Origin of the sequence: Vibrio sp. 10N.222.52.C3 (assembly GCF_041474195.1) — a bacterium.
Classification (GTDB): Bacteria; Pseudomonadota; Gammaproteobacteria; order Enterobacterales; family Vibrionaceae; genus Vibrio; species Vibrio crassostreae_C.
Window position 1 is genome coordinate 63,725 of record NZ_JBFRTQ010000027.1, and the last position, 57,671, is coordinate 121,395.

Sequence of the window (57,671 nt, forward strand, 5' to 3'; positions counted from 1 at the left end):
GAGATGCGAGATGCGAGATTGTGTAGTAAAAAGCTCAGGCAATAAAAAACGGAGCCTTAAGCTCCGCTTCTTATTGTATTCGCTAATTAAAAATTAACGAGCACGGAAGACGATGCGGCCTTTAGAAAGGTCGTATGGAGTCATCTCAACAGTTACTTTATCACCAGTAAGAATACGGATGTAGTTCTTACGCATTTTACCAGAGATGTGTGCTGTCACTACGTGACCGTTTTCAAGCTCAACACGGAACATTGTGTTTGGTAGAGTATCAAGGACAGTGCCTTGCATCTCGATTACGTCTTCTTTAGCCATCTAATCCTCTTTCGAAATTTGGCGGTTTTCAACGGCTTGATTGTGCCGTTAAAATCAAAATATGTAAAGTTGTCGCGTATTCTACCCTTGCCACCGCTGATTTACTAGCCTTTGATGACGTTGAAATCGTACTTTATAGTTCATCGCAGGGCATTCATCGATTTGATAACCCAAATATAACCATTGTTTTTGTTCTTTCTGGGCATGTTGGATCTGAAATAGAACGCCAAGTGTTCCCATCGAAATGTCTATATCAGGATCGAAGAAGGTATAAAACGCGCTCGTACAGTGAGCCATGATATCGGTTACGGCGATACCAACCAACTTGTTCTCATCATAGATGTGCATGAACTTTGTAGTAAGCCACTCATTTTTAGAGAATTGTAGAAACTCTTCTTTCTTGGGTGGGTACATGGTTCCCGAACGGTGACGAGCGGTGATATAGCGACTGTATAAGTCAAACCAGTTGTCATCCATCTCATCTTTCAGTTCCCAACGTAGTGATTTTCCTTTGTTAAGGATCCGTCGTTGGCTTTTGGAAAGCTTAACCTCAGGAATTGAAAGCCGAATCGCTTGGCATGCTGAGCAATTATCGCAATGTGGCTTATAAATGGTTGAACCACTGCGGCGAAATCCATTCGCAAGCAGAACTTCATAGTTATCTGAGGTGTGCATGTGTTCGTCAAGCGTGACCGCCACTCTCTCTTCGAAGTGAGGTAAGTAGCTGCAAGCGTGATTGTCTGTTAATCCAATTCTGATTTGTTGTAAATCTGGATTCATTAAGGCATTTCCTTTAGCCATTGGGTTTTAAAGCATGCATCGTCAACGGAGAACTCTTTGAGTAATTGCAGAGAGCCTAGGAATTCATCCCTATCAACCTCGATAGCGCCCAAGGATTCCAAGTGAGGGTTCATGACTTGGCAATCAATCAGTTGTCCGCCGAATCGGGTAAAGTGTTTACAAAAGTACCACAGCGCAATTTTAGAGGCATTGGTCTTTAGGCTGAACATCGATTCACCGCAAAAGACTTGGCCTCTTTGTAAGCCGTAAAGTCCACCGATCAGTTCATCATCTTGCCAAACCTCAACCGAGTGGCAGAAACCTAATGAAGCGAGTTTGCGGTAGGCTGACTGCATGTCGCTGTTTAGCCAGGTTTCTTCTTCGGGTCTTAGTGAAGAGCAATAACCAATTACTCTGTCCGTCGCTTGGTTGATGCTGACTCGGTAATTGTGCTTTCTTTGAAACTTTTTAAGACTTTTTGACGGTTCGAATGTCTTAGGATTAAATACCGCTCGCGGTGCAGGGCTCCACCAAAGTATAGGCTCACCTGGGCCATACCATGGAAATATACCTTGGCTATAAGCGTTTAAAATTCGCATTGGTGATAAATCACCACCGAAGGCGAGCAGACCGTTGGGGTCATCAAGCGCGTCGAAAGGCGAAGGAAACTCTATACTAGTAGTATCAAGTTCGGTTAGGTATATAGTCATAAGTACCGCATTACAGATTAATCACTGACCAAGAGGTCTTTAGGAGTTTTACCATGAAGAAGTTGCTTTGGATTTTACTTGTTTTGCCCATGTTGGCAAATGCAGCTTACAACAGAAACCAAGCTCGACCAGTAAACGAGGTGGTTTATGGTGAGATTGATACGGTCAGATACATCACTCAGCAAGAGATCGTTGAGTCGAAAGCGAATGGTTGGGAAACCTTGTTAGGTGCGGCGATTGGTGGCTTGATTGGTAACCAGTTTGGCGGCGGCACTGGTAAAGAAGTGGCGACAGCTGTAGGTGCAGTAGCAGGTGCGGGTATTGCTCGTAACCGAGGTAACACACAATATAAAGTAGAGTACAAACTGGTCGAGTTATTGGTCAAAATCAAAGACGACAAGTTGGTCAACATTATCCAAGATGTCGATAACTCGATGCTGTTCAACCGAGGCGATGATGTACGAATTCTCTATTTTTCAGATGGTGTTCGAGTTGATCTCGTGTACTAGTATATAAATACGATTGATTGGCTAATTAATCACCGGTTTGGGCTGGATTAGCTCTGGAGTTCGTTGGAAAAGTTCGTTAGTCTGCAAGTACGAAGAATTATTCATCACCCGAAAATAAATACGCGCCAGTGACTTCGGGTGGTACAAGGACTATAAGATTTAATGGAAAGCCTTACGTTACAACCAATTCAAAAAGTGAACGGGGAAGTTAACCTACCTGGTTCAAAAAGCGTTTCCAACCGTGCACTTCTTTTGGCTGCACTTTCTACGGGAACCACTCGCCTAACAAACTTGCTAGACAGTGATGATATTCGTCATATGTTGAATGCATTAACTCAGTTAGGTGTTGATTATCAGTTGTCTGCAGACAAAACCGTTTGTGAAGTGACAGGTGTTGGTGGTGCATTTTCAAGTGACAAAGCCCTAGAGCTTTTCTTAGGTAATGCGGGTACGGCGATGCGTCCGTTGGCGGCTGCACTATGTTTAGGTCGCGGTGAATACGTTCTTACTGGTGAGCCTCGTATGAAAGAGCGCCCAATTGGCCACTTAGTAACAGCACTGCGAGAAGCCGGTGCCGACGTTGAATACTTAGAAAATGAAAACTACCCGCCATTGAAGATCACAGGTACTGGTCTGAAGAGCGGTACAGTTTCTATCGACGGTTCTATCTCTAGTCAATTCTTGACGGCATTTTTGATGGCTGCGCCCTTAGCTGAAGGTGAAGTGACCATTAAAATTGACGGTGAATTGGTTTCTAAACCTTACATCGATATTACGCTGCACATCATGAAGCAATTTGGTGTGGACGTGATCAATAATGATTACCAAGAGTTTGTGATTCCTACCGGGCAATCTTACTCGGCACCGGGTGATTTCTTGGTTGAAGGTGATGCATCATCTGCGTCATATTTCCTTGCAGCCGCTGCTATCAAAGGTGGTGAGATTAAGGTCACTGGTATTGGTAAAAACAGTATCCAAGGTGATATCCAATTCGCTGATGCGCTTGAGAAAATGGGTGCGGAAATCGAATGGGGTGACGACTACGTTATTTCTCGTTGTGGCGAGCTGAAAGGCATTGATATGGACTATAACCATATCCCAGATGCTGCGATGACTATCGCGACAACCGCATTGTTTGCGAAAGGCACAACGGCAATCCGTAATGTCTACAACTGGCGTGTGAAAGAGACAGATCGCTTGGCTGCAATGGCAACAGAGCTACGCAAAGTCGGCGCTGAAGTGGAAGAGGGTGAAGATTACATTATTGTTAACCCTGTGGCTGAACTGACTCATGCGGCGATTGATACTTACGATGATCACCGTATGGCGATGTGTTTCTCGCTGGTTGCCTTGAGCGATACGCCTGTGACGATTAATGATCCAGGTTGTACGTCAAAGACATTCCCTGATTACTTCGACAAGCTGAAAATGCTAAGTCTATAAAAATGCTTAGTATGTAAAGGTTTAGGAACAAAAAAGCTTGCCTAAGTGGCAAGCTTTTTAATTATTGCTGAATTGTAAATTCTTTCGAAAGGTGGTGCGCTAAGTATTTAAACATGTTAAATACCGCGGTTGTATTCTCGGTCGGCATTCCATTGCTGTCTAAGAAGTATTCACCTTTGAAGACGAGTACATCGTCTTTTTCTACTACGCTGTTTGCGCGCATGCCTTCAATGTAGTCATCATGTGATTGGATAATTTGGTTTGCGATAAGCAGTAAATCAAATTCTGCTATTACTTTCTTTGTCATGAGTTTATCTCTGATAACTGAATATAACGTTGAGTTTATGGTGTCGAACTAGAAATTCAATGATTTCACAACCGATTAAGAGAGTCTTTTCAAACATCCACAATTTATTTTGTGATTTACGGCAAAAATAATTGAATGGGGCTCGCGTTAGATTCGCGGACAAGCTTAGTATGAGCCCGTTTAGACGTAATGCCTGATGAATAGGCTCTTGCAAGTATTCTTAGTGAGTACTTTATAGCTTCTTTATATTGTGACCCTTTTATCTATGAGTCGTCGAATTGTCGAGCGATCAGATCCAATTTTGAAAAAAGCGGTTGATCTTCTAGTAATCTCGCACAATAGTAAAAAAAGAAGCAATGAATTTAGAATATCATGCGTAAAAGCCCACAAGCTAAATTGTTGGTGCTGAAGCATCGTGATTAAGGACGTTAGAGTCAATATGGGTAAATCGCTCGTTATAGTGGAGTCGCCAGCCAAGGCTAAAACTATCAATAAATATCTTGGCAAAGACTTTGTCGTTAAGTCGAGTGTAGGTCACGTACGTGATTTACCAACGGCAGGTCAAAGTACTGGTCAAAAGGCTGCTGCAGTTTCAACCAAGGGTATGAGCCCAGAAGACAAAGCTCGTATCAAAAAAGAAAAAGATCGCAAAGCTCTTATCAAAAAGATGGGTATCAACCCATATAAAGAGTGGGAAGCGAATTATCAAATTCTACCGGGTAAAGAAAAAGTTGTTGCTGAATTGCAAAAACTGGCTGAAAACGCAGACCATGTTTATCTCGCAACCGATTTGGACCGCGAAGGAGAAGCTATCGCATGGCACCTTCGTGAGATCATCGGCGGCGATGAAACGCGATACAAGCGAGTGGTTTTTAACGAAATCACTAAGAATGCTATTCAACAAGCCTTCGAAACTCCGGGTGAGCTAAACATTGACGGCGTAAACGCACAACAAGCACGACGTTTTATGGACCGTGTTGTTGGCTTTATGGTGTCACCTCTGCTTTGGAAAAAAGTAGCACGAGGCCTATCCGCTGGCCGTGTTCAATCAGTCGCTGTAAAACTACTGGTTGAGCGCGAGCGCGAGATCAACGCTTTTATCCCTGAACAGTTTTGGGATGTGCATGCTGATACCAAAACAGCAGAGAAAACAGATTTCAGACTGCAAGTCGCTCAGAAAGACGGCGTTGCGTTTAAACCTGATAATGAAGCGCAAACACAAGCTGCAGTTAGCGTTTTAGAAAAAGCGCAATACGAAGTCTGTAAACGTGAAGACCGCCCAACTAAGAGTAAGCCGTCTGCACCTTACATCACGTCGACACTGCAACAAGCGGCGAGTACCCGTCTTGGTTATGGCGTAAAGAAAACCATGATGCTGGCTCAACGCCTGTATGAAGCGGGTTACATCACTTATATGCGTACTGACTCAACCAACTTGAGTTCAGAAGCTGTAGAAGCCGCTCGTGAATACATTGGTTCTGAGTACGGCGCGCAATACCTTCCACCTAAAGCACTTGTATACGGCAGCAAAGAGGGCGCTCAAGAGGCCCACGAAGCGATTCGTCCTTCAAGTGTAGATGTTAAGTCGGAAGATCTAAACGGCGTAGACGCAGACGCACACAAGCTTTACTCGCTAATTTGGAATCAATTCGTTGCGTGTCAAATGACACCAGCTCAATACGATTCAACGACAGTAAGCGTTAAAGCAGATGAGTACACGTTGAAAGCGAAAGGTCGTATCCTTAAATTTGATGGTTGGACTCGTGTTCAGCGTCCAATGGGCAAGAACGAAGATACGATCCTTCCAGCAGTACAGATCGGCGATAAGCTTGATCTGATTGCGCTAGACCCTAAACAGCACTTCACTAAGCCACCGGCTCGTTTCACTGAAGCGGCGCTAGTTAAAGAGCTTGAGAAGCGTGGTATTGGTCGTCCTTCAACATACGCATCAATCATCTCAACGATTCAAGATCGCGGTTATGTAAAAGTTGAACAGCGTCGTTTCTATGCTGAGAAGATGGGTGAAATTGTTACTGACCGTCTAGATGGCAGCTTCAATGACCTAATGAACTACGACTTCACTGCTCGTATGGAGCAGAAGTTGGACCAAATCGCAGAAGGCGAAGCAAGCTGGAAAGGCGTGCTAGATAACTTCTTCGAAGACTTTACTGGCGATTTGGAAAAAGCAGACTTAGACGAAGACGCTGGTGGCATGAAGCCAAATCATATCGTGGAAACCGATATTGAGTGTCCGACTTGTAGCCGTAAAATGGGTATTCGTACTGCTTCGACAGGCGTATTCCTTGGTTGTTCTGGCTATGCACTTCCACCAAAAGAGCGTTGTAAGACAACAATCAACCTTGGTGATGAAGAAGGCATTATCAACGTGCTTGAAGAAGACGTTGAAACAGCAGCACTTCGAGCTAAAAAGCGTTGTCCTATTTGTGAAACGGCAATGGATGCTTATCTAATCGATGATAAGCGTAAGATGCACGTATGTGGTAATAACCCGAACTGTGAAGGTTATGTGGTTGAGCACGGCGAATTTAAAGTGAAAGGCTACGATGGTCCACTTGTTGAGTGTGACAAGTGTGGTTCTGACATGGTTCTGAAGAACGGTCGTTTTGGTAAATACATGGACTGTACGAGTGAAGATTGTAAGAACACTCGTAAGATTCTGAAAAATGGCGAAGTTGCGCCACCAAAAGAAGACCCGGTGCATTTCCCTGAACTTCCGTGTGAAAATTCAGACGCGTACTTTGTTCTTCGTGATGGTGCTTCTGGTCTATTTATGGCTGCGAGCAACTTCCCTAAATCACGTGAAACACGTGCACCATTAGTGGAAGAGCTGGTTCGTTTTAAAGACCGTATCTCACCTAAGTTCCAATACCTAGCATCAGCGCCAGTTGCTGACCCTGATGGTAAGCCGACAGTGGTTCGTTTTAGTCGTAAGACCAAAGAAAACTACGTGCGTACTGAAGTAGATGGAAAACCGTCCGGTTGGACTGCGTTGTACATCGACGGTAAGTGGGAAGTTACGGATAAGCGTAAAAAGCCTAAAGAGAAATAACTGAACGTTATTGATGAAAAAGCAGCCTAATGGCTGCTTTTTTTGATCTCAATATGACTAAATATGCAACTTGTTGACCTGGTGTTTCGTCTGCGAGAATTTATTAAATTCACATCGCAAAATAAATAATGCCAATTAATCAGATTTTCTTATGCAACTTTAACGAGAATGTAACTTAATTAAAATATTGTAACTCACAGATCAGCGTTTAGTTGTATACCTGATGTGTGTCGGGTGTTAATGTAATGTTTCGTCTGGACGGTGTAATGTGAGCTGCTTTAAGTCTTGGGAAAGCAATCAGCTTACGTACCACAGAATGGCGTATTAAAAATTGAATTCGGCCGAAAAGTCGATAACGTATATAAAACCAAGTGCAAAGAATAGTGCACACATAACAACGTTTGGCTTAGTATATTGTCACTGTATGTGAATGGATATTCGCTAAATACCGAAATAAGTGTTGGTGCTCATCCCCCAGAGGAAGATACCTCTACGAGTACTAACATCGACAAGCTATAGATATATGGAGAATAAAATGGCTGGTGTATTGGGAATGATTCTTGCTGGTGGTGAAGGCTCTCGCTTAAGACCTTTAACTGAATCTCGCAGCAAACCCTCGGTTCCTTTCGGTGGTAGTTACCGCTTAATTGATTTCGCTTTGAACAACTTCGTTAATGCTGATCTAATGAAGATCTACGTATTAACACAATTTAAGTCACAGTCACTGTTCCACCATATGAAAAAAGGCTGGAATATCAGTGGCATAACAGACCGTTTTATCGACCCAATTCCTGCGCAAATGCGTAAAGGAAAGCGTTGGTATGAAGGCACAGCAGATGCTATCTACCAAAACATGGGCTTTATGGAGTTGGAAGAACCTGATCAAGTATGTATTTTTGGTTCAGACCATATCTATAAGATGGACATCAAACAGATGCTTGATTTCCATAAAGAGAAGAAAGCGGCTCTAACAGTATCAGCTTTGCGCATGCCGCTTGCTGAAGCATCAGAATTCGGTGTTATTGAGGTTGATGCTGACGGCCGTATGATTGGCTTTGAAGAGAAACCTGCAAATCCGAAGTCGATCCCGGGCGATCCAGAATCAGCGCTCGTTTCAATGGGCAACTACGTGTTCGAAGCGAAAGAGCTTTTTGCCGAACTAACGGAAGATGCTGATAGAGAAGGTTCGACACACGATTTCGGCAAAGACATTATTCCAAACATGTTCCCACGTGGTGATGTGTTTGTTTATGATTTCAGCACCAACCGTATTACTGGTGAGAAAGAAGAAGTTTACTGGCGCGATGTAGGTACGATTGACGCGTACTGGCAAGCGCACATGGACCTTCTTAAGAAAGATGCGCCATTCTCGCTATACAACCGTAAATGGCCTCTACACACTTATTACCCGCCACTACCACCAGCTACGTTTACTGATTCGGCAAATGGTCGAATTCAGATCATTGATAGCCTTGTGTGTAGCGGTAGTTATGTACGTGGTTCGCGTATTGAAAAGAGTGTACTGGGCTTCCGCAGCAATATCGCATCAGCGTGTGATATTAGCGAAAGCATCTTACTCGGTGATGTAAAAGTGGGTGAGGGTTGTATCTTGCGCCGCGTTATCATTGATAAAGACGCAGATATCGCACCGGGTACACAGATTGGTGTAAATCTGACAGAAGACAAAAAGCATTACCACGTATCTGACGATGGTGTCGTAGTGATTTCTAAAGGAGCACGAGTTGGTTACTAAGACTCTCTCGGTACTTTTTGTAGCGTCTGAAGTTGAAGGCTTGATTAAAAGTGGTGGCTTGGCTGATGTAGCCAAGGCACTGCCGAAAGCGTTGCAAACACTCGAACAGGACGTTCGAGTGACTATCCCCGCATATAGAAACATTCCAAACATTGATTCAGCAGAAGTTATTTTATCGACTGAACTCGATCATTGGCCTCATACGGCTTATCAAGTTAAAAAACTGAGCGTAGAAGGCGTTCCAGTTTTTGGTATTGAATGTGCCAAGTATTTCGACCGCCCGGAAATGTACGCAGAAAACAATCAAGCTTATGCTGATAACGGAGAGCGCTTCTCGTTCTTTAGTGCAGCCTGTCTTGATATGCTTCCTAAGCTTGGTTTCCAACCGGATATCATTCATGCAAATGACTGGCATACTGGTTTCGTTCCTTTCTTGCTTAAATCGCGTTATCAACAACACGATTTCTTTGAAAATACGCGCAGTGTTATTTCGATTCACAATGCGGTTTTCAAAGGTGTGTTCGCCTACGATGAACTTCAATTCCTGCCAGAGATGCACAGTTACCATGCGCCTGAAGCTTCAGTGAGTGACACTCATGTCACTATGCTAAGAGCTGGAGTGATGTGTGCGGATAAAGTGAACGCAGTAAGTCCTACCTATGCAGAAGAGTTGAAAACGGAATTAGGTAGCCACGGTATGGCTGCAGAATTCCAACACAGATCTGCTGATCTGTTCGGCATTTTGAATGGGTGTGATTATGGGGCTTGGAATCCGGAAACTGATGCTTTCCTTCCTCGTAAATACAAAGCGACCAAGCACAGCATGGCTCGCGGAAAATCAGCTTGTAAGCAAAAACTGCAACAAGATGTAGGTTTACCCGTTGCCGATTGCGCGGTTTATGGCATGGTTTGTCGCTTGACGAATCAAAAAGGTGTTCATTACTTACTGCCTATCATCGAACAGTTTTTGAAAAATGATCTTCAGATCGTGATTGTCGGTACTGGCGATCCGGTTTTGGCGAGTCAATTGAAAGAGCTATCAGCGCTTCACTCAGATAAGTTCTCGTTCGTAGAAGCGTACAATAATGAACTTGCGCACTTGGTTGAAGCAGGCTCTGATTTCTTCTTGATGCCTTCGGAATTTGAACCGTGTGGCTTAAACCAAATCTACAGCATGGCTTACGGTACTTTGCCGATTGTTCGTTCTGTGGGAGGTTTAAAAGACAGCGTGAATGATTACGATGAAGATCCTGAAGTCGCGACTGGGTTTGCTTTTGAAGAGCCAACACCGCAGGCGTTATTGGCTGTGTTACATCGTTCATTACTGCTTTATGCACAAAACCCATCTGAAATTAAGCGTGCTCAGCTTTATGCGATGCAGCAAGATTTTAGTTGGGAAGATGCGGCTAAAGAATACCTAGCTATGTATCATTCAGCATTTTAACTTGTTGACTTAGCTTTAAAATTAGCGGGCGGGCAACAACAGCTCGTAATAAATGAAGGCGCTCTAATTGTTGAGTGCCTTTTTGTTTCCTGGTCAGAGCACATCACGTTTACGAAGACAAAGCTTGCAAACTCATTTTTGTCAGGTAGAAAAGGTGAGGTAGGTATTCACATGACTAATGATAGGTTTAACACTATTATCACTTAAAGTTCTTAATAGCGTGGTATCCTTAGTCATCGCCTCGTGATGAGGCATAGCTCCATTCCAATAATTAAAGCGATAGGTATGTCTGAGAGTTTACTATTTCATAAAACATTTACTCACCCTACGAGCGATGAGTGGGTTGTATTTGTGCATGGCGCAGGAGGCAGTTCCTCCATCTGGTTCAAGCAGATCAAAGCGTATAAACAGCATTTCAACTTACTTCTCATTGATCTGAGAGGGCACGGTAAATCAGACAATATACTTAAAGGGCTGATTTCGAATCGTTATACGTTCAAATCGGTGACGCTTGATATTCTTAAAGTGTTAGACCATCTTAAGATCCGTTCTGCACATTTCGTTGGCATGTCTTTGGGCACGATTATTGTGCGTAACGTTGCCGAACTGGCGGCTGGCCGTGTACGTTCAATGGTACTGGGTGGCGCTGTCACCAAGCTAAACACTCGCTCTCAAGTGTTAATCAAGTTGGGTAACCTCAGCAAGCACATCATTCCTTACATGTGGTTATACAGCCTTTTTGCTTATGTTGTGATGCCACAAAAAAGCCAAAAAGAGTCTCGTCACCTTTTTATCCGCGAAGCCAAAAAACTGTGCCAGAAAGAATTTAAACGCTGGTTTATCTTAACGGCTGATGTAAACCCCTTGATGAAATATTTTAAAGATAGAGAGCTACCAATACCGACTCTTTATTTGATGGGTGAGCGTGACTACATGTTTATTAAGCCTGTAAAAGAAATGGTTGCAGCGCATGAATCGAGTGAGCTAGTAGAAATCCCGAATTGTGGACACGTGTGTAACGTGGAAAACCCTGAAGAGTTTAATCAGCGTTCGATTGCGTTTATTCAAAAACAAATTAAGTGATTTTCTAGGCGTGAAATCAAACATGATGAGTTAATCGAATTGAAATAAAAACGGGAAGCTAACTTTAGCTTCCCGTTTTTAATTGGAGGAGGTATCTGACCGAATCGTTCTATCAGGCCACTGAAACCCTGCTATTCAGGTGAGGCAGCACCGCACTGCCAGCAAGAGCCGAATTGCGCTTCGTTGACTTCATGACACTCACCACAACGCCACTCTTCATAGATGATCGAATCTTGCTGCTTTTGGTAGTCATTGACGAGCATGCGAGCTTTACTGGCCAATTCTGGCTCATATAACCATACGTAAGGGTCAGTTTCTTCAGTGAATGGGATTTCCCCCTTTAATCCGAACAACCCCTCGCCACGGACTTCACAGGCAATATTCTCGCTTTCTAACAACCCACAGATGATATGAGCTTCTGTCGGATTCGATGCACTGAAGATTTTCATTGAAATAGAACCTTATTCGGCTATCTGTGTTGTTTAGATATTATAAACTATTCTGCTATATACATTATTCAGCTACGGGTGCTGAGCGAAACTTACCCATCAACCATTTAGCCACTATTGGGAATATCCCCAATAATGCAAATGACAATAGTACTGAAGGGGAGACGATGCCCGAAAGTGAATCAATTTCTGCGAGCTGAGTACCAGCATTCAAGAAAACCGCCGTCCCCGGTAACATCCCGATTTGACTCGTAATGTAGTAACGACTCACTGACATCGGTGTTAGACCCATCAATAGGTTGATAAGGAAAAATGGGAATACAGGAATCAGACGCAGAGAAAACAGGTAAAATGCGCCGTCTTTTTCAACCCCCTTGTTAATCGTCGCCAATTTGTCACCAAACTTGGTTTGAATCCAGTCACGCAACAGGTAACGGCTACTTAAGAAAGCTAAGGTCGCACCGATCGCACTTGCGAAAGATACCAGTAGCAAGCTGTTCCAGAAGCCAAATAGCGCGGCCCCTAATAAGGTTACAACAGCGGCACCAGGAATGGAGAAAGCCGTAATCATGACATACGCGACAAAATAGATAGCGGCAGCCGCAATAAAGTTGCTGTCAATGTAGTCATTTAACACAGCTTGTTGGGCCTTAGCATTTTCAAGCGTTAAGTACTGGCCGAAATTGATGCCTAACAAGACGATGGTTACGACCAACACAATACCCAATATCATTTTCTTACTCATTGATACTTCCTCTAAATTTTCAATGCATACCGATAGTATAGATAGACAGGCAAAGCATAGATTAACTTTCACCAGTTAATAAAAAACTATTTGTTCTAGACGATGGATCGGGGGCAAAAAGCTAGCCTAATTGCTTAGTCTTATGTTAGCGACAAGTATTGGCGGAATAGAGGTGGAAAAAGATTCGTTGATTAGAAGGTTGTGACTCTCTGCTAGGGACTTGTTTTGTATGCATTATTTTATTAGCGATAATTTGTACCACGTAAAAAGTAACAAAAATTTGAAAGAGTTTTGGTCTTGGCTCGTTCTATATACGTAACAATCGTGGCATGAAGATTGTTTTAGATAATTATTCAGGCAGACAACTAAGGAGCTAGCTATGAAATTATTATCAATGATTACGGTTATTGCTACAACGGGCCTATTCTCTTTCCAAGCCATGGGATCGGGCGTCTATCACCGTGCGGCTGTTGAGTCTAAAGTATTTAAAGGCGATGTAGTGGCGAGCCAATCACAGGCTTACGAATCTGGAAAAAAAATCTGGATGGATATAAACAGTAAGCGCTCATATGAATTGAGCAAAATCTTACCGCAAGCCTCTGAAAAAGTAGATGTACGCTCGTTTGAAATCAAAAACGGTACCATCAAAGTAAAAGAAATAATGGATTCCTCTGGAGAAATTAACTTCATTCCGATGGTTAAAGTGGATTACAAATACTATTACCGTCCATCTTTTTGAACTCAGTGGTTCAGCTATACATAAGACTAGTTTTGTCGACATAAAAAAAGCCGCAGTAAATGCGGCTTAGTTATGTATATAGATTGCACTGACAATGTTAATTGACGCGATTGATAAGCTCTTCGCGACGTTGCTGCGGTATAACAGACCAATGTGTACCATTGATCGCGCCTTCTAGCGCCCAAAGTAGTTCAATACTGACGGAAGACGCATGCGATTCTTTGATGGCGTTAAATGCGTTTACAGAGCCAGATTCATATAAACGTTCGACAGAATCGATCCCTGCCTTTTTCAACATACGCTCGGTAGCGAGTCGAAGATTAGGCAGATCTTTGAGTCGGGTCGGCTTAGCAGAAGACTGCTCAGCTTTTTCTTCTTTAGCAAAACCCAGAGACGTCGTTGCAAGCTGCAAGATTTTCTCTTGGTCTTGCCAGAGGCCTTCAGGTAAAGCGAAATATTTAGTAACGACAGGGAAACCACGTTTTTTGTAGACGTACGGTTGAAACCCTTGTTGTTCGAACTGTTTCGTTGTGCATTTGTCTGCTCGTATGTGCAGCTGGTCATTTACAACCAGAGCAAACATAGTGTCATCAGCAAAAAGACCGAAGCCACCAAACATCGAGCGTGATTTTATTTTTCCTAGGGATTCAAATAATTTCATTGAATCCTTTAGTATCGGTTTATCCATGTTATTTATCTCGGTGTATTTGAACTACGCCACCAAATAAGCAGGTCCGAGAGATTAGCAAAATGTTGCAATTAAATTGTCAATAAGCCGTAAATTACTAAATTATTAGTAGTTACTGCATTTTGCCATCGGTAACCCCGCTACCATACCAACGAGTGGTTTAGGCCGGAAGCTTTGCGTCTCACTCTTTCAAGTGATTTGCCCTGTGCGTGACTGATTGAATAGAATAAAGTTTTTGTTGAATGAGGCTCACACTTGTTATTTCAAAATGTGATATTGCTTCAATTAATGATCTTTCTGTTGTGCATATAGGTTCATTATAGCTGTTGATAAAAAAAGCGCACCTAAAGGTGCGCTTGATGAAATTAAACTCGAATTATCAATTAATTTAACGTCTTAACTGTACTTCGTTCAACAATTTCAGGGTGCATTTCGAAGACGCGTTTTTCGTGGTCTTTGTCTTTGATGCGCTCCAATAGAATTTCGAATGCATTCTTACCAACACGACGTTTTGGTTGGTGAACTGTCGTTAACGGCGGAGAGAAGTATTCAGCGAGTTCGATGTTGTCGTAACCGATCACTGAGATATCTTCAGGAATGCGGATGCCTTTTTCTTGCAGTCGGCTCATTAAGCCGAGTGCCATTGTGTCGTTAAAGCAGAATACCGCCGTTGGACGATCTTCCATCTCAACGATTTGTTCTGCAGCAAGAACAGCCGTATCACACTCGAAGTTGCCTTCGATGATCATATTGTCATCGGCAGAAATTTTAGCTTCGTTAAGTGCGCGCTTGTAACCGGCAATACGTTCAACACATGCTGCTTTGTCTAAGTGGCCACTTAAACATGCAATCTTACAGTGACCGCGTTCAATAAGGTATTTGGTCGCTAGGTAGCCACCTTCTTCAGAGTTATCGATGATCTTATCAGCTTGAGAACTCTCTGGGCCCCAGTCCATAATAACTTTAGGGATGTCAGCGTGACGGTCTAACATCTCTCTTAGTTCTTCAGTTAGGTCAGAACACATAACTAAGATGCCATCTACACGTTTCTCTGCAAGCATTCGAATGTAGTCACGTTGCTTCTCATAGATACCGCCCGTATTACACAGGATCAAAGTGTAACCTTGACGGTAGCAGTAGCTCTCAACACCATCGATAACTTCAGAGAAGAATAGATTAGTTGATTGAGTCACTAGCATGCCGATGGTGCGTGTTGTATTACACTTCAAGCTACGAGCAACAGCACTTGGTGCATAGTTCAGTTCATCTACGGCTTTGTTTACTTTTTCTTGCGTTGCTTCTGCAACAAAGCGAGTTTTATTGATTACGTGAGAAACGGTTGTTGTTGATACGCCGGCTAAGCGAGCGACATCTTTTATAGTGGCCATGGTTTTATCCTATTAGAAGCTACTTTCCCAAAGTACGGAATAAAGTAGCCGTTAAGCTACCTAACTAAGAGCTTAAATTTGTAGGGCTCTTTGGGTACTAAAAGTGCTAAAAAACAAAAAACCGCTATTGAGCGGCTTGTCTTAACACCGAAATGCTCAAAACTATAATAAGCATAGCATTTCGTGAATGTTTCATATTTTATCGTTTGCGGTCACAATTTTAGACTGACTAGAAATTACTCGCAATAAAATTCACCCGGAAATCCGGGTGAATTGTCACATTCTTCTGAATTTATTTAACGAGTCATCCAATAAGCTTATTCACCAGCGAGGTATTGGGTGTCCAATTTGCAGAATGCAAGTAGCAGAGATGATACACTAGCGTAGAAACCGAATTCGTCAACGTCATGACATTTAACGTTGAACTTTGGTACCCAAGTAAGAAGTTGTTGCTCGATAAATTGCTGTTGAACAATGAACGATTTTTCTAGCTCTTCTTCAAGTTCCGTTTCATTAGAACGGATGATCAAGTTGCCAAGGAAGTCGAGTTCGATAGCGATGTGGTCAGCTGGTTCTTTTAGGTCTTGGTTCACCACTAAGTTGTGCTTAGCCATGATCTCTTCCATATCTTTTGCTGGCTTATCATTCAAAAGGCCAGTCTCACCGATATACATAGAAGCGTAAGGAAGTGCGCCATGCTTATCTGTTTTTAAGAATAAGTCACAGAAGTCAGCAGACAATTCTAGTTGAGCATCTTCACGCGTTTGTAGGCGGTTTAGCGCATCCACTAGGCTATCGATCGCTGGCTTTAGTGTTTCATTTTCGCCTAAACCAGTTAGGAAAGAACGAATTTCAACAGAGTGGTAGTGATCGAGTTCTTCTTGAGTGAGCTCTTTGGCAAATAAGCTTGATAGCCACCAGTATATTTCTGCTCTTTGCTCGTTGAACGCTTTCGTATCTTTCATTTGTTAGATCCTGACTTAGTCTTGTGATGTTGCTTATATGCATCTTGAAGTCACTTGGGCATAAGCACACCAAGGCTGAATAACAAGGTTATTTGCGAAACGCAAAGTTACTCGTTAGTAGTAATGCCTATATTGAATTGCGATGGACGATAAATAGCAAGGTTTAAGATTGTCTTGTATCAAAAAAAATCCATGTTTCTGGCTTTTATCTTCTGTACCACTAGAATTGTTACTAGTTATGAATAGAATAGTCACTGAAACTATTAAATAAGAAAAGTGGTGTAGATGAGCTATCACGTATTAGTCGTAGAAGATGATGTGGTAACCCGCAGTAAACTGGTTGGATACTTCCAGAACGAGGGTTACACAGTGAGCGAAGCAGAAAGCGGCGCTCAAATGAGAAACGTGTTAGAAGAAAACAACGTTGACCTCATTATGCTGGACATCAACTTACCAGGCGAAGATGGATTGATGCTAACTCGCGAATTACGCAGTCAATCAGACATTGGAATTATTTTAGTTACTGGACGCACGGATAGCATCGACAAGATCGTAGGCCTTGAAATGGGCGCTGACGATTACGTTACTAAACCCTTCGAACTTCGCGAGTTATTAGTTCGAGTTAAAAACCTACTTTGGCGTATTTCTGCTGCTCGTAAAACAGCAGCGGGCGCAGTCGAAGAAATATCAGATGAGTCTGTGGTTCGTTTTGGTGAGTGGACATTTGATATCCCTCGTCGTGCGTTAAGCAAAAACGGCGAACCGGTGAAATTGACCAAAGCAGAATACGAACTGCTAGTGGCATTGTCTTCTTACCCTAACCAAGTATTAAGCCGCGAACGTATTTTGAATATGATTAGCCACCGAGTGGACGCGCCTAATGACCGTACTATCGACGTATTGATTCGTCGTATGCGTGCAAAAATGGAGTTTGATCCTAAGAACCCACAAATTTTTGTGACGGTTCACGGTGAAGGTTACATGTTCGCTGGTGATTGATTTCCTTCGGAAGTGATTAATCAACAACGACATTTAAACGTAAAAAGCCGAGACACCATTGATGTCTCGGCTTTTTTATTGCTTAGCTTTCATTGTTAACGAACAGAGAACCTAAAAATACTTGCCGACTCAGTCTGCTCAGTATGAGTTTAAAGATTCAATTGGCTTACTGAGGCTGAGCCGCAGAAACTTCACCGTCATCTTCAACTAAGCTGGAAGCTTCTGGAATCACCGGCTCTTCAACAATGTCATTGCTTGTATCAAGCCAATCACGTAAATCTTGCCAAACTAATCCCATGGTTTCGTGCCAGTAACGCTCAGTCTGCTCAAGGTAGAGAGCTTTTGGCATGTACTTATTCCAAGGCTCAACAACGCCTTCTTGTGCAAGGTAGTTGGTTGGTGCAGGCAGTGGTTTCATACCAGCTGCATGGAATTCATTGAGTGCACGAGTCATATGGCTCGCTGAAGTCACCAGAACCATTTTTTTATTCTTAACGAACGCAGCGGCTTGGCGAGCTTCTTCCCAGGTGTCTTTTGCGGTTTCAAGCAGAATGATGTCGGGCTTTGCTACGCCAAGTGCTAATGCAACTTTAGCCATCATTCTTGCGTTACTGACTTCAGTGCCTGCGCCATAGCCAGACAAAATGAGTTTTGCACCAGGGTAAAGGCGTAGAATACGAATCCCTTCACTTAAACGCATCAGGCCGGTGCGGCTAAGTTCTGATGTCGGTGGAATTTGGTCGTCTACGACGTGACCACTTCCGAGAACCATTACGTAATCGACGGTTTCATCGACAGGTAAAAAAGCGGTGTGTTGCCTTTCCATTGGCATTAAAAGTTGACTAGAAACTGGTTGGAAAGCGATTAGGAAAATACCACATAGGGCTGAAAGGGTGATTAAGCAACCCGTCTTCCTTTTGGTAGTAAACATCACTAGGGCTAAACCCAGAAAAGCGAGAATTAACATTGCTGGCAGTGGCATCAATAGCGAAGACACTACTTTTTTCAGCTCAAACATATCCGAATAGTCCGAAAAAACATCACTTAGTAGTAAAAAGAGACATCGCCTCTTTATTCCTGAAATTCCTGTGACAGAATAGCAGGCACGATAGGACATAATAACTCAAGTAGCCGTGACTGAAGACCGTAATTTCGACGATATTGCCCACAAATTTGCAAAAAATATTTACGGCTCTGACAAAGGAGAGATCCGTCAGATCATCGTATGGGAAGATTTAGAACAAGCTTTGAGCAAGTTTGAGCAATCAGCTTCTCCGCTGCATGTGCTTGATGCTGGAGGCGGCCTTGCACAGATGTCGCAAAAAATTGCGTCGCTTGGGCATAACGTTTCTCTGTGTGATCTCTCTTCTGAAATGCTGAAGCTCGCAGAAGAAAGTATCAGCGAAGCGGGTTTGCTAGAGCAATATCGATTTATTCATTCACCAGTACAAAAAGTCGCAGAACATCTAGATGAGAAAGTCGATTTTGTGATGTTTCATGCCGTAATGGAATGGTTAGCCGATCCTAAAGAGGCGCTTGATTTATTGCTTGAACAAGTTAAACCGGGTGGCGTTGCCTCGATAATGTTTTACAACCACCACGGATTAGTCCTGAAAAATGTGATTTGTGGCAACATTCCTCATGTATTGAATGGGATGCCACATCGAAAACGGTTTAAGCTGCAACCACAAAAAGGCTTGAAGCCGGAAGAGGTTTATCAATGGATAGAAGACGCTGGTCTAGAAATCTGTGGTAAATCAGGCATTCGCTCTTTCAGTGACTACATAGGTAATATGGAGTACATGGGCGATTACCAATTTGAAGATGTATTGGAACTGGAAAAACAGCTATGTCGCCAAGAGCCATATCTGTCACTAGGCCGTTATATTCACGTTTGGGCTCAAAAACCTGCGCAATAACAGCGGTGAATGTGGTAAAAGAAGCCACAACATGCGCTATGCAATCGTAAGAAGCCCGCGTCATAAAGAAATAGGCGTCATATCTAATACATTCGATATGACGAAGAACAGTAACAGGAACCACAATGAGTGAAATGACTCAAACTGCCGAAGAGCAGCCAATTGATGAGTTGGTGGGCTGGGTCAAGCAGCATGATTTTTCATTAAACTTGCCACCAGAGCGCTTAGCATTTTTGATTGCTATCGCAGTACTAAGCAATGAAAGGTTCGATGAAGAGTTGGGCGAGGGTGAACTGCACGATGCATTTACCATCGTCACTCGACTGTTTGAAGATACTGGCGAAGCGTCCGCGTTTCGTGCCAACAATGCCATCAACGAGTTAGTTAAACAGAAGTTGATTAGCCGCTTTACCAGCGAAATCACCGATGGTGCGAGTATTTATCGCTTATCACCATTGGCGATTGGTATTTCAGATTATTACTTACGCCACCGTCAGTTCTCTAAGTTAAAACTGTCTATCCAGCTTTCTATGGTTGCGGACGAGATGGCAAAAGCCATTGAAGCAGCACAAAAAGGCGGAACTCCAGGACATTGGAGAAAGAATGTTTACGGCGTGCTCAAGTATTCTGTTGGTGAAATTTTCGATCAGATTGATCTTAACCAACGTGTTATGGATGAGCAGCAGCAAACCGTTAAACAGCAAATTGCCGACCTTTTAAACAAGGATTGGCGAGAGGCGATTAACAACTGTGAAACCTTGCTTTCAGAAACCTCGTCCACACTAAAAGAATTGCAAGACACCTTGCAAGCGGCGGGGGATGAACTGCAAACACAGATCCTCGATATTCAAGAAATTGTTTACGGTGACGATGAACTCGAGTTCGTTGGCGAAACCCTGTTCGGCTTGCAGATGAAGCTAGACCGAATCACCAGTTGGGGCCAACAAGCCATCGATTTATGGATCGGCTACGACCGCCATGTTCACAAGTTCATCCGTACCGCGATTGATATGGATAAAAACCGCGCCTTTAGCCAGCGCTTGCGTCAGTCAGTCACTGACTACTTTGATGCGCCTTGGTTATTGACCTACGCCGATGCTGAGAAGCTGACGGATCTTCGTGATGAAGCGCTCGTGCTTCGTGATGACGAAGTGATGGGACAAGCACCAATCGACGTAGAGTACGAAGAATTTGAGCAAGTAAATGACCTGCTTTCAGATCGAATTGCAGAGATGTTAAAAGCTCACAAACAGCAAGGCGCGCCAATTGATCTTGGCCTTGTGTTACGCGATTACCTCGCTGCACACCCTCGCACACACCATTTTGATTTAGCCAGAATTGTTGTCGACCAAGCCGTGCGCTTAGGTTACTCAGAGTCTGACTATCAGGCTATTCAGCCAGATTGGCAGGCAATTAACGATTTCGGTGCAAAGGTACAAGCAAATGTCATTAACAAGTACTGATGATTACATGCCAGAGAAACTGGTAAAAGCGATAGCGAACCCACTGTTCCCTGCGCTAGATAGCATGCTGCGTTCAGGTAAGCATGTTTCAACAGAAGACCTAGATAACCACGCGTTGCTGTCTGATTTTGAAGTTGAGCTTCAGCATTTCTATCAACGCTACAATACGGAACTGGTAAAAGCGCCGGAAGGTTTCTATTACCTGCGTCCGCGTTCTACGTCTCTGATTGGTCGTAGTGTGTTGTCTGAGCTCGACATGTTGGTTGGCAAGGTGTTGTGTTTCTTATACCTAAGCCCAGAACGTCTGGCTCATGAAGGTATCTTCACCAATCAAGAACTGTTTGATGAATTGATGTCGTTAGCGGATGAGAAAAAACTCATGAAGCTAGCAACCAACCGTGCATCTGGTTCTGACTTAGATAAAGAAAAGCTCTTCGAAAAAGTTCGTACTTCTCTGCGTCGTTTACGCCGTATCGGCATGCTGATTGCGATTGGTGAAACGGGCAAGTTCCGTATCAGCGAAGCGGTATTCCGCTTTGGCGCTGACGTTCGTGTTGGTGACGATATGAAAGAAGCGCAATTACGTCTTATCCGTGATGGTGAAGCTGTGGTGCATACCCAAGAGCCTAACCAAGGTAGCTTGTTGAATGAAGAACAAGCGGAAGCTGTATCAGAAGTAGTTGCAGACGTAAACGAAAACGGTCAACAAGACATTTTTAACGATCAAGCTGACTTTGACCTTGAGTCAAACGATGGCGAACAAACAAAAGTAGAAGGTGAAGCATGATTGAAAGAGGTAAGTATCAATCATTAACCATGGTCAACTGGAACGGCTTCTTTGCGCGTACTTTTGATATTGATGGATTGGTTACAACGCTTTCTGGCGGTAACGGTGCGGGTAAGTCGACCACAATGGCGGCATTCATCACAGCACTGATCCCTGACCAAAGCCTTCTGCATTTCCGTAACACAACGGAAGCGGGTAGCTCGCAGTCATCTCGTGATAAAGGCCTTTACGGTAAGCTTCAGCCAGGCGCATGTTATGCCGCGCTAGATGTTGTGAACTCTCGTAATCAACGTCTATTGTTTGCAGTAAAACTGCAGCAAGTTGCGGGTCGTGATAAGAAAGTCGACATCAAACCGTTCGTAATCCAAGGCCTTCCAAGCCATGTAAAACCAACGGATGTGTTGATTCAGAACGTTTCAGACAGCCATGCTCGCGTGTGTCAGTTAAACGACGTAAAAGCGGCGGTTGCACAATACGAAGGCGCGCACTTTAAAGCGTTTTCTTCGATTGTTGATTACCACTCACAGATGTTTGAATACGGTGTAGTACCGAAGAAATTGCGTAACAGCAGCGACCGTTCTAAGTTCTACCGCTTAATTGAAGCATCACTTTACGGTGGTATTTCTAGTGCGATTACGCGTTCTCTGCGTGATTACCTTCTACCGCAAAATGGTGGCGTGAAGAAAGCATTCCAAGACATGGAATCAGCACTACGCGAAAACCGCATGACGCTAGAAGCGATCAAAACGACTCAGTCGGATCGTGACTTGTTCAAGCACTTGATCACTGAATCTACGAACTACGTGGCAGCAGATTACATGCGCCATGCCAACGATCGTCGCAACAAGCTTGATCAAACTATGAAGTTCCGTGGTGAACTGTTTGGTTCTCGCGAAACCTTGCTTGATCAAAACAACTTGTTGAACCGCGTTCAAGAAGAGCTTGAGCTGTTGGTCGATCAAGAATCGGCACTAGAGCAAGATTATCAAGCGGCTTCGGATCATCTTCAATTGGTTCAAACTGCACTTCGTCAGCAAGAGAAAATTGCTCGCTACAGTGAAGATCTAGAAGAGCTTAATGAGCGTCTAGAAGAACAGATGATGGTAGTTGAAGAAGCTCAAGAGCGAGTGCTTCTTGCTGAAGAGCAGGCAACCATTACTGAAGAAGAAGTGGATAGCCTGAAAACTCAGCTTGCTGACTACCAACAAGCGTTGGATGTTCAGCAGACTCGTGCGCTTCAATACCAGCAAGCGGTTCAAGCCTTAGAGAAAACTAAGCAGTTACTTGGTGATGAGTCTATTACTGCAGAAAGCGCATTAACTCTGGTTTCTGAGCTAAAAGCACAAGAAGAATCAAGCACTCAAACGTTACTGTCGACTAAGCATAAACTAGACATGTCTTCTGCTGCGTCTGCGCAGTTCGACAAAGCGCTCGCTCTTGTTAAAAGCATCGTTGGTGACGTTGAGCGTAAAGAAGCGTCTAACAGTGCTAAGCAAGCGTTAGAAAAAGGCCGTAACGCAAAACACGTTGTTGAAAACGAACAACAGTGGCGTGCTCAGCACCGCGACATGGCTCGTGATGTGGCGCAGCAGCGTCAAGCAAAAGAGCTTGCGACTGAATACCAAAAGCAACACAACATCTCACTAACTGACGAAGCGGTTTTCGATGAAGAACGTGAACGCCATACAATGCAGATCGAGTCTCTTGAGTACGCTCAAGAAGAGCTGCGTGAAGCGAAGAGTGAGCAACGTCGTGTGCAACAAAACCACGACCAAGAGATTCAAAAACTTGAATCTATTGCTCCAGCGTGGATCACGGCGAACGACGCACTTGAAGCCCTAAGAGATCAAACAGAAACTGAGCTAGAAGATAGCCAAGCAGTAATGACTCAAATGCAGCAAGTGCTTGAAGACGAAAAATCTCAAGCGGTAGCGAAAGATCAATTAGCGACTCGTCGTGCGCAGCTTGAGCAAGAGATTGAACGCTTAGCTTCTCCGGGTGGTTCTAACGATCCTCGTTTGAAAGGTTTAGCGGATACGCTTGGTGGCGTTCTGCTTTCTGAAATATATGACGACATTACCATTGGTGATGCACCGTATTTCAGTGCGATGTACGGCCCGGCTCGTCATGCGATTGTGGTCTCTGATCTTGATGGTATTAAAGAGAAGCTGGTGGATCTTGATGATTGTCCAGATGACCTTTACATCCTTGAAGGCGATGTTGATGCGTTTGATGACAGTTCGTTCAATGCTGATGAGTTAGAGGGCGCGGTGTGTGTTCAGCTGAACGATCGCCAAATGCGTTACTCTCGTTTCCCTGAGATCCCATTGTTTGGCCGTGCGGCTCGTGAACAACGATTAGAGAAATTGCGTGAAGAGCGTGATGTTGTTGTGGAAAACCACGCGAAAGCGGCGTTTGATGCACAAAAGCTGAATCGCCTATACCAAGCTTTCAATAGCTTTGTTGCTAAGCACCTACACGTTGCGTTTAACGCTGACCCTGAACAGGCACTAGTGTCTATTCGTGACAAGCGTAACCAGATTGTACGTTCTTTGGCTGAATTAAATTCTAAAGAGCAACAACAACGTAGTCAGCTACAACAGAGTAAACAAGCGTTGGGTGCGCTAGACAAATTAGCACCAATGGTTCGTATTTTAGAAGACGAAACATTGGCTGAACGCCTCGCTGAATTAGAAGCGCAACTAGAGCGCTTGAGCGAAGCTAAGTCGTACTTGAACAACCATGGCAAAGCACTTGCTTCGTTAGAGCAGATTGTTTCTGGACTAGACGCAGATCCTGAACAGTTCGAGACACTAGAAGCACAATACCAACAAGCTGACCAAGCTCTACAAAGCCTGAAAGGTAAAGTGTTTGCTCTGTCTGACTTGATTGAACGTCGTCACTACTTTGCCTATGCGGATTCTGTTGATCTTCTAAACAAGAGCAGCGAACTGAGCGAGCAATTGAAAGCGAAGTTGGTGCAAGCAGAACAAGCAAGAACCAAAGGCCGTGATGGCTTGAAGCAAGCTCGTGAACAGATGAATCAGTACAACCAAGTATTGGCAGCACTGAAGAGCTCACATCAAGCGAAACAAGAAACGGTTCAAGAGTTCAAGCAAGAGCTACAAGAGTTTGGTGTCAATGCTGATGAAGGCGCTGAAGAACGTGCTGTACGTCGTCGTGACGAACTGCATGAGCGTTTGCATACTTCACGTGGTCGTAAGAGCGAATACGAGCGTACCATTACATCAACTGAACTTGAGATGAAAGCCTTGGCTAAGCGTCTTAAGAAAGTTCAGAAAGAGTACACAGAGCTTCGTACCTTCGTTGTTGCAGCGAAAGCGGGTTGGTGTTCAGTACTTCGTTTAGCGCGTGAGAATGATGTTGAACGTCGTCTGCATAAACGTGAACTGGCTTATCTAACGGCGGGCGAGCTTCGCTCCATGTCGGATAAATCACTGGGTGCGCTACGTCTGGCGGTAGCCGACAACGACGACCTGCGTGATTCGCTGCGTTTATCTGAAGACAACGCGCATCCAGAGCGTAAAGTTCTGTTCTACATTGCTGTTTACCAACACCTTCGTGAGCGTATTCGCCAAGACATCATTCACACGGATGATCCGGTTGAAGCAATCGAAGAGATGGAAGTTGAGCTAGCTCGACTAACAGAAGAATTGACGCAGCGTGAAAATCGCCTGGCAATCAGCTCTGAGTCAGTAGCAAGCATCATCAAGAAAACGATTCAGCGCGAGCAGAACCGTATTCGAATGCTGAACCAAGGTTTGTCTAACATTTACTTTGGTCAGGTTAAAGGTGTACGTCTGAACGTTAAGATCCGTGAAAGCCACGAGATCTTGCTATCAGGGCTAGCGACTCAACAAGAGCAACACAAAGACTTGTTTGAATCAACGCGCTTTACCTTTTCAGAAGCGATGGCGAAGTTGTTCCAACGAGTAAACCCGCATATCGATATGGGTCAACGTTCTCCGCAAGTTCTGGGTGAAGAGCTACTTGATTACCGTAACTACCTAGAGCTAAGTGTTGAAGTTAACCGTGGTTCAGACGGTTGGTTACAAGCGGAATCGGGTGCATTGTCTACGGGTGAGGCGATCGGTACGGGTCAGTCAATCCTATTGATGGTTATTCAGAGCTGGGAAGAGGAATCTCGTCGACTTCGCAGTAAAGACATCGTTCCATGTCGTTTGTTGTTCCTTGATGAAGCAGCACGTCTGGATTCTAAGTCAATATCTACGCTGTTTGAACTGTGTGACCGCTTAGGTATGCAGCTTCTGATCGCTGCGCCAGAGAACATTAGCCCAGAGAAAGGTACGACTTACAAACTGGTTCGTAAGGTCTTCAAAGACCACGAACATGTACACGTTGTTGGCCTACGTGGTTTTGCTCAAAACAAACCAGCATCTGCGGTGCAAGAGCTTATCGAAGAAACTGAGCAATAACTTTGATAGCCGAATTATAATCTTGATAGCCGAGCAATAACCTTGATAGCGCAGCTATAAGCTCGAAAGCGACTCAATGATATTTGTACAAAGCCCCTAATCAATAGGGGTTTTTTTGTATCTTGAATCTAATTTCCTCAACTGAACTCCTCTCGCCTAATTCTTTTATCGATACTGATAAGACCACTCATACCTTGTGGTTATTATCAATGGAACTTGTTTGAGGTCACACGCACAAAACCACAAATAATGTATGGTAATGACATAGATTTAATAATATTAATAATATTGTATTACTTAAATTTTAATTATTGATAACTCGCGTGTGCGAAAGGTAAAGGTAGGACATAGGTATGATTCAAATCGTGATTGATGGGAAATATCGAATCGTCGAGCAAGGACAAACCGTTCTTGAAGCGGCAAAAACATGTGGTTTGGAAATCCCATCTTTATGTGGTTTGAACAAAACAGCGGATAAAGTGCCGTGTGATTTGTGTGTCGTTGAAGTTGATGGCGTTGGTGTTACTCGCTCTTGTGAGCTTGAAGTGTCTAATGGGTTGAATATTACCACTCAGTCAAAACAGTTAACGAATCATCGACAAGAAGCGTTGAATCGCATTATGACCGATCACTACGCTGACTGTGAGGCGCCATGCCAAACAGCCTGTCCTGCTGGGGTCGACATCCAATCTTACCTGCACCATATTGCTCAAAATGATCACATCAAAGCGATTGAAGTGATCAAAAAGACATTACCAATGCCGCTTTCAATTGGTCGTGTGTGTCCTGCTTTCTGTGAAACCGAATGTCGTCGTAACTTGGTTGATGAATCCATTGCGATTCGCCAACTCAAACGACACGCTGCCGATGCGGATCTAGCGGCTCAAGAGAGCTACATGCCAGCGAAGAAACCAAATAAAGGCAAGAGCATTGCTATTGTTGGTAGTGGCCCCGGTGGGCTTACGGCGGGTTATTACCTATCTAACGAAGGCTATGAAGTCAGTGTCTATGAGTCGATGCCCAAAGCGGGTGGTTGGCTGCGTTACGGTATCCCTGAATATCGCTTACCTAAGTCGATTCTAGATAAAGAAATCGAGTTGATGTGTCGCAACGGAATGGTGGTTGAGTGCGGTAAAAAACTCGGTGTTGATTTTACACTGTCTGATTTAAGTAACGATTTTGATGCGGTTTGTTTAGCCGTTGGTGCATCACAAGCGGTTGAAATGAATTACCCGGGTAGTGAACTCGGCGGTTGTTATTTGGGTGTCGATTATCTGAAAGATTACGTGACCGATCAGCAGTATGTCACAGGTAAAAAGGTTGCCGTGATCGGTGGCGGTAATACAGCGATTGACTGCGCTCGAACAGCGGTGCGTGATGGCGCGGATACTACGCTGATTTATCGTCGTACTCGAGATGAGATGCCTGCAGAAGATTACGAAATCGAAGAAGCTGAGCATGAAGGTGTGAAGTTCCATTTCTTAACCAACCCGGCAGCAAACATAGCCGATGAAAATGGTCATGTATCAGAAATACGATTAGAGCGTATGGCTTTGGGTCCGGCTGATGCTTCAGGTCGTCGCAGCCCTAAACCAACGGGCGAGTTCTTTGTTGAAGCGTTTGATACGGTTATTGCTGCCGTGTCACAAAAGCCTGATCTGAGTTTTATGGACAATGAAGCAATTGATATTCCTCTTACTCGTTGGAATACCGCAGATGCTGATCCACAAACCATGCATACCGGAACCGGAAATATTTTCAGTATTGGTGATTTCCGACGCGGCCCTGCAACTGCAGTCGAAGCGGTTGGGGATGGGCGTATTGCTGCACAAGCGATCGATCGCTTCTTCCATGGTGATATGGAAAATATTCCGGCTAAACCGTTTAACTCAAGAAAGCACAAACAGCTCAAAGCGGTGGATCCTGAGCAATACAAATCTATACAACGCATGGCGCGCAAGATCATGCCTGAGCTAACGCCCGAACAGCGTGAACAAAGCTTCGATGAAGTAGAAACAGGGTTTGATAATGCCGATGCAATCGCTGAAGCTGCAAGATGTTTAGAGTGTGGCTGCCAAGCTAATACAGATTGCGACCTACGAGACTACTCGACTGAATACAAAGCAACGCAAACGCATCCAGAGTACAAAATCGATGTGGCTTCGAATGAGAGTTGGCAGGCGATTCGTGCTGAAGAAGCGAAGGTCGGGTTAACAAGACAAAAATTTTCGGTCGATGACAGTTCTGAGTTCATTATCTTTGACGCCAACCGCTGTATCAGTTGTGGCCAGTGTATCCAAGCCTGTCGCGAACAGAATGTTCATGGCGTTCTAAGCTTCATGAACCAATCCGATGGCAAGCCTGCTTCGAGGCCTGAATGTCGTCCTAACTTTGGGGCAGACAAGACCGTAATGGGTGACTCAAACTGTGTTCAATGTGGCTCGTGTATTCAGGTGTGTCCAACCGGTGCAATGGTGGATGCTCGCGACAGAAAGCAGGGAGACACAGGCGTACTCAAGAAAGTCGATACCATCTGCACCTATTGCGGTGTCGGCTGCAAGCTAACCATGCATATAGATGAGCAGAAAAACAAAATCCGCTATATCGAAGGCGGAGACTCTCCGGTTAATGAAGGCATGTTGTGTGTTAAGGGACGATTTGGCTTCGATTTTGTGGGCAGCGATGCGCGTTTAACCACACCATTAATTCGTAAAGATGGCTGGTTGCAACCTGCAAGTTGGGATGAGGCAGTTAAGCTTATTGCCGAGAAGTTTACTGCGATTAAGCAAGGCTTTGGCAGTAACGCTTTAGCGGGGTTCTCGTCGGCGAAAACCACCAATGAAGATAACTATGCCTTCCAAAAATTCATACGTCGTGAACTCGGTACCAATAACGTCGATCACTGTGCGCGCCTTTGTCACGCATCTACTGTTACTGGTTTAGAGGCTTCGCTAGGTAGCGGGGCGATGACCAATGATATTCCAAGCATCAAGCACTCAGATGTGATCTTTATTATTGGCTCCGACACCACGTCAGCACACCCAATTATTGGCTCGCATATCAAGCAAGCTGTGAGACATGGTGGAGCGAGATTGATCGTTGCCGATCCAAAACGAATCGATATTGCTGACCATGCTGAACTTTATTTAGCGCACCGACCGGGTACTGATGTAATGTTGATCAATGGTGTGATGCAGCAAATCATCAAACACGGTTGGTACGACCAAGAGTATATCGAAGACCGTGTGGATGGCTTTGATACCTTGCTTCAAGAGGTAATGTCACCAAGTTATTCACTAGACAAAGTGGAGCTGGTAACTGGCGTTAAAGCGGAAGACATCTTCGCAATGGCGCGATTGATTGGTACTGCAGAGCGTACAGCGGTGTACTACTCGATGGGCATTACGCAACATACCACTGGTCACGATAACGTTCGATCAATCGCTAACCTACAGCTCTTGTGTGGCAATATCGGAATTGAAGGCGGCGGTATCAACCCATTACGTGGTCAATCCAATGTTCAGGGTGCGTGTGACATGGGCGCATTGCCAAATAACCTTCCGGGTTATCAGAAAGTGTACAACCCAATGGTTCGTCAAAAATTCGCGATGGAGTGGGGTGTTTCTGACCTACCGGCTGAAACAGGCTTAACGTTGACCGAAATTATTGATGGAGCGTGTCATCGAGATGTTCGTGGTCTGTACGTAATGGGCGAGAACCCAGTGCTGAGTGACCCGAACCAAGCGCATGTGATTGAAGGTCTTGAAGCGTTAGATTTCCTCGTGGTTCAAGATATTTTCTTAACCGAAACCGCTCAATATGCCGATGTGGTGCTACCGTCTTGCTCGTTTGCTGAGAAGTCTGGTCATTTTACTAATACCGAGCGTCGTGTTCAGCGTATTAACCCGGCGGTATTGCCTCCAGGTGAAGCGAAAGAAGATTGGGTGATTATCCAAATGTTGGCTAATGCGATGGGCGGCAATTGGGAATATGACTCGGTTGCTGATATCACCAATGAGATAGCGCGTGTCACGCCACAGTATGGTGGTTTACGTTGGGAGAACATTACGGTGAACGGCGTGCAATGGCCAAGTAATAAGAACAACCTTGATGGCACACGTATCATGCACCAGACCCAATTTACGCGTGGGCGTGGTCAAATGGAGGCGATTCCGTTTAGATACGCTGCTGAGCTACCGGATGCGGAATACCCGTTAGTATTAACGACAGGCCGTATTCTAGAACAGTTCCACACCGGAACCATGACACGTAAAACAAAAGGGTTGGATAACTTAGCAGGGCCGCGTGCCATGGTGAGTGTTCATGATGCTGAAGCGCTAGGTATCTCGAATGGTCAGATGCTTAAGGTCTCAACACGTCGTGGTGAAATCGAAATCGCGGCCTTTGTGACTAAACGAATGCAAAAGGGTGTGGTATTTATTCCATTCCATTTTGTTGAATCACCAGTTAACCGTTTGACTACCACAGCGACTGATCCACACGCGAAGATCCCTGAATTTAAGGTGGCGGCTGTGCGTATTGATCCTATTCGTGAGCCTGAGTGTGAAGTAACAGAGGCTTAATCATATTAGCTCGGTGAAGACGGCTGGCATTAAAAAGCCGCGTAACTCTCAGAGTTATGCGGCCTTTTTATCGAGCTAGATTCAGTATCAATAACTGAGTCGTTTCGCTTTAATTTAGATGAGCTTAGCTTGGAACAATTTCGCTACCGTGAACACCAAATTGCTTAGCAGCGTAGGCAACGCGCTCTGCTGGTTTTGGGTATTCAGCCGGTGTGCCCAGGTTTTCAATATGATGCAAGCGAGGTAATAAACCTGCGCCGTTTGCAATCTGTATTGCTAATCCAGGGCGAGCGTTTAGCTCCAGTACCATCGGGCCTTCTTCTTGGTCTAAAACCATGTCCGTACCCATGTAACCAAGGCCTGTCATTTCCCAAGCACTTGATGCAAGTGTCAGCAGCTTTTCCCAATGGGGTACTTGTAGTAGCGCCAACTCTTTACCCGTATCTGGGTGGTGAGTCACTGGGTGGTCAAATTGAACCGCACGAACGGCTTTACCCGTAGCGATACAAATACCTACGCCCACAGCACCTTGGTGCAAGTTAGCTTTACCATCAGAAGCCGAAGTCGATAGACGCATCATCGCCATTACAGGGTAGCCCTTGAATACAATGATTCGTACATCTGGTACACCCTCGTAACTGAAGCCGTCAAAACACTCGTCAAACTTGATGAGGTTTTCAACTACAGCAACATCGTTCTTACCACCGAGTGAGAAAAGACCCGCGAGAGCGTTACTGATGTGGCGCTCTACGTCTTCTTCATTGATAGTCGAACCCGATGGCTTGGTGTAAACGCCGTCCTTGTGAGAAGTCACAACAAGGATACCTTTACCACCACTGCCTTGAGCTGGCTTGATTACGAAACCCGGCCACTCTTTTACCATCTTGTGGATTGTTTTTACTTCAGCTTGATGACCAATCACGCCAATCAGTTTTGGTACAGTAGCACCAGCCTGTTCAGCAATGATCTTCGTCTTAAGCTTGTCATCAACGAGTGGATACTTGGAACGATCATTGTAGCGACCAATATAACTATGGTTACGCTTGTTCATTCCCATTATGCCTTTGCCTTTCAACCTAAACGGTGAAGTAAACTGATCAAACATAACTTAGTCCTCCGCTAGCGGTTTAAAGCGACGAAGCTCGGTTAGACGGTATCCTGTGTAGTTACCTAGTAGCAAGATGGTCGCTAGAATAACAAGTTGTAAACCAATAAAGTTAAACGTTAAGTGCTGAATGAACGGGTTAGTCATGCCTAAGTAAACAAGAACCGCAGTAAATAGAGAACCACCACCTTGCAGCATTACTTCTTTCGCGCCTTCTTCTTCCCATAGGATAGACATACGTTCGATAGTCCAAGATAGGATAATCATTGGGAAGAACGTAATGGATAGACCTTCAGTCAGACCCACTTTAAACGCGACTACAGTAAACACAGAGATAATCATGATTACCGTAATGATTACGGCGGATATCCTGGCGACCAGTAGCAAGTTGAGCTTGGATAAGTAACTTCGAATAATAAGACCTGTACCTACGATAAGTAGGAAGCCGACAATACCCGTTACCAATTGTGTTTGTACAAAGGCTACCGCAATCAGTACAGGCATGAACGTACCAGACGTTTTCAGACCGATGATGACACGTAGGAACACAACAATCAGAGCACCGATAGGAATCAGCATGATGGTTTTAAACATCGCTTGCTCTTCTAGCGGCAGACTATGAATGGAAAGGTTTAACAGTTGATCCGCAGAGACTTTACTGTTGGTTGCTTCAGTGGGAGTCACCTCCTGAGCAATCATCGAGAAGTGAACTTTACTGTTCTGACCACCAACCACGTCTAATAGAGATACATTTGATTCATCCCAAATTAGCAGGTTTGGCTGAACTTGCTGTTCGCTTGATTCAGGAGAGAATAAAACCCATTGGTCGTTATCCCAGATCTGGTTCATTTGCTGGATAGATTGACGACGACGGCCATCTTCTAGCTCGATAACACCAACCACTTTATTGTGAATGTTTGCTGCTGAAAGTAGCTTGTGTGTTGCTTCAACTTTGCTCATGTTATTCAGAATCAGCGCAGAGTTTTGGCTGTCTGGATCATTAAGCGTTTTGATAAGTTCACGAGTGAAGGTGATGTTGTCTGCTGAGCGCTTAGTGGCTCGGTCAATCAGTGCCAACGCTGCCGCTTCTTCTGGACCATCAAAGCTTGGTTGCGTAATTTCACCTTCTGGTGGTATTGCATCAATTTTTGCTTGGTTATCAACTAGGAATTGAGTCTTGTAGTAGATAGTTTGCGGGCCATCAGCATGGCGAATAGACCATTCTGCACGACGACCTGATTCGGTATTCAAGTAAGAGATGCCGTAACCTGGAGATGAAGCTGACTCACCAATAAGTGTGTAATTAGATTGAGTGTGAGGAGCCGCTAATGAAACTTTTGCTTCTTTACCAACCGCATTGAACTCGATACGAGCTTCAACGTCCCAAACCTGCCTGGTTTCCCCTGGAGTCCAAGGTACACCGTAGGTCGTATGTCTGAACATACTCAGTGTTATACCTGCCACAATAAGCAGGAATATAGAGATATAAAATGGAATTCTTGACGTCATAGCTTACCCTACTATTGTTATTTAACTTCCGTTTGTACGTACTTTTTACTTACATCTACTAGCGCTATGTCTTTGATAAATTCGCGCCCTAGTAACACAGGGTGACTCATTTGAGAGCGATCCGCCAATGTAAATTGTGCTTTTTCATGGATTTTTCCAACTTTCACCCATAATTCGATCACAGCTCGACGTTCTGCTTGATCATTGGTTGATTGACGGATTTTTACATAACGTACAACAGGCGCTTCAATCCATTTCTGGTCTTCTTTAGCTTGGGCTTTGTCGTCTAGGTGAAATTTAACCCAGTTCTTGCCGTTACGTTCGAATTCTTTGATATCGATAGCGTTTAAAGAAGAGGTGGTTGCACCTGTATCAACACGAGCATCAAAGCTTTGCTTGATAGAGTCGATAAACACTTTTTCGATGCCGCCAAGGATAGTCGGTTGTGATATAGGAGCGATAGGAGCAACGGCAATAGCGACCGGTTCCTCTTCCTCTAGCTCTTCAATAACCTTGTGTTCCATGCTCGTTAGATGGGTATCTAATTGACTAGAAAGGGTAGTAATTTCGTCTTCTAAGCTTTCAATATAGTCACTTTGATTGCTTAGTTGCAGTTCAAGATTTTGAACCTTATTTGCGATGTTTGTCTCTGAGCGGGAAATAGCGTCGAGAGTTTCTTGGTGGTAGGTAGCACCATTTGTAAGAGTACAACCAGAGAGCAAACCAACCGCCACAATAGGCGATAATCGCTTAAACATAAAAAAACCTTTGAGAATTAGAGAATAGTTCAGACTATTTAGAAGTTTAGCCCACAAAAAAGGATGCGTGAAGCATCCTATTGTAAGAGTCTGGTCATATTGAATCGCAATGTGAGCGCTACGCCAATTATTGCTATTTGGAATAGCTCACTTATTAAACACAAGTCAATTTTTGTTCAATTCTTAAGCTAAGGAAGCAAGGTTCACCGCGAAATTAACAGAGGCTTTTTGACCATGCAAGTAATTGTTTTGCTGCCTTAATAGGCTTGTGCTTTATTTACTCAATATGCCACTGCTTTGTGGGCAGTAAATCTATGGCTTTGTTGCTACCAGAATCGCACGTCTCGGTGCAGGGTGACCTTCAACCGTTTTACTTGGATCGTTCGGATCGAGGTAATCTGGAAGAGAGTTGTGTGTCATCCATTCTGTGGTGCGTTGTTCACCAATTGTCGTGACATTTTCGTCAACGATTCGTACGTCTTCAAAACCAACTTGTTCTAGCCAGCGTTTCAGTGCGCGAGCTGAAGGGAAGAAGTAGACGTTTCTCATTTGCGCGTAACGGTCAACCGGAACTAATACTGCGTTCTCATCGCCTTCAATCACCAAGGTTTCAAGAACCAGTTCACCGCCAGACACCAATTGGTCTTTCAGTTGAATCAAGTGGTCCAGTGGTGAACGACGATGGTAAAGCACGCCCATGCTGAATACCGTGTCGTAGGCTTCTAGCTTTGGGAGCTGCTCAATACCTAGAGGTAATAGGTGAGCTCGTTGGTCATCGCCCATCAACTTACGAATTGCTTCAAACTGAACCAAGAATAGGTGGGAAGGATCGATACCAACCGTTAAGCGAGCACCTTCACCCAGCATGCGCCACATGTGGTAACCATTGCCACAACCTACATCGAGAACCGAACGGTTTTTTAATGGAGATATATGTGGAAGCACACGATCCCATTTCCAGTCACTGCGCCACTCTGTATCGATATGGATGTCGTGAACCGTATAAGGACCTTTTCTCCACGGGTGGAAAGTCTTCAATAAGCTTTCTAGCTTTTTCAGTTCGCCTGTGTGGTATGGCGTAGAACTACCAATCGTCACTGAATTTTTCAGGTCAACTTGATCTGGCACGTCTTGTGGAATCTTGTTTAGTGCACGTAGCCAGCGGTCAAAGTCACCGTGCTCTGCATTTTGCCAATCGGTCAGTTGCTGTGGCAGGACATTTAGCCACGGCTGAAGGCGAGTATCTTGGGCAATAAGTTGATAAAAATTGGCAAAATTAAACATAGGTTTTCACTGAGTTGGTGGTGTAGAAATTAAATTTGTCACTCCATTAAGAGTGTGGACAAACATGCTAGGGAATCTCGTTTATCGTGTTTGATAAGAGATCCCCAATTCGTTTGTTCCTCGCTCTTGAGGATGACATTTTAGTACGTGCTAACGGTGTCGCGACGGTTACGTAATCTAAAATGTTTACTTTATCGCGAACATTGAACCAAAGTTGAAACATTGGAACCAGACTTCGCTGCTTGAGAAGCCAATCTTATCAAATCGCTCTCTGTGAACAGGGATCGAATCCGGGCGCATCACGTTTTCAATTGCGCTACGTTTCTGACTTACTTCTAGCTCGCTGTACCCGTTAGCACGTTTGAAATCATGGTGCAGGTCGATAAGCAGTTCATTTGAGCTTTCATCTTCGAATACGTATTTTTCTGACAGGATTAAGATCCCGCCTGGGCGCAAGCCAGCATGAATTTTCTCAAGCAGAGCGTATCGATCGTCTGGAGAAAGAAATTGCAGCGTAAAGTTAAGCACCACAACAGAAGCGTCTTTGATTTCCACTTCACGGATGTCGGCTTCAATCACTTCTACCGGTGTGTCACTGCGGTAAGCATTAACGTGCAATTTGCAGCGCTCAACCATGGCTTCTGAATTATCGATCGCGAAAATCGTGCAGCCTTCTTGCTGAATGTGACGACGCATAGAAAGTGTCGCAGCACCAAGCGAGCAGCCAAGGTCGTAAATATTTGAGTGTGGCTTTACAAAGCGCTCAGCCAGCATGCCGATTGCAGAGATGATATTGCTATAGCCAGGCACCGAACGTTGAATCATATCCGGAAATACTTCAGCAACCCTTGCATCAAAGGTGAAGTCTCCAATTTTATCAATAGGAGCGGAAAAGATATTGTCTGTGTTGCTCATAGCATTTTCTCTCGACAGTCAGCGTAATTGGCACAAAATTCGTACCAAATAAAAGGGGGCGTATTTTACGTAAAAAAAACGCCACTGTCACGAAAACTGAGATTTAGCTCAAGGTTCGAAGCTACTTACAAGTGAGAGGTTAAAACATCGAGATTTGGTGATTGCCTTTTTGAGCTGGAAACTGAGCCAGTTCGGGCAGTAATAATGATGTATTTTCAGAGACTTGCTTTTGTAGCCTCTTATAAATAGCAATCGCAAGTTCAGGTGCGTGGTTATTGTCTGGGGTGTGGATCATTAAATAGGGCTGCTTGCCTTCATTAAGCCAGTTTGGGATTTTGGCAAACCAAGGCTTAAAAAACTCAATATTAGGTTCTTGGTCTGGGTGACCAATAAATCGAATCATCGGGTTATTGGCGGTAGCAATTGCATGAACAGGAACACGCGGTTTTTTCTGATGCGCATCGATCACTGCTTCTGTGGTGGGTGGCGCAGAGAAAACGGGGCGGCTGTCCATAATGATGCGATTGATGCCTTCCTCAACCAGCCATTGGTTGAAGCGTTTTTCCGCATCGCCCTTATCAAAGAAACCTAAGTGTCGAACTTCGACGCCAAGCTGCATATCTTTTGGGAATAAGGTGCAAAACTTTTGTAGGGCAGGCAGCATGCTGGGCTCAAAACTGTGCGGCAGCTGAATCGTCCATTGACCAATACGGTCATGCAGTGGCGACATCGTCATCAAGAACTCTTTGAGTTCGGCTTGGCAGTGTCTCAGTTGTTGCTGGTGGGTGATGAATTTGGGCAATTTGAAGGTGAACTTGAAATCATCGTGACTGGCGGCTTTCCAATTGTGAACGGTAGACATACTTGGCGTAGCGTAAAAGGTGGTGTTGCCCTCAACGGTATGGAAAACTTGGGTGTATTTTTCCAAGCGTTCGGCAGGCTTGGTGCCTTTACCGTAGAACTGACTTTGCCACTCAGAATGAGACCACATAGTTAATCCAAGTCTTAGAGGTAAAGTTTCTGTTGTTATTACACGATTATCCATCTATTACACCGTTATCCATCACGCCATCAGTCATTACAAAAAGTTTTTGGGTTGAAACGAAAATCTACTTTACGAGAGTTTTGCTGATTAAGGTACTTTCGAGATATAATTATCGCAATTTTTTCGGTTTTGATGAATCTTTGCGCACTTGATGGGCTAAAAAGCAGCAAAGCCAGATAAAACACAATAAATTCGAATGTGGAAGGTCGATTTTAAGCGAGTTTCCGCGTATAAATGTTCCTTTGCTCTGTTGTGTGGAATGACCACTGACAGCTTGGAAATTAGTAAATAATTAAGAGATTGGGAAATTCATTATGCGTACCCATTACTGTGGTAACCTGAACAAGTCCCTGGCGGGACAAACTGTAGAATTGTGCGGCTGGGTAAACCGTCGCCGTGATTTAGGCGGTCTTATCTTTATTGATATGCGTGATCGTGAAGGCATCGTTCAGGTTGTTGTCGATCCAGATATGAAAGATATCTTCCCGATCGCTAACCAACTGCGTAATGAATTCTGTATCAAGTTTACTGGTGAAGTACGAGTTCGTCCGGACAGCCAAGTAAATAAAGACATGGCTACTGGTGAAGTAGAACTTTACGCGACGGGTCTAGAGATCATTAACCGTTCAGAAGCGCTTCCACTAGACTTCAACCAAACGAACTCTGAAGAGCAGCGTCTTAAGTACCGTTACATCGATCTTCGTCGTCCAGAAATGAGCGACCGTATTAAGCTTCGTGCACGTGCTTCTAGCTTCGTTCGTCGTTTCCTAGATGAGAACTTATTCCTAGACATCGAAACGCCAGTACTAACGAAAGCGACACCAGAAGGTGCTCGTGACTACCTAGTACCAAGCCGTGTTCACAAAGGTAGCTTCTACGCACTTCCTCAATCTCCTCAGCTTTTCAAGCAACTGCTGATGATGTCTGGTTTTGACCGTTACTACCAAATCGTTAAATGTTTCCGTGATGAAGATTTACGTGCTGACCGTCAGCCTGAATTTACTCAAATCGATATCGAAACATCTTTCATGACTTCTCAAGAAGTACGTAACGTGACTGAGAAGCTTGTTCACGATATGTGGAAAGAACTTCTAGATGTTGAACTAGGTCAATTCCCAGTAATGCCTTTCTCTGAAGCGATTCGTCGTTTCGGTTCTGATAAGCCAGATCTACGTAACCCACTAGAGCTAGTGGACGTTGCTGACTTGGTTAAAGATGTTGAATTCAAGGTATTCTCTGGCCCAGCTAACGACGAAAAAGGTCGCGTAGCAGTTATCCGTGTTCCAGGTGGTGCTAAGCTAACTCGTAAGCAAATCGACGGCTACGCTGAACACGTAAACATCTACGGCGCGAAAGGCCTAGCTTGGATGAAGGTTAACGACCGTGCTGCAGGCATGGAAGGTATTCAATCTCCAGTTGCTAAATTCCTAAGCGAAGACGTAATCAACGGTATTCTAGATCGTACTCAAGCTGAATCTGGCGATATCATTCTGTTCGGCGCAGACAAAGCGGGCATCGTTGCTGAAGCAATGGGCGCACTTCGTCTTAAACTAGGTACGGATCTAGAGCTAACAGACACATCTGCATGGGCTCCACTGTGGGTTGTTGACTTCCCAATGTTCGAAGAAGACGGCGAAGGTAACCTACACGCAATGCACCACCCATTCACATCACCACTAGGTGTGAACGCGGAAGAGCTAAAAGCGAACCCAGCAGCAGCAAATTCTGATGCATACGACATGGTAATCAACGGCTACGAAGTAGGCGGCGGTTCTGTACGTATCCACAACGCAGAAATGCAAACAGCGGTATTTGGTATCCTAGGTATCGAAGCACAAGAGCAACAAGAGAAGTTCGGCTTCCTACTTGAAGCGCTTAAGTACGGCACGCCACCGCACGCTGGTCTAGCATTCGGTCTTGACCGTCTAGCAATGCTGCTTTGTGGTACTGAGAACATCCGTGACGTTATCGCATTTCCGAAAACAACAGCTGCAGCATGTCTACTGACAGACGCGCCAAGCCTAGCGAACCCAGCATCACTGGAAGAGCTAGCAATCGCAGTTAAATTGGCAGAGAAAAAAGAGCAAGCGTAAGCCTGTTATCTTTTCTTGTTGATGAAGAGATCCTAGTTGATAGAGAGCTCTCAATTAATTAGCCAAGACTTGCCAGTAAATTAGAGAATGCCCGTTAATTTGACGGGCATTTTTTTTTGCGTTCGATATACTAAGCTCATAAAGCATGTATAAATAATCAGTATTGAAGTTATGTCTATTATCTTAGGAATTGACCCTGGCTCGCGTATTACCGGCTATGGCGTGATTCGTCAAAATGGTCGCCATCTATATTACTTAGGTAGCGGTTGTATTCGCACCTCTGAAAAAGAACTGCCGGGCCGACTCAAACAAATCTACGCCGGTGTGAGCGAAATCATCACTCAGTTTCAACCGGATGTGTTTGCGATAGAACAGGTCTTCATGGCGAAGAATGCGGATTCTGCACTTAAGCTGGGACAAGCGCGTGGCAGTGCGATAGTGGCAGCGGTAAATGCTGATCTCCCCGTTCATGAATATGCGGCTCGTCTAATCAAACAAGCGGTGACAGGCAATGGTGGTGCAGATAAGTCGATGGTTCAGAACATGGTGATGAGCATGCTTAAGTTACCCGCTAAACCACAGGCCGATGCTGCCGATGCTCTAGGCGTAGCGATCACTCACGCCAACACCAATAAAACTTTGATAGCGCTTGCGGGTAAAGCAACAGGTGCAAGAAAAGGGCGTTACCGATAACCATAGGCTATGGCGTTTCTGAAGACAGAATCATTCGGTTTCTTAAGCTAAGCAAGCTTAAATAAATCATCCTAATAAACACAAAGAACTGGATAAGCATCCAGTTCTTTTATATTCTGTCCCTCAAATTATATTCCATCAAGAGAGTGAATTGTGATCGGACGTCTACGCGGTACATTAATAGAAAAACAGCCACCAGAATTACTAATCGAAGTGAGTGGCGTTGGCTATGAAGTTCAAATGCCAATGAGCTGTTTTTACGAATTACCAAACGTGGGCGAAGAGGCAATCATCTACACGCACTTTGTTGTACGTGAAGATGCGCAGCTACTTTATGGTTTTAACACGGTTAAAGAGCGTGCGCTGTTCCGTGAAGTGATCAAAGCGAACGGTGTGGGCCCTAAGCTAGGCCTTGGCATTCTTTCAGGCATGACGGCTAGCCAGTTTGTTCAAAGTGTTGAACGTGAAGACATCTCGACGCTGGTTAAACTTCCGGGTGTGGGTAAGAAAACCGCTGAACGTCTGGTTGTTGAAATGAAAGACCGCCTGAAAGGGTGGGGCGCGGGTGACTTGTTTACTCCAGCGACAGATGCAGCTCCGATTGATTCTATGCCAACCGTTCACGACGCGGAAGAAGAAGCGGTAAGTGCGCTACTTGCATTAGGCTACAAGCCGACTCAAGCTTCCAAGGTGGTTTCTCAAGTGGCTAAAGATGGCATGACCAGCGAACAGTTGATTCGCGAAGCTCTGAAATCGATGGTTTAATACCCAATATACTTGTTCGACAAAATAGACTCATTCACTTTGCCTTTACACAGAGTCAAGAAGCGCAGAGTCAACAAGAGCATAGTTAGGAATAGCAGAATTTATGATTGAAGCCGATCGCCTTATTGCACCGGATAACCCAGTATTCAAAGATGAAGATGTCATTGATCGTGCAATACGCCCTAAAGCACTGGCTGACTATCAAGGTCAGGATCACGTTCGTGGCCAGATGGAGATTTTCATCAAAGCGGCACAACTGCGTAACGAGGCGCTCGACCATCTGTTGATATTTGGCCCTCCAGGCTTGGGTAAAACCACGTTGGCGAACATTGTTGCCAATGAGATGGATGTCAACATTCGTACGACTTCAGGCCCTGTTCTAGAAAAAGCAGGCGACCTAGCGGCGTTACTGACCAATCTCGAAGAAAATGATGTCCTGTTCATTGATGAGATTCACCGTTTAAGCCCTGTGGTTGAAGAGGTGTTGTACCCTGCAATGGAAGACTACCAATTAGATATCATGATTGGTGAAGGCCCAGCGGCACGCTCTATCAAGATTGACCTTCCTCCTTTTACTTTGATTGGCGCAACCACTCGTGCTGGCTCACTGACATCGCCGTTACGTGACCGTTTTGGTATTACTCAGCGTCTTGAGTACTACAAGGTTGAAGATCTACAAAACATCGTTCAGCGCAGTGCAGATTGCCTTGGTCTTTCTATGGAGTCCGAAGGGGCGCTAGAAGTTGCTCGCCGAGCTCGTGGTACGCCACGTATTGCTAACCGTCTACTACGTCGTGTTCGTGACTATGCGGAAGTGAAAGGCGATGGACATATTTGCCCAGACGTTGCAGATAAAGCACTCAACATGCTGGACGTTGACGCCAAAGGCTTTGATTACATGGATAGAAAGCTTCTGCTTGCGATAATGGAGAAGTTTGGTGGTGGTCCGGTTGGTATCGACAACATGGCAGCTGCGATTGGTGAAGAGAGAGACACCATTGAAGATGTGTTGGAGCCTTACTTGATTCAGCAAGGTTACTTACAAAGAACGCCAAGAGGTCGAATCGCGACCGACAGAGCGTATTTACACTTTGGAATAGATAAACCATCTAATCGTTAAATTATTCATTTTCAAAGATCCCAGTTGCATAAGCGCTGGGATTTTTTGCTTTTTATTGAATAACAACTCTTTGAGCGATTCGATAAAAAGGCTGAATAGCCTCTGTCAAAAATGAAAACTTTGATTGCAGGTTTGATTTAGTTAGCAAAAAATGAAATAAGTTGTCATATTTTTTTGTTAATACTTTATAGGTAGTTGTAATTCGTATGTTGAAGTGGTGCTGAGCATTTGTCATAGATATCATGCGCTGTTATTAAGACAAGCATAATTGGTGTGATTTTAATCATAATTGTACAAAAATAACTCTAATTTGCTCGAATAAATTTGATACAAATCAACGCAGGGTTCTCCCATAAACCTTTTGAAACATACTGATTTTACCAGTAATATTAGCGCCAGCTATATTAGCTCATGCTTAACAATAATCTAACTATAACGGTACGTTTTTGCTACAAATTTCAACTTGTAATAACAATTACATAAATTGTTTTAACATGGATTTTTGCGGTGAATAATCACACAAGTGTCATTCAGCCGACACAAAGGAGTTACCATGATTGATGTTGTTGATCTGTCGCGATTGCAGTTTGCATTTACAGCGATGTATCACTTCCTATTTGTTCCACTGACTTTAGGTATGGCATTTCTACTTGCCATTATGGAGTCAGTTTATGTAATGACTGGCAAGCAAATTTACAAGGACATGACCAAGTTCTGGGGTAAATTGTTTGGTATTAACTTTGCTCTTGGTGTAGCGACAGGCTTAACCATGGAGTTCCAGTTTGGTACTAACTGGTCTTACTATTCTCACTATGTTGGCGACATTTTTGGTGCTCCGCTAGCTATCGAAGCGCTTGTTGCATTCTTCCTAGAGTCTACTTTTGTTGGCCTATTCTTCTTCGGTTGGGACAGACTGTCAAAGCGTCAGCACTTAGCGGTAACTTGGTTAGTAGCACTTGGCTCTAACTTCTCTGCGCTTTGGATCTTGGTAGCAAACGGCTGGATGCAAAACCCAGTGGGTGCGGAATTTAACTTTGAAACTATGCGTATGGAAATGGTGAGCTTCGCTGAAGTTGTACTAAACCCAGTAGCACAAGTTAAATTCGTACACACAGTAGCGTCTGGTTACACAACGGGTGCAATGTTCATCCTTGGTATCAGCTCATACTACATTCTTAAAGGTCGTGACCTTGCCTTTGCTCGTCGTTCTTTCGCGATTGCAGCGTCTTTCGGTATGGCGGCGATCTTGTCAGTAATCGTACTAGGTGATGAATCTGGTTACGAGCTTGGTGAAGTTCAAAAAGTGAAGCTCGCTGCTGTAGAAGCGGAATGGCACACTGAAGAAGCACCAGCAGCATTTACTGTTTTTGGTATTCCGAACCAAGAGACAATGAATACTGACTACGCAATTAAAATTCCTTACGTAATGGGTATCATCGCAACGCGTTCGCTTGATACTGAAGTAACGGGCCTACGTGACCTACGTGATGACCACGTTGATCGTATCCGTACTGGTATGTACGCGTACGAGCTGCTTGAAAAGCTACGTGCAGGCGATAAGTCTGAAGAAAACATGGCTGCGTTCGACGAAGTGAAAGGTGACCTAGGTTACGGCTTGCTTCTTAAGCGCTACACAGACGACGTTGTTGATGCAACTGAAGACCAAATCCAAATGGCTGCGGATGATTCTATCCCAACAGTTTGGCCTCTATTCTGGTCATTCCGTCTGATGGTTGCTTGTGGCTTCATCATGCTGTTTGTATTCGGTGCTGCGTTTGTTCAAACGTGTCGTCAGAAAATCGAACAGAAACCATGGGTACTTAAAGCTGCGCTATTCTCAATCCCACTTCCTTGGATTGCGATTGAAGCAGGTTGGTTCGTTGCTGAGTTTGGTCGTCAACCATGGGCGGTTGGTGAAATCCTACCGGTTAACGTTGCTGCATCAGCACTGACTATTGAACAGCTTTGGACTTCTCTATTCGCTATCCTGGCACTTTACACAGTGTTCTTGATTGCTGAAGTTTACCTAATGCTGAAATTCGCACGTAAAGGTCCAAGTAGCTTGAAGACAGGCCGTTACCACTTCGAACAAAACGATAACTCTGTTGAAGACAAAGTTAGCCGTTCAGTTGAAGTATAAGTGAGGGAATATTATGTTTGATTACGAAAGCTTACGACTTATTTGGTGGGTATTGATCGGTGTTCTACTGGTTGGTTTCGCCGTAACTGATGGCTTTGATATGGGTGTTGCCGCTCTGTCACCTGTTATCGGTAAGAGCGACACTGAACGTCGTATTATGCTAAACACGATTGCCCCTCACTGGGATGGTAACCAAGTTTGGCTTATCACTGCGGGTGGTGCATTGTTTGCTGCATGGCCACTGGTTTACGCGACGTCTTTCTCTGGTTTTTACTTCGCAATGTACGTAACGCTAGCTGCACTTTGGTTACGTCCACTTGCTCTTGACTACCGTTCAAAGATCGAAGATCCAAAATGGCGCAAAACTTGGGACTACGCACTTTGCTTTAGTGGCGCAGTACCACCAATCATTTTCGGTGTGGCATTTGGTAACCTACTACAAGGTGTTCCATTTGAACTGAACGAATTTATGATGTCTAAGTACCATGGTACGTTCTTCGCTCTGCTTAACCCATTTGCATTGCTTTGTGGTGTGTTGGCTCTGATGTTGTTCGTGATGCAAGGTGCAACATGGCTTCAAATGAAGACAACAGAAGCGCTGCACGCTCGTGCTCGTAACGTTGCTCAGATCACTGGCCTAATTGCTATTGCTCTATTCGTTATTGGTGGTTTCTGGGTTCAATCTATCGAAGGCTATGTAATTACGAGCACTATCGATACGTTTGCTGACTCAAACCCACTAAACAAAGAAGTATCACTTCAAGTGGGTGCTTGGATGACAAACTTCGAAACTTATCCAGCAATGTGGGCTGCGCCGATCCTTGGTGTAGCAATGCCACTGCTTGCTGTGATTGCATCTCGCTTTGAGCGTGGTGGTTTCGCATTCTTGTTCTCAAGCCTATCGAACGCTGGTGTTATTCTAACGGCTGGTTTTGCAATGTTCCCATTCGTAATGCCATCAAGCCTGAACCCTAACCAAAGCTTGACTATGTGGGATTCAACAGCGAGTGAGCTAACGCTTGGTCTTATGACTGTCGTTGCGGCGGTAATGGTTCCTGTGATTCTTGGCTACACAACTTGGACATACTACAAAATGTTCGGTCGTCTAGATAAGAAACACATCGAAGATAACGACGTTTCAGCTTACTAAGCTAGAAGTTAAATAACTTAGGAGAAATTTTATGTGGTATTTCGCATGGATTTTGGGTGTACTTCTAGCATGTGCATTCGGCATCATCAATGCTCTATGGTTAGAGCATTCAGAAATGATGGATAAAGACAGTGAGTAATCTCGCGGAGCAAATCGCTAAACTGCATCAACCAATGGATAAGACTCTGTTAAGAGCCTTAGCCCTAGTATTGGGTTTCATGCATGTGGGTTTAGTGATGTGGGATCCTGAAGCGTATGCGACAAGCATCGGTGGCTTTAACGCGATCATCGGACCAATGTTTATTTGGGCAGTATGCTCAAGCATGGTTTACGGTATCGGATTTAAGCCAAGAGCTTGGATGTGGCAGCTACTGTTTAGCCCATATGTTTCACTCACAATTTTGCTCTACCTAACGGTGCTGCGCCTTCTATAAAAGGCAAAGGATTTAGGTTCATAACAACGTGAGCCTTTATACTTGTTGGGTTTTTAGCCAAAAAGAGGTCATCTTATACAGATGGCCTTTTTTTTCGTCTCTCAAATCAAAAAATTCACAGCGATATACTATTAATGATAAGGAGTTAGGTTATAGTGAAATCTTTATCGTTTTGGATTGTGGTATCAAATTGCAGGGATTATCTAAGCCATTTACGTGGCCAGTGACAGTGTATTACGAAGACACCGATGCGGGTGGCGTTGTATACCATTCAAACTATCTTAAGTTTTTCGAACGCGCTCGAACTGAGATGTTGCGCTCAATTGGCGTTTCTCAGCAAGTATTGTTAGAACAAAACATCGGTTTTGTAGTCCGACATATGGACATTGATTTTATTCAAGGCGCGCGTCTTGATGATTCTTTACAAGTCATTACAAATATTTACGAGTTGAAGCGAGCTACCTTGGTCTTCTGTCAAGAGATCGTAAATCCTGATGGCAAGGCATTGTGTAAAGCAATGGTTAAGGTAGCATGTATCGATAATCAAAAAATGAAACCCAAAGCAATGCCAACATTTATTCTCACGGAGCTAACGAATAGTGACTGCTGAAATCTCAATCTTAGGCCTAATTTTAGAAGCTAGTTTACTAGTTAAGATGGTCATGCTGACTCTTATGGGCATGTCTGTTGTTTCTTGGGCGATGATCATAAAAAGAAGTAAAGTGTTATCTCAAGCTTCTAAACAAACAGAAGTGTTTGAAGACAAATTTTGGTCAGGCGTTGATCTTGCAAAACTGTACCAAGAGAGCAACAAACGCAAAGACGAGCTTTCTGGTACTGAAGAAATTTTCTACGCAGGCTTTACTGAGTTCGCTCGCCTTCGTAAATCGAATGCAACATCACCTGACTTCATCATGGAAGGCACTGGCCGTGCGATGCGCGTTGCCGTTGCTCGTGAAGTCGATGAACTAGAAACTAACTTACCTTTCTTGGCGACTGTTGGCTCTATCAGCCCATACATCGGCCTATTTGGTACGGTTTGGGGCATCATGCACTCATTCATCGCACTAGGTGAAGTGAAGCAAGCGACGCTCGCAATGGTTGCCCCTGGTATTGCAGAAGCACTGATCGCAACAGCAATGGGCCTATTCGCTGCGATTCCAGCAGTAATGGCGTACAACCGCTTCAGCAGCCGAGTAGGCAAGCTAGAGCACAACTACGCGACTTTCTCTGAAGAGTTTCACAGTATTCTTCACCGTCAAGCGATGGCTGGCAGGGAATAATAGATGGCTGGATACCAACCTAAAAAACGCAAAATGACAGCAGAGATTAACGTTGTACCTTACATCGACGTTATGCTTGTTTTGCTGATCATTTTTATGGTGACTTCGCCGTTTGTTACTCAAGGCGTTGACGTTGAATTGCCTCAGGCTTCAACGGCTAAATCGGCACAAGACCTACTGGGTGACGACAACGCAAGTTTCATCATCGTTGAAGTGAACAAAGACGGTGAGCTTGGTTTGAGCGTTAATGACGAAGAAGTACAGCGTGGCTTATCAATGGAAGATATTATCGTCCGTGTGAAAGCCGAGTTGTCTCTGAAGCCAAACTCTCCAGTGGCGGTTGGTGGTGATGCCGCAACGCCATACGCTGAAGTGGTTTTATTACTTGATGAATTAAGCCGTGCAGGTGTGCCAAAGGTTGGCCTTTTAACGGATATAAGGGAATAGCTCCGTAGCATTCATGAAAGCGAATAATAAAAAATCCAATAATTTCAGATCACCGCTTCTTATTTCTCTTGGGCTGCACGTCATTTTATTCGTTGCGCTCATTTGGGGGGCGGATTTCACGATGTCAGAGCCAAAGCCTACAGGGCAGATGGTTCAAGCAGTGGTGATTGATCCTCAGTTGGTTCGCCAGCAAGCTCAACAGATTCGTCAACAAAGAGAAGCGGCAAGCAAGAAAGAGCAAGAGCGTCTTGACAAACTAAGACGTGAAAGCGAACGACTTGAAAAGAATCGTAAAGCTGAAGAAGAAAATATTCGCAAGCTAAAAGAACAGCAAGCGAAAGAAGCTAAAGCAACTCGTGAAGCTGAAAAGCGTCGAGTTGAGAAAGAGAAACAACGCAAAGCTGAAGAAGCGCGTTTACAGCAAGAGCAAAAGAAAGCCGCTAAAGCCGAAGCTGACCGTAAGCTAAAAGAAGCTGCGTTAGTGAAAGCCGAGAACGAGCGTAAAGCCAAAGAAGCGGCAATCGCAAAAGCTGAACAAGAACGCGTGGCAAAAGAAAAAGCAGCGAAAGAGGCAGCAGACAAAGCTCGTAAAGAGAAAGAAGCCGCTGAACTCGCGGAAAAGCAACGCATAGCGAAAGAGAAAGAAGCGGCAGCCGCAGCAGAGAAAGCCCGTAAGGCAAAAGAAGCTGCAGCAAAAGCAGAAAAAGAGCGTAAACAACAAGAAGCCGCATTGAACGATATCTTTGCTGGGCTTGAAACGGAAGCGACTCAAAACTCTTCAGCAAGACAACAATTTATCACTGATGAAGCGCAACGTTACGGGGCTATCTATACCCAACTGATTCAACAGAACCTGTTGTTAGAAGACAGCTATCGAGGACGCTCATGTCGAGTGAACCTTAAGCTGATTCCAACGGGCTCTAACGCGATATTGGGTAGTTTGAGTATCTTAGATGGCGATAGCCGTTTATGTGCAGCAACCAAGCGTGCGGTGGCACAAGTACAATCTTACCCGTTGCCTAAAGACCCAGACATTGTGAACTCACTGAAAGACATTAACTTAACTGTATCACCAGAGTAAAAGGACGAACTTGTGTTAAAGAAACTATTACTGAGTTTTGTTTTCTTAATAGCTACAAGCAGCCAGTTTGCACATGCAGCGCTGGAGCTGGTTATTACAGACGGTATTAACTCTGCAAGACCTATCGCTATTGTACCTTTCCGTTGGGAAGGCTCAGAGCCATTGCCACACGATGTATCAGCGGTTATCGCTTCTGACTTACAGCGCAGTGGTAAATTCAGCCCAGTTGCGACAAGCAAAATGCCTCAAACGCCTTACAGCGAAACTGAGGTTAACTTTGATGCTTGGACTAACCTAGGTGTTGACTCATTGCTTACCGGTAGTATCACTAAAAATGCCGAAGGGCAGTATGTGGTGAATTACCAATTGATCGACATTGTTCGTGGTCAACTGACCAAAGGACAAAGTCGTGCGCTGAGTGATGAAGGCCAATTAGTGCTTTCTAAAGATCACGTTCTATTCAATAAGAAGGCTACGGTTCCTGGTAATCGCTTGAGAGAGTACGCACACCGTATCTCAGACCTAGTGTATGAAGAGCTAACTGGTGAGAAAGGCGCGTTCTTAACTCGTATCTCTTACGTGGTAGTGAACGATAAAGACAAGTACCCGTATCAACTTCGTGTTGCTGACTACGATGGCTTTAACGAGCGTTTAGTACTTCGTTCTAAGCAGCCTCTCATGTCTCCAGCATGGTCACCAGACGGCAAAAAGCTAGCTTATGTGAGCTTCCAGAATGGCCAAGCTGAAATATTCATCATGAATATTTACACGGGTGAACGTGAGAAAGTGACGTCATACCCTCGTCACAATGGTGCGCCAAGATTCTCGCCAGATGGTAAAACATTGGCATTGGTATTGTCGAAAACGGGCAGCCTTCAGGTGTACACACTTGACCTTGCTAGCCGTAAGCTGACTCAAATTACCCGCGGCCGTTCGAATAATACTGAACCATTCTGGCACCCAGATGGCAAGTCTCTTATTTTCACATCGGATCGTGGTGGTAAACCACAGATTTATAATGTAAATTTGTCCAATAATTCGACTTCTCGTATTACTTGGCAAGGTAGCCAAAACTTAGGTGGCCAGATCACTCCTGATGGTCGATTCATGATCATGGTGAATCGCAGCAACTCAGGTTTTAACTTGGCTAAGCAAGATTTGGAAACCGGTGCGGTTCAGGTACTAACAAAAACATTGTTAGATGAGTCTCCAAGTATTGCACCGAATGGAGGTATGGTTATCTATAGCTCTATTTACAACAAAACAAATGTACTATCGATGGTTTCTATCGATGGACGTTTTAAAGCTAGATTACCGGCAACTAACGGACGCGTAAGAGCGCCTGCATGGTCACCGTTCCTCTAGGGAAAATTACATATTCTTTTAGCTATTGATAGTGTTAACTATTGTGGCATTTAACTATCTATAGCACTCTTAGTCGCTGTAGAAACTAAGTTTGATAACGTAAGGAAAAAAAGATGCAACTTAACAAAGTTCTTAAAGGCTTGATGATTGCACTACCAGTGATGGCAGTAACGGCATGTAGCTCAACTGATGAAGCAACATCTGCAACATCTGGTACTGAAAGCAACCAAACAACTTCAGGTTCAGAAGGCAATGTAGACACAACTGTTGTAACGCCAATTGACGCTAACGGTCAACTGTCTGAGCAAGAGCTTAAAGAGCAAGCGCTACGTGAAACTCAAACAATCTACTTCGCATTCGATAACTCTACTATCGCTGGCGATTACGAAGAAATGCTAGCAGCTCACGCAGCATACCTAGTTAAGAACGTTGACATGAACGTTACTATCGAAGGTCACGCTGATGAGCGCGGTACTCCTGAGTACAACATCGCACTTGGCGAGCGTCGTGCACAAGCTGTAGCGAAATACCTACAAGCTCTAGGTGTTCAAGCTGACCAAATCTCTATCGTAAGCTACGGTGAAGAGAAGCCACTTCTTCTAGGTCAATCTGAAGATGTGTACGCTAAAAACCGTCGCGCAGTACTAGTTTACTAATTTTAGTAGACTATATAATTGAGGAATTGCCTCATGTTCAGTAACACAAAGCGAGTCATTTTGCTTTCGTTACTGGCAAGTGCAGCGAACACCGCGTTCGCTGCACCAGCTCCAGTATCCGATCTCAATAGCACCGCAACCAATTCATCATCTTCCTCTCGATCAGCATCTAACGAATCAGATATTGAGCGTTTAGAGCGCCTGCTTCAAAATCGCAATCTCGTTCAGCTTCAAATGCAACAGCAAATCGACGACATGGCACTGGAGATCAGTGAACTTCGTGGTGATCTGGAACGAAACAGCTACGATATGAAGCAAATGCTAGAGCGTCAGCGTGAACTGTTCATTGAACTGGATCGCGTAAGAGGCGAGGTGAAAGCAGCAGGAACAGCAACGGTAGCAGTGGCGGCGAGCGAAGGCTCTAAAGACGCTTCTGGTACGTTCAGTACTGATGTGGATGAGCAAACTGCTTATCAAAATGCTGTAGATATGATTCTAAAGCAACGAGACTACACGGGTGCTATCGCTGCATTCCAAAAGTTTCAAAAAGACTTCCCAGATTCTACCTTCACACCTAACTCACATTACTGGTTAGGTCAGCTTTATTTCGCTAAGAAGCAAGATAAAGAAGCCGTGAAGAGCTTCGCTGCTGTTGTGTCGTACAAAGACTCAAACAAGCGAGCAGATGCACTGGTTAAGCTTGGTGACATAGCAGCGCGCAACAACAACGCGACGCAAGCTAAGAAATATTACCAACAAGTCGTAACCGAGCACCCAAACAGTGCTTCGGCTAAAGTGGCCAAAACCCACTTATAACCAAAATAGGGGTGCTTAGGCGCCTCTTTTTTATACCTGTTCACTTCCGTTTAGTGTTTACTTCTCTTGCTAGTGATGACAACACATCGCCTTGTTTATGCGTTTTAAGCATTAGCTAGTCACCGCTTGCAACCAATCCTTTTTGATCCCAATCGCTGTCCTGTGTAGAATACTCGGATTCTCGGAAGAAGTTGCGTAGAGCAAGAGCAATGAGTCATATACTAGATAAAATCGATACAGTTTACCCGTTTCCGCCTAAGCCAGTTCCATTGAGCGACGCTCAGAAACAGGCCCACATCGCAAACATCAAAAAACTACTTCAAGAAAAAGATGCAGTTCTAATTGCACACTACTACACCGATCCTGAAATTCAGGCTCTGGCAGAAGAAACTGGTGGTTTCGTTGGCGATTCATTAGAGATGGCTAAGTTCGGTAACCGTCACTCAGCAAGCACTTTGATCATCGCTGGTGTTCGTTTTATGGGTGAGTCTGCAAAGATTCTTACTCCTGAAAAACGCATTTTAATGCCAACACTTGAAGCTGAATGTTCGCTTGATCTTGGCTGCCCAGCTGACAAATTTACAGAATTTTGTGATGCTCACCCTGACCACACTGTGGTTGTATACGCGAACACCTCTGCAGCTGTTAAAGCTCGTGCAGACTGGGTAGTTACGTCGAGCATCGCTTTAGAAATCGTTGAAAGCCTAGACGCTGAAGGCAAACCCATTATTTGGGGGCCAGACCGTCACCTAGGTTCTTACATCGCAAATCAAACTGGCGCTGACATGTTGCTTTGGCAAGGTGAGTGTATCGTTCATGATGAGTTCTCAGCTGATGCTTTGAAGAAAATGAAATCGGTATACCCAGAAGCGGCTATCTTGGTTCACCCAGAATCACCAGCAAGCGTGGTTGAACTGGCTGACGCTGTAGGCTCAACAAGCCAACTGATCAAGAAAGCAAAAGAGCTGCCTCATCCACAGATGATTGTTGCGACAGACAAAGGCATCTTCTTCAAGATGCAGCAATTGGTTCCTGAAAAAGAGCTGATTGAAGCGCCGACAGCGGGTGTTGGTGCAACGTGTCGTAGCTGCGCACACTGTCCTTGGATGGCAATGAACGGCCTTGAAGCGATTGAAAACGCGCTTGAGAATGGTGGTGAGCAACACGAAATCTTCGTTTCTGACGAATTACGCGTGAAGTCTCTTATTCCATTGAACCGCATGCTAGATTTTGCAGAGCAGTTAAATGTGCAGGTAAAAGGTAACGCGTAAGTCGTTCTTTTATCTAACCAATAAAAAAACCAGCCAATAGTGCTGGTTTTTTTGTATCTGCGTATAGGCCGCCAATATCAATCTTGTGGTCATGTATCTTTTTCTGATGATACATCTTGTTGATATCGCGTATTTTTTCTAGCATGTAAGTAAGAGAAAAAGATTAGAGGCTCGAATGATAATCTGGTTACAACTCAAACGCTGGATCAAAGCAAACATCTTTGTTTTGAATGGCAAAAACTTACTGTTCACTTTTCTTGGCTACATCGCTTTATCGTGGTCGATGCTGTATTTGGCGGGTGAAACAGATTTAACCAGTTCGGTTACCGTATTCGCTTACTACTTGGTGGTGACGGCTTCTACGGTTGGTTATGGTGATTTATCACCGACCACGGTAGCGGGGCAGTGGATCGTTATTCTATTTGTGATTCCAGGCGGGTTGAGCCTTTTTGCCGCGTTGCTCGGTAAAGTGGCGACAGAAGGTGTTGAATATTGGCGAGCGGGCTTGCTAGGAAAAAGGAGAGTTAGAGTGGACAACCACATTTTGATGTTGGGGTGGAATGAGCAAAGAACCATTCATCTCATCCGCATGCTACAACACGAAGAAACGGGTAAACGACCAATCGTGCTATGTACGCGTTCAGATATCGAGAACCCGTTACCCGGTGAAATCAATTTCGTCAAAGTCAACAGCTACACCGATGGCAAAGAGATGGAGAAAACGGGCATTGAGTCTGCAAGTTGCATCCTGATTGATAACCCAGAAGACGACATTACGTTATCTGCGGCGCTTTACTGTGCCAACCGAAACCCTAAAGCGCACCTTCTTGTTTACTTTAAAGATGAAGCGCTGAGCGATTTGTTACACAAGCATTGCCCTAACTCAGAATGTATTCCAGCGGTGGGTGCTGAGATGCTAGCAAAGGCTGCGGTAGACCCAGGTTCCAGTGCGCTTCACCAAGAATTATTGAGCTCAACAAGAGGCATGACACAGTATTCAACGTATTTCCCTGAAGACGCTGAGTCTGTCACCGTCGCGCCTATTTTCTCAGTGTTTAAAGAGAAGTATCAAGCAACTCTGATCGCCATTGATACGGGGAGCGGTATTGAACTCAACCCAGAGTTAGATCAAGTGGTCAGCAGTGGCACTAAGCTGTTTTATATTGCTGATGAGCGAATTGATGACTTCGATTGGAAAGGTTTCTAAAGCGACTATTTTATTTCGTCTGAAAACTAAAAAAGGCCTCATAATGAGGCCTTTTGGCTTGTATAAAGCTAACTGTTATTGAGCTTCAGCTAGTGCAATGCCACGCTGCGTTAGTCCGCAAAGCATCACAGGAACAGCGTTAAAGATCTCTTCGAACTGCTCTAGGCCTTCGATGCCTTGCTCTGCAAGCGTAGCAATTGACGTTTCTGGATCGTAAAGCATGCTCAGTGACAGCAGGACACCGCCAACGAGTGCGTTATCTTCGCTCTCTTCAGGCATTAGTGTTTCCCAATCGTCGCGAGCAATCTGCCAGCCTTGAAGCAAGCCTTCACAAAAATCACGAGCGGCAGTGTTCACCACTTCTTCGTCGTCTAATTGACAAGCTTCAGGCCAAACCCAAGTCCCTTCAATCAGTTCTGGGCGGGTTTTATTCCAAAGCTCGATGATAACTTCAATGTAGCTTTCTAGCTGTTCACCATCCGTAAAAGGTGCGACTTCTTCGCCACCCCATAAGAACGGTAGCCACTCATGCGGGGTTAACACATTCGGTGCCGCTGCCATTGCAGTGACAAAGCCCATTGTTTTGTGTTCTGTGATTAGCTTTCCTTCCAACTCTGGAAGCGCAAGAATATCTTGTAAAGTCAAAGTGAGGTACCGTAAAAGGGAACATATTTGCGCTTATAGTACCAATGAACTTGTGCCAATCAAGCTTCAATCTAAAAAGGCTTGATGTCATGGATGATAAACACTAGGTTTAACAGAAAAGAAAACAATAAAAGAATTATGCAGATACGGTCGTCTTTAAAGAAAAAAAGCATGGTAGCGCTTGGATTATACCTTGCGATGTTTATTGCCATTGTCGGTAGTGTGACGTATTACGTCGTAGAATCCCCTGTGCGCGCCAAATTACAACAAAACCTCGACTTGCGTACGCAACTGTTATCCGCATTGATTACAGAGCCACTCAGTAGTTCTCGAGGCTTCGTAGACAGTCTCGTTGGGTTTGCTCAAGCGCATCGTAACGGTGATGATGTTATTCCGCTCTTTAAGTCCACGTTGGCGGCGAGCGACGATACGATTGTCAGTGCCGGTATTTGGCCCGAACCTTATGCGCTTGATTCTAAAAAGCTTCTCAACAGTTACTTTTTTAATAAAGCCGACGATGGAATAATCGACCAGATATATTCTTACAACAACCCCCAAAATGCCCCTTATCAAGAAGAGTATTGGTACACATCTGTCGTCAACCAAAAACAAGGCACGATCTCTTGGAGCGATGTGTATATCGACCCATACACACACGTTCGAATGATTACGGCGTCTTCCCCTTATTATTACGACGGTACTTTTGCCGGTGTTGCCACGGTGGATCTCTCGCTCGAAGAGCTGCTTGGTTTTATCAAGAACCACGCCGAAGAATACAACCTTGGCATTACGCTCAGAGATAAGCTTAACCAAGTGTTGGTTTCGCATAACTTTAATCTCGTTGAAGGCATTTACATCAGTAGCAATCAATTTGGTGATTTCGGCTGGCAAGTGGATGTGGTGAACTCCAAATCACGAGTAGAAGACGAAGTGTTTCGTCAGGTGATGAGCATTGAAGGCGGTATTGTTCCGCTATTGCTACTTTGTGTCATGGCGGGGTATTACTTATTGAACCGTTATTTGATTAGTCCAATCACAAGGATTGCAGCACAGGTTGATAGCTCGAAAGCCGGCGAAATCATTGATGTGGATTACTCGAGTGATGACGAAATCGGCCATTTGATTAAAACCTTCAACGAAAAGACCATTTATCTCGAAGCGGAAAAGGTTAAAGCTCAGGCATCCACCAATGCAAAAACCGCTTTCCTTGCGACCTTGTCACATGAAATTCGCACTCCGATGAATGGGGTATTGGGTACCGCTCAAATCCTATTAAAAACGCCTCTAAATTCTGAACAAGAGAAGCATCTTAAGAGCTTGTATGAGTCCGGCGATCATATGATGACTCTACTCAACGAGATCTTAGACTTCTCGAAGATCGAGCAGGGCAGGTTGGATCTTGATGAGACGCGTTTCCCGCTTGATTCGATCATCGGCAGTATTAACAGTGTTTACTACACATTGTCTTCCGAGAAAGGGCTTCAATTCAAAGTGTACTCTGAGGTGACTTCGGGTCGTTGGTACTTCTCAGATAAAGCTCGCCTTCGCCAAATTTTGTTTAATCTATTGAACAACGCGGTGAAGTTCACCTCCAGAGGCTTTGTTGAGGTGTACCTGAAAGAAGTTGTAGAGGGGAGTGACACCTATCTGAGCATTCGAGTTCGTGATACCGGAATTGGTATTTCTAAAGAAGCTCAGAAGCGTATTTTTAAACCGTTTGAACAAGCGGAGTCTTCGACCACAAGGCGTTTTGGCGGTACTGGCCTTGGCCTCGCGATTGTGAAGAAAATTGCCCAGTTGATGGATGGCAGTATTACCGTCACCAGTGAAGAAGGGATAGGCACGAGTTTTGATGTTCGCTTGAAGATTCAGCCATGTCAGCCAGGAGAAATCGAGAGTTTGCCACATAAGAAGTTGGACTACTCTGGCTTAAAGGTACTGATCGTCGAGGACAACCGAACTAACACGGTGATCATTGAAGCCTTCATGAGCAGTAAAGGCTTTACCTGTAAGAGCGTCGAAAACGGTGAACTTGCGATACAAGCCGTGGTTGCTGAGCGCTTTGATTTGGTGCTCATGGATAACCATATGCCTGTGATGGATGGCGTTGAATCAACCACTGCTATTCGTGCTTTGATAGGCGATGTGTCATCGGTATTGGTGTTTGGTTGTACGGCTGATGTCTTTAAAGAGACTCGTGAGCGTATGTTGGGGGCAGGTGTGGATTATATTATTGCTAAGCCGATTGACGAGCGTGAGCTGGATGATGCCTTGTTCCGCTATTCAAATAAGCTTTATCAATACCATGAAGTAAAAGCGGATGAGCTCGAAAGCCAAGACTTAAAACCACACGATTCGAAAAGTAAAAGCGAGTCACTGCCTAAACCTGATCTTCGCAACAAAGATAACACTGAAGAGCTGTTAGTGACGTTGTATGTGGCGCTAGAAGACAACAACCTAGAACTGATTCAATTTGCACTAGAGAGCCTACGTGTCCACGTTGAAGCTATGAACAACGCGGAACTTACTGAACAAGTCGATAAAGCGTTAGAGCAGGTTGCTTTAGGATCACCACCTACACAAGATGTCATTAATATCATTACTGTAAATCTACCTATGGCTTAAATGTTGTTTAATTACGGTAAGTAAATGACGAACTGTCCAATATTTGACCTTGGTTGGATTTTTTGGTGAAAGTGACTGCTTTAAAAGTGGTTTTTGGTTGTTAATTTACAACTTGATTTTTAATTTGGAGTGTATGACTGCTAATCTTGTGATTTAATAGCGACATTATCTGGTGAGGTGTAAATGTGCCTTGTTTATATGTTACTAAATCACTAATTAAGCAGTGATATATTTTAGGTTTGTCGTCAATGAAGTCTCGTGGTCCATTTTGTATTCGAAACGCAGCTGCGGATACATTTGCTATGGTCGTTTTCTGTTTTATTTCTGGCATGATCGTAGAAGTGTTTATTTCTGGTATGACGTTTGAGCAATCTCTTGCTTCTCGAACGTTATCTATTCCTGTAAACATTGCTATCGCTTGGCCTTATGGCGTTTTTCGTGATTGGTTCTTACGCAATGGTGCAAAACTTTCAGAAAGCTCATTGATGAAAAACTTGTCTGATTTGATGGCATACGTGTTATTCCAGTCTCCAGTGTATGCGGGTATTTTGTTGGCAGTGGGTGCTTCAGGCGACCAGATCGTTACGGCTGTCACCAGTAATGCAGTTATCTCGTGCGGTATGGGCGTACTTTACGGCTACTTCCTCGATATGTGTCGTAAATGGTTTCGA

General features: G+C 44.3%; 49 protein-coding genes and 1 riboswitch (1 of these 50 cut by a window edge). Of the genes, 32 read left to right on the forward strand and 17 right to left on the reverse strand.

Features of this window, described 5'->3' with window-relative positions:
• Window positions 1-93: 93 nt before the first annotated feature.
• From infA to aat, 3 genes are all read right to left on the reverse strand, one after another.
• A complete protein-coding gene (infA, locus tag AB4517_RS04565; RefSeq protein ID WP_001040192.1) occupies window positions 94-312 on the reverse strand; it encodes a translation initiation factor IF-1 in 219 nt (72 codons plus the stop codon).
• A gap of 81 nt (window positions 313-393) precedes the next feature.
• Window positions 394-1,092: an arginyltransferase gene (locus AB4517_RS04570; protein WP_065585123.1), complete on the reverse strand. Its 699-nt coding sequence runs from the start codon at window positions 1,090-1,092 to the stop codon at window positions 394-396.
• On the reverse strand, window positions 1,092-1,802 hold the full coding sequence (gene aat / locus AB4517_RS04575; RefSeq protein ID WP_017063504.1) for a leucyl/phenylalanyl-tRNA--protein transferase: 711 nt from the start codon (window positions 1,800-1,802) through the stop codon (window positions 1,092-1,094). The genes AB4517_RS04570 and aat overlap by 1 nt, the downstream gene beginning before the upstream one ends.
• Before the next feature lie 53 nt (window positions 1,803-1,855).
• On the opposite strand from aat, the gene AB4517_RS04580 reads away from it, so the two are divergent.
• Both AB4517_RS04580 and aroA read left to right on the forward strand, forming a co-directional pair.
• Window positions 1,856-2,311, forward strand: coding sequence for a glycine zipper 2TM domain-containing protein (locus tag AB4517_RS04580; protein ID WP_372147964.1), 456 nt, complete (start codon window positions 1,856-1,858; stop codon window positions 2,309-2,311).
• Window positions 2,312-2,473: 162 nt separating this feature from the next.
• Entirely contained in the window at window positions 2,474-3,754 is a 1,281-nt protein-coding gene (gene aroA / locus AB4517_RS04585; protein ID WP_017062105.1) for a 3-phosphoshikimate 1-carboxyvinyltransferase, read from the forward strand.
• Window positions 3,755-3,815: 61 nt separating this feature from the next.
• Here the strand turns inward: aroA and AB4517_RS04590 are convergent, their stop codons facing one another.
• Complete coding sequence (locus tag AB4517_RS04590) at window positions 3,816-4,061, reverse strand: YciN family protein (protein WP_017062104.1); 246 nt, start codon at window positions 4,059-4,061, stop codon at window positions 3,816-3,818.
• Window positions 4,062-4,500: 439 nt separating this feature from the next.
• Here AB4517_RS04590 and topA point away from each other — a divergent pair, with 439 nt between their 5' ends.
• The 4 genes from topA to AB4517_RS04610 all read left to right on the forward strand — a co-directional run bounded on the left by topA (window position 4,501) and on the right by AB4517_RS04610 (window position 11,411).
• Complete coding sequence (topA, locus tag AB4517_RS04595) at window positions 4,501-7,131, forward strand: type I DNA topoisomerase (RefSeq protein ID WP_372147965.1); 2,631 nt, start codon at window positions 4,501-4,503, stop codon at window positions 7,129-7,131.
• A 523-nt stretch (window positions 7,132-7,654) separates the two neighbouring features.
• Window positions 7,655-8,884 (forward strand): glucose-1-phosphate adenylyltransferase, encoded by a 1,230-nt coding sequence (gene glgC / locus AB4517_RS04600; protein WP_080582251.1) that lies wholly within the window; start codon window positions 7,655-7,657, stop codon window positions 8,882-8,884.
• A complete protein-coding gene (gene glgA, locus AB4517_RS04605) occupies window positions 8,874-10,328 on the forward strand; it encodes a glycogen synthase GlgA (RefSeq protein WP_017070017.1) in 1,455 nt (484 codons plus the stop codon). The genes glgC and glgA overlap by 11 nt, the downstream gene beginning before the upstream one ends.
• A 285-nt stretch (window positions 10,329-10,613) precedes the next feature.
• Complete coding sequence (locus tag AB4517_RS04610) at window positions 10,614-11,411, forward strand: alpha/beta fold hydrolase (protein ID WP_372147966.1); 798 nt, start codon at window positions 10,614-10,616, stop codon at window positions 11,409-11,411.
• Between the two features lie 131 nt (window positions 11,412-11,542).
• Here AB4517_RS04610 and AB4517_RS04615 read toward each other — a convergent pair whose 3' ends face one another.
• Together AB4517_RS04615 and AB4517_RS04620 are read right to left on the reverse strand one after the other, a co-directional pair.
• The gene (locus AB4517_RS04615) at window positions 11,543-11,860 is read right to left on the reverse strand and encodes a DUF2007 domain-containing protein (RefSeq protein ID WP_017062099.1); all 318 of its coding nucleotides are present in this window, start codon (window positions 11,858-11,860) and stop codon (window positions 11,543-11,545) included.
• Between the two features lie 64 nt (window positions 11,861-11,924).
• Window positions 11,925-12,605: a TVP38/TMEM64 family protein gene (locus AB4517_RS04620; protein WP_017072239.1), complete on the reverse strand. Its 681-nt coding sequence runs from the start codon at window positions 12,603-12,605 to the stop codon at window positions 11,925-11,927.
• Between the two features lie 379 nt (window positions 12,606-12,984).
• Here AB4517_RS04620 and AB4517_RS04625 point away from each other — a divergent pair, with 379 nt between their 5' ends.
• A complete protein-coding gene (locus AB4517_RS04625) occupies window positions 12,985-13,344 on the forward strand; it encodes a DUF3316 domain-containing protein (RefSeq protein WP_017067843.1) in 360 nt (119 codons plus the stop codon).
• Between the two features lie 97 nt (window positions 13,345-13,441).
• Here AB4517_RS04625 and AB4517_RS04630 read toward each other — a convergent pair whose 3' ends face one another.
• The 3 genes from AB4517_RS04630 to torD form a co-directional block, all read right to left on the reverse strand.
• Window positions 13,442-14,032, reverse strand: a complete 591-nt coding sequence (locus AB4517_RS04630; RefSeq protein WP_004736448.1) for a TfoX/Sxy family DNA transformation protein — start codon at window positions 14,030-14,032, stop codon at window positions 13,442-13,444.
• A gap of 127 nt (window positions 14,033-14,159) precedes the next feature.
• A riboswitch (cyclic di-GMP riboswitch) is annotated at window positions 14,160-14,245 on the reverse strand.
• Window positions 14,246-14,415: 170 nt separating this feature from the next.
• Window positions 14,416-15,420: an HTH-type transcriptional repressor PurR gene (gene purR, locus AB4517_RS04635; protein WP_372147967.1), complete on the reverse strand. Its 1,005-nt coding sequence runs from the start codon at window positions 15,418-15,420 to the stop codon at window positions 14,416-14,418.
• A 317-nt stretch (window positions 15,421-15,737) separates the two neighbouring features.
• Entirely contained in the window at window positions 15,738-16,385 is a 648-nt protein-coding gene (gene torD / locus AB4517_RS04640; protein WP_017093386.1) for a molecular chaperone TorD, read from the reverse strand.
• A gap of 285 nt (window positions 16,386-16,670) precedes the next feature.
• On the opposite strand from torD, the gene torR reads away from it, so the two are divergent.
• Entirely contained in the window at window positions 16,671-17,384 is a 714-nt protein-coding gene (gene torR, locus AB4517_RS04645; RefSeq protein ID WP_017062094.1) for a two-component system response regulator TorR, read from the forward strand.
• 166 nt (window positions 17,385-17,550) lie between these two features.
• Here the strand turns inward: torR and elyC are convergent, their stop codons facing one another.
• Window positions 17,551-18,402: an envelope biogenesis factor ElyC gene (gene elyC, locus AB4517_RS04650; RefSeq protein ID WP_017062093.1), complete on the reverse strand. Its 852-nt coding sequence runs from the start codon at window positions 18,400-18,402 to the stop codon at window positions 17,551-17,553.
• A gap of 115 nt (window positions 18,403-18,517) precedes the next feature.
• On the opposite strand from elyC, the gene cmoM reads away from it, so the two are divergent.
• The 5 genes from cmoM to fdhF all read left to right on the forward strand — a co-directional run bounded on the left by cmoM (window position 18,518) and on the right by fdhF (window position 30,593).
• A complete protein-coding gene (gene cmoM / locus AB4517_RS04655) occupies window positions 18,518-19,303 on the forward strand; it encodes a tRNA uridine 5-oxyacetic acid(34) methyltransferase CmoM (protein WP_017063509.1) in 786 nt (261 codons plus the stop codon).
• 125 nt (window positions 19,304-19,428) lie between these two features.
• On the forward strand, window positions 19,429-20,766 hold the full coding sequence (gene mukF, locus AB4517_RS04660; RefSeq protein ID WP_017055049.1) for a chromosome partition protein MukF: 1,338 nt from the start codon (window positions 19,429-19,431) through the stop codon (window positions 20,764-20,766).
• Window positions 20,747-21,553, forward strand: coding sequence for a chromosome partition protein MukE (gene mukE, locus AB4517_RS04665; protein ID WP_102427849.1), 807 nt, complete (start codon window positions 20,747-20,749; stop codon window positions 21,551-21,553). Before mukF ends, mukE begins: the two co-directional genes overlap by 20 nt.
• Window positions 21,550-26,010: a chromosome partition protein MukB gene (gene mukB / locus AB4517_RS04670; RefSeq protein ID WP_372147968.1), complete on the forward strand. Its 4,461-nt coding sequence runs from the start codon at window positions 21,550-21,552 to the stop codon at window positions 26,008-26,010. The genes mukE and mukB overlap by 4 nt, the downstream gene beginning before the upstream one ends.
• Before the next feature lie 353 nt (window positions 26,011-26,363).
• Entirely contained in the window at window positions 26,364-30,593 is a 4,230-nt protein-coding gene (gene fdhF / locus AB4517_RS04675) for a formate dehydrogenase subunit alpha (RefSeq protein ID WP_372147969.1), read from the forward strand.
• A gap of 124 nt (window positions 30,594-30,717) precedes the next feature.
• On the opposite strand, the gene AB4517_RS04680 is transcribed toward fdhF, so the two are convergent.
• From AB4517_RS04680 to AB4517_RS04705, 6 genes are all read right to left on the reverse strand, one after another.
• Complete coding sequence (locus tag AB4517_RS04680) at window positions 30,718-31,698, reverse strand: alpha-L-glutamate ligase-like protein (protein WP_372147970.1); 981 nt, start codon at window positions 31,696-31,698, stop codon at window positions 30,718-30,720.
• Window positions 31,699-31,701: 3 nt separating this feature from the next.
• Window positions 31,702-33,207 carry an inactive transglutaminase family protein gene (locus tag AB4517_RS04685; protein WP_372147971.1) on the reverse strand — a complete coding sequence of 502 codons (1,506 nt, stop codon included), beginning with the start codon at window positions 33,205-33,207 and terminating at the stop codon, window positions 31,702-31,704.
• Between the two features lie 17 nt (window positions 33,208-33,224).
• A complete protein-coding gene (locus AB4517_RS04690) occupies window positions 33,225-33,965 on the reverse strand; it encodes an ATP-dependent zinc protease (RefSeq protein WP_372147972.1) in 741 nt (246 codons plus the stop codon).
• 312 nt (window positions 33,966-34,277) lie between these two features.
• The gene (cmoB, locus tag AB4517_RS04695; protein WP_017062084.1) at window positions 34,278-35,249 is read right to left on the reverse strand and encodes a tRNA 5-methoxyuridine(34)/uridine 5-oxyacetic acid(34) synthase CmoB; all 972 of its coding nucleotides are present in this window, start codon (window positions 35,247-35,249) and stop codon (window positions 34,278-34,280) included.
• Between the two features lie 186 nt (window positions 35,250-35,435).
• Window positions 35,436-36,164, reverse strand: a complete 729-nt coding sequence (cmoA, locus tag AB4517_RS04700; RefSeq protein WP_017062083.1) for a carboxy-S-adenosyl-L-methionine synthase CmoA — start codon at window positions 36,162-36,164, stop codon at window positions 35,436-35,438.
• A gap of 139 nt (window positions 36,165-36,303) precedes the next feature.
• The gene (locus tag AB4517_RS04705) at window positions 36,304-37,209 is read right to left on the reverse strand and encodes a DUF72 domain-containing protein (RefSeq protein WP_029235140.1); all 906 of its coding nucleotides are present in this window, start codon (window positions 37,207-37,209) and stop codon (window positions 36,304-36,306) included.
• 314 nt (window positions 37,210-37,523) lie between these two features.
• On the opposite strand from AB4517_RS04705, the gene aspS reads away from it, so the two are divergent.
• From aspS to AB4517_RS04790, 17 genes are all read left to right on the forward strand, one after another.
• Window positions 37,524-39,302, forward strand: coding sequence for an aspartate--tRNA ligase (gene aspS / locus AB4517_RS04710; protein WP_017062081.1), 1,779 nt, complete (start codon window positions 37,524-37,526; stop codon window positions 39,300-39,302).
• A 171-nt stretch (window positions 39,303-39,473) separates the two neighbouring features.
• Window positions 39,474-39,995, forward strand: coding sequence for a crossover junction endodeoxyribonuclease RuvC (ruvC, locus tag AB4517_RS04715; RefSeq protein WP_008219936.1), 522 nt, complete (start codon window positions 39,474-39,476; stop codon window positions 39,993-39,995).
• A 153-nt stretch (window positions 39,996-40,148) separates the two neighbouring features.
• A complete protein-coding gene (gene ruvA, locus AB4517_RS04720) occupies window positions 40,149-40,760 on the forward strand; it encodes a Holliday junction branch migration protein RuvA (protein WP_017062079.1) in 612 nt (203 codons plus the stop codon).
• Between the two features lie 103 nt (window positions 40,761-40,863).
• On the forward strand, window positions 40,864-41,880 hold the full coding sequence (gene ruvB / locus AB4517_RS04725; protein ID WP_065585131.1) for a Holliday junction branch migration DNA helicase RuvB: 1,017 nt from the start codon (window positions 40,864-40,866) through the stop codon (window positions 41,878-41,880).
• A gap of 553 nt (window positions 41,881-42,433) precedes the next feature.
• Complete coding sequence (cydA, locus tag AB4517_RS04730) at window positions 42,434-44,020, forward strand: cytochrome ubiquinol oxidase subunit I (RefSeq protein ID WP_017062077.1); 1,587 nt, start codon at window positions 42,434-42,436, stop codon at window positions 44,018-44,020.
• Window positions 44,021-44,033: 13 nt separating this feature from the next.
• On the forward strand, window positions 44,034-45,170 hold the full coding sequence (gene cydB / locus AB4517_RS04735) for a cytochrome d ubiquinol oxidase subunit II (protein ID WP_017062076.1): 1,137 nt from the start codon (window positions 44,034-44,036) through the stop codon (window positions 45,168-45,170).
• Between the two features lie 31 nt (window positions 45,171-45,201).
• Window positions 45,202-45,309, forward strand: a complete 108-nt coding sequence (gene cydX, locus AB4517_RS04740) for a cytochrome bd-I oxidase subunit CydX (RefSeq protein ID WP_000270284.1) — start codon at window positions 45,202-45,204, stop codon at window positions 45,307-45,309.
• A complete protein-coding gene (gene ybgE, locus AB4517_RS04745) occupies window positions 45,302-45,604 on the forward strand; it encodes a cyd operon protein YbgE (protein WP_017062075.1) in 303 nt (100 codons plus the stop codon). Before cydX ends, ybgE begins: the two co-directional genes overlap by 8 nt.
• Window positions 45,605-45,776: 172 nt before the next feature.
• Window positions 45,777-46,214 carry a tol-pal system-associated acyl-CoA thioesterase gene (gene ybgC, locus AB4517_RS04750; RefSeq protein ID WP_017067533.1) on the forward strand — a complete coding sequence of 146 codons (438 nt, stop codon included), beginning with the start codon at window positions 45,777-45,779 and terminating at the stop codon, window positions 46,212-46,214.
• Window positions 46,204-46,887, forward strand: a complete 684-nt coding sequence (gene tolQ, locus AB4517_RS04755; protein ID WP_017062073.1) for a protein TolQ — start codon at window positions 46,204-46,206, stop codon at window positions 46,885-46,887. The genes ybgC and tolQ overlap by 11 nt, the downstream gene beginning before the upstream one ends.
• A 3-nt stretch (window positions 46,888-46,890) precedes the next feature.
• Window positions 46,891-47,334 (forward strand): protein TolR, encoded by a 444-nt coding sequence (tolR, locus tag AB4517_RS04760; protein ID WP_017062072.1) that lies wholly within the window; start codon window positions 46,891-46,893, stop codon window positions 47,332-47,334.
• 13 nt (window positions 47,335-47,347) lie between these two features.
• Entirely contained in the window at window positions 47,348-48,415 is a 1,068-nt protein-coding gene (gene tolA / locus AB4517_RS04765) for a cell envelope integrity protein TolA (RefSeq protein WP_017062071.1), read from the forward strand.
• 12 nt (window positions 48,416-48,427) lie between these two features.
• On the forward strand, window positions 48,428-49,780 hold the full coding sequence (gene tolB, locus AB4517_RS04770; protein ID WP_017062070.1) for a Tol-Pal system beta propeller repeat protein TolB: 1,353 nt from the start codon (window positions 48,428-48,430) through the stop codon (window positions 49,778-49,780).
• Window positions 49,781-49,893: 113 nt separating this feature from the next.
• Window positions 49,894-50,436 carry a peptidoglycan-associated lipoprotein Pal gene (gene pal / locus AB4517_RS04775; RefSeq protein ID WP_017062069.1) on the forward strand — a complete coding sequence of 181 codons (543 nt, stop codon included), beginning with the start codon at window positions 49,894-49,896 and terminating at the stop codon, window positions 50,434-50,436.
• Between the two features lie 33 nt (window positions 50,437-50,469).
• The gene (gene ybgF, locus AB4517_RS04780; RefSeq protein ID WP_017062068.1) at window positions 50,470-51,252 is read left to right on the forward strand and encodes a tol-pal system protein YbgF; all 783 of its coding nucleotides are present in this window, start codon (window positions 50,470-50,472) and stop codon (window positions 51,250-51,252) included.
• A gap of 209 nt (window positions 51,253-51,461) precedes the next feature.
• Window positions 51,462-52,523: a quinolinate synthase NadA gene (nadA, locus tag AB4517_RS04785; RefSeq protein WP_136973580.1), complete on the forward strand. Its 1,062-nt coding sequence runs from the start codon at window positions 51,462-51,464 to the stop codon at window positions 52,521-52,523.
• 175 nt (window positions 52,524-52,698) lie between these two features.
• The gene (locus AB4517_RS04790; protein WP_017063519.1) at window positions 52,699-53,730 is read left to right on the forward strand and encodes a potassium channel family protein; all 1,032 of its coding nucleotides are present in this window, start codon (window positions 52,699-52,701) and stop codon (window positions 53,728-53,730) included.
• A 75-nt stretch (window positions 53,731-53,805) separates the two neighbouring features.
• On the opposite strand, the gene AB4517_RS04795 is transcribed toward AB4517_RS04790, so the two are convergent.
• Window positions 53,806-54,375 (reverse strand): UPF0149 family protein, encoded by a 570-nt coding sequence (locus tag AB4517_RS04795; RefSeq protein ID WP_017062064.1) that lies wholly within the window; start codon window positions 54,373-54,375, stop codon window positions 53,806-53,808.
• Window positions 54,376-54,546: 171 nt separating this feature from the next.
• On the opposite strand from AB4517_RS04795, the gene AB4517_RS04800 reads away from it, so the two are divergent.
• Together AB4517_RS04800 and AB4517_RS04805 are read left to right on the forward strand one after the other, a co-directional pair.
• Complete coding sequence (locus tag AB4517_RS04800) at window positions 54,547-57,000, forward strand: ATP-binding protein (protein ID WP_372147973.1); 2,454 nt, start codon at window positions 54,547-54,549, stop codon at window positions 56,998-57,000.
• A gap of 248 nt (window positions 57,001-57,248) precedes the next feature.
• Window positions 57,249-57,671: the 5' portion of an L-alanine exporter AlaE gene (locus tag AB4517_RS04805; RefSeq protein WP_017062062.1), read on the forward strand. The gene runs 27 nt beyond the window's last position; 423 of the gene's 450 nt are visible here — the first part of the coding sequence; its start codon is at window positions 57,249-57,251; its stop codon lies off the right edge, out of view.

Excerpts from the sequence above, each read along its gene's own strand:
- infA (WP_001040192.1), bottom strand. The coding sequence starts at position 312 with ATGGCTAAAGAAGACGTAATCGAGATGCAAGGCACTGTCCTTGATACT.
- AB4517_RS04570 (WP_065585123.1), bottom strand. The coding sequence starts at position 1,092 with ATGAATCCAGATTTACAACAAATCAGAATTGGATTAACAGACAATCAC.
- aat (WP_017063504.1), bottom strand. The coding sequence starts at position 1,802 with ATGACTATATACCTAACCGAACTTGATACTACTAGTATAGAGTTTCCT.
- AB4517_RS04580 (WP_372147964.1), top strand. The coding sequence starts at position 1,856 with ATGAAGAAGTTGCTTTGGATTTTACTTGTTTTGCCCATGTTGGCAAAT.
- aroA (WP_017062105.1), top strand. The coding sequence starts at position 2,474 with ATGGAAAGCCTTACGTTACAACCAATTCAAAAAGTGAACGGGGAAGTT.
- AB4517_RS04590 (WP_017062104.1), bottom strand. The coding sequence starts at position 4,061 with ATGACAAAGAAAGTAATAGCAGAATTTGATTTACTGCTTATCGCAAAC.
- topA (WP_372147965.1), top strand. The coding sequence starts at position 4,501 with ATGGGTAAATCGCTCGTTATAGTGGAGTCGCCAGCCAAGGCTAAAACT.
- glgC (WP_080582251.1), top strand. The coding sequence starts at position 7,655 with ATGGAGAATAAAATGGCTGGTGTATTGGGAATGATTCTTGCTGGTGGT.
- AB4517_RS04610 (WP_372147966.1), top strand. The coding sequence starts at position 10,614 with ATGTCTGAGAGTTTACTATTTCATAAAACATTTACTCACCCTACGAGC.
- AB4517_RS04615 (WP_017062099.1), bottom strand. The coding sequence starts at position 11,860 with ATGAAAATCTTCAGTGCATCGAATCCGACAGAAGCTCATATCATCTGT.
- AB4517_RS04620 (WP_017072239.1), bottom strand. The coding sequence starts at position 12,605 with ATGAGTAAGAAAATGATATTGGGTATTGTGTTGGTCGTAACCATCGTC.
- AB4517_RS04625 (WP_017067843.1), top strand. The coding sequence starts at position 12,985 with ATGAAATTATTATCAATGATTACGGTTATTGCTACAACGGGCCTATTC.
- AB4517_RS04630 (WP_004736448.1), bottom strand. The coding sequence starts at position 14,032 with ATGGATAAACCGATACTAAAGGATTCAATGAAATTATTTGAATCCCTA.
- purR (WP_372147967.1), bottom strand. The coding sequence starts at position 15,420 with ATGGCCACTATAAAAGATGTCGCTCGCTTAGCCGGCGTATCAACAACA.
- torD (WP_017093386.1), bottom strand. The coding sequence starts at position 16,385 with ATGAAAGATACGAAAGCGTTCAACGAGCAAAGAGCAGAAATATACTGG.
- torR (WP_017062094.1), top strand. The coding sequence starts at position 16,671 with ATGAGCTATCACGTATTAGTCGTAGAAGATGATGTGGTAACCCGCAGT.
- elyC (WP_017062093.1), bottom strand. The coding sequence starts at position 18,402 with ATGTTTGAGCTGAAAAAAGTAGTGTCTTCGCTATTGATGCCACTGCCA.
- mukF (WP_017055049.1), top strand. The coding sequence starts at position 19,429 with ATGAGTGAAATGACTCAAACTGCCGAAGAGCAGCCAATTGATGAGTTG.
- mukE (WP_102427849.1), top strand. The coding sequence starts at position 20,747 with ATGTCATTAACAAGTACTGATGATTACATGCCAGAGAAACTGGTAAAA.
- mukB (WP_372147968.1), top strand. The coding sequence starts at position 21,550 with ATGATTGAAAGAGGTAAGTATCAATCATTAACCATGGTCAACTGGAAC.
- fdhF (WP_372147969.1), top strand. The coding sequence starts at position 26,364 with ATGATTCAAATCGTGATTGATGGGAAATATCGAATCGTCGAGCAAGGA.
- AB4517_RS04680 (WP_372147970.1), bottom strand. The coding sequence starts at position 31,698 with ATGTTTGATCAGTTTACTTCACCGTTTAGGTTGAAAGGCAAAGGCATA.
- AB4517_RS04685 (WP_372147971.1), bottom strand. The coding sequence starts at position 33,207 with ATGACGTCAAGAATTCCATTTTATATCTCTATATTCCTGCTTATTGTG.
- AB4517_RS04690 (WP_372147972.1), bottom strand. The coding sequence starts at position 33,965 with ATGTTTAAGCGATTATCGCCTATTGTGGCGGTTGGTTTGCTCTCTGGT.
- cmoB (WP_017062084.1), bottom strand. The coding sequence starts at position 35,249 with ATGTTTAATTTTGCCAATTTTTATCAACTTATTGCCCAAGATACTCGC.
- cmoA (WP_017062083.1), bottom strand. The coding sequence starts at position 36,164 with ATGAGCAACACAGACAATATCTTTTCCGCTCCTATTGATAAAATTGGA.
- AB4517_RS04705 (WP_029235140.1), bottom strand. The coding sequence starts at position 37,209 with ATGGATAATCGTGTAATAACAACAGAAACTTTACCTCTAAGACTTGGA.
- aspS (WP_017062081.1), top strand. The coding sequence starts at position 37,524 with ATGCGTACCCATTACTGTGGTAACCTGAACAAGTCCCTGGCGGGACAA.
- ruvC (WP_008219936.1), top strand. The coding sequence starts at position 39,474 with ATGTCTATTATCTTAGGAATTGACCCTGGCTCGCGTATTACCGGCTAT.
- ruvB (WP_065585131.1), top strand. The coding sequence starts at position 40,864 with ATGATTGAAGCCGATCGCCTTATTGCACCGGATAACCCAGTATTCAAA.
- cydA (WP_017062077.1), top strand. The coding sequence starts at position 42,434 with ATGATTGATGTTGTTGATCTGTCGCGATTGCAGTTTGCATTTACAGCG.
- cydB (WP_017062076.1), top strand. The coding sequence starts at position 44,034 with ATGTTTGATTACGAAAGCTTACGACTTATTTGGTGGGTATTGATCGGT.
- cydX (WP_000270284.1), top strand. The coding sequence starts at position 45,202 with ATGTGGTATTTCGCATGGATTTTGGGTGTACTTCTAGCATGTGCATTC.
- tolR (WP_017062072.1), top strand. The coding sequence starts at position 46,891 with ATGGCTGGATACCAACCTAAAAAACGCAAAATGACAGCAGAGATTAAC.
- tolA (WP_017062071.1), top strand. The coding sequence starts at position 47,348 with ATGAAAGCGAATAATAAAAAATCCAATAATTTCAGATCACCGCTTCTT.
- pal (WP_017062069.1), top strand. The coding sequence starts at position 49,894 with ATGCAACTTAACAAAGTTCTTAAAGGCTTGATGATTGCACTACCAGTG.
- ybgF (WP_017062068.1), top strand. The coding sequence starts at position 50,470 with ATGTTCAGTAACACAAAGCGAGTCATTTTGCTTTCGTTACTGGCAAGT.
- nadA (WP_136973580.1), top strand. The coding sequence starts at position 51,462 with ATGAGTCATATACTAGATAAAATCGATACAGTTTACCCGTTTCCGCCT.
- AB4517_RS04790 (WP_017063519.1), top strand. The coding sequence starts at position 52,699 with ATGATAATCTGGTTACAACTCAAACGCTGGATCAAAGCAAACATCTTT.
- AB4517_RS04800 (WP_372147973.1), top strand. The coding sequence starts at position 54,547 with ATGGTAGCGCTTGGATTATACCTTGCGATGTTTATTGCCATTGTCGGT.